The sequence below is a fragment of the Kutzneria sp. 744 genome (assembly GCF_000568255.1).
Taxonomy (GTDB): domain Bacteria; phylum Actinomycetota; class Actinomycetes; order Mycobacteriales; family Pseudonocardiaceae; genus Kutzneria.
The window spans coordinates 10,578,272-10,631,695 of record NZ_KK037166.1 but is presented as its reverse complement, the minus strand read 5'-3'; the positions used below and the strand labels follow the sequence as shown (position 1 = coordinate 10,631,695).

46 protein-coding genes and 5 pseudogenes are annotated in these 53,424 nt (G+C 68.9%); 17 read left to right on the top strand and 34 right to left on the bottom strand.

Annotated elements, in window-relative coordinates; translation table 11 throughout:
- Window positions 1-409 (bottom strand): FAD-dependent oxidoreductase (locus KUTG_RS60000; protein WP_043726675.1); only part of this gene is annotated, 409 nt, incomplete at its 3' end.
- 98 nt (window positions 410-507) lie between these two features.
- Here KUTG_RS60000 and KUTG_RS48220 point away from each other — a divergent pair.
- From KUTG_RS48220 to KUTG_RS48210, 3 genes are all read left to right on the top strand, one after another.
- Window positions 508-1,353, top strand: coding sequence for a helix-turn-helix domain-containing GNAT family N-acetyltransferase (locus KUTG_RS48220; RefSeq protein ID WP_043726674.1), 846 nt, complete (start codon window positions 508-510; stop codon window positions 1,351-1,353).
- An 87-nt stretch (window positions 1,354-1,440) separates the two neighbouring features.
- Complete coding sequence (locus KUTG_RS48215) at window positions 1,441-1,746, top strand: ArsR/SmtB family transcription factor (protein ID WP_043726672.1); 306 nt, start codon at window positions 1,441-1,443, stop codon at window positions 1,744-1,746.
- Complete coding sequence (locus KUTG_RS48210; protein ID WP_043726671.1) at window positions 1,743-2,807, top strand: ArsO family NAD(P)H-dependent flavin-containing monooxygenase; 1,065 nt, start codon at window positions 1,743-1,745, stop codon at window positions 2,805-2,807. The genes KUTG_RS48215 and KUTG_RS48210 overlap by 4 nt, the downstream gene beginning before the upstream one ends.
- 19 nt (window positions 2,808-2,826) lie before the next feature.
- Here the strand turns inward: KUTG_RS48210 and KUTG_RS48205 are convergent, their stop codons facing one another.
- From KUTG_RS48205 to aroA, 23 genes are all read right to left on the bottom strand, one after another.
- Window positions 2,827-3,156, bottom strand: a complete 330-nt coding sequence (locus tag KUTG_RS48205; RefSeq protein ID WP_232241341.1) for an ArsR/SmtB family transcription factor — start codon at window positions 3,154-3,156, stop codon at window positions 2,827-2,829.
- A gap of 110 nt (window positions 3,157-3,266) precedes the next feature.
- Window positions 3,267-4,301 (bottom strand): copper resistance D family protein, encoded by a 1,035-nt coding sequence (locus tag KUTG_RS48200; protein ID WP_043726669.1) that lies wholly within the window; start codon window positions 4,299-4,301, stop codon window positions 3,267-3,269.
- Window positions 4,298-5,038, bottom strand: coding sequence for a YcnI family copper-binding membrane protein (locus tag KUTG_RS48195; protein ID WP_052396319.1), 741 nt, complete (start codon window positions 5,036-5,038; stop codon window positions 4,298-4,300). Before KUTG_RS48195 ends, KUTG_RS48200 begins: the two co-directional genes overlap by 4 nt.
- A complete protein-coding gene (locus tag KUTG_RS48190; protein ID WP_043726668.1) occupies window positions 5,035-5,961 on the bottom strand; it encodes a GNAT family N-acetyltransferase in 927 nt (308 codons plus the stop codon). The genes KUTG_RS48195 and KUTG_RS48190 overlap by 4 nt, the downstream gene beginning before the upstream one ends.
- A complete protein-coding gene (locus KUTG_RS48185) occupies window positions 5,958-8,267 on the bottom strand; it encodes a heavy metal translocating P-type ATPase (RefSeq protein WP_043726667.1) in 2,310 nt (769 codons plus the stop codon). Before KUTG_RS48185 ends, KUTG_RS48190 begins: the two co-directional genes overlap by 4 nt.
- A 119-nt stretch (window positions 8,268-8,386) precedes the next feature.
- Window positions 8,387-8,605 (bottom strand): heavy-metal-associated domain-containing protein, encoded by a 219-nt coding sequence (locus KUTG_RS48180; protein WP_043726666.1) that lies wholly within the window; start codon window positions 8,603-8,605, stop codon window positions 8,387-8,389.
- A gap of 15 nt (window positions 8,606-8,620) precedes the next feature.
- Complete coding sequence (locus KUTG_RS48175; protein ID WP_043726664.1) at window positions 8,621-9,811, bottom strand: pyridoxal phosphate-dependent aminotransferase; 1,191 nt, start codon at window positions 9,809-9,811, stop codon at window positions 8,621-8,623.
- Window positions 9,812-9,820: 9 nt separating this feature from the next.
- Window positions 9,821-10,243 (bottom strand): FixH family protein, encoded by a 423-nt coding sequence (locus KUTG_RS48170; protein ID WP_052396318.1) that lies wholly within the window; start codon window positions 10,241-10,243, stop codon window positions 9,821-9,823.
- A gap of 34 nt (window positions 10,244-10,277) precedes the next feature.
- Window positions 10,278-10,505, bottom strand: a complete 228-nt coding sequence (locus KUTG_RS48165; protein ID WP_043726663.1) for a hypothetical protein — start codon at window positions 10,503-10,505, stop codon at window positions 10,278-10,280.
- Window positions 10,498-12,420: an ABC transporter ATP-binding protein gene (locus KUTG_RS48160; RefSeq protein ID WP_043726661.1), complete on the bottom strand. Its 1,923-nt coding sequence runs from the start codon at window positions 12,418-12,420 to the stop codon at window positions 10,498-10,500. The genes KUTG_RS48165 and KUTG_RS48160 overlap by 8 nt, the downstream gene beginning before the upstream one ends.
- The gene (locus KUTG_RS48155; protein WP_043726659.1) at window positions 12,413-14,104 is read right to left on the bottom strand and encodes an ABC transporter ATP-binding protein; all 1,692 of its coding nucleotides are present in this window, start codon (window positions 14,102-14,104) and stop codon (window positions 12,413-12,415) included. Before KUTG_RS48155 ends, KUTG_RS48160 begins: the two co-directional genes overlap by 8 nt.
- Before the next feature lie 340 nt (window positions 14,105-14,444).
- Window positions 14,445-15,692 carry an ATP-grasp domain-containing protein gene (locus KUTG_RS48150; RefSeq protein ID WP_043726658.1) on the bottom strand — a complete coding sequence of 416 codons (1,248 nt, stop codon included), beginning with the start codon at window positions 15,690-15,692 and terminating at the stop codon, window positions 14,445-14,447.
- Between the two features lie 32 nt (window positions 15,693-15,724).
- The gene (locus tag KUTG_RS48145) at window positions 15,725-16,912 is read right to left on the bottom strand and encodes an ATP-grasp domain-containing protein (RefSeq protein ID WP_043733380.1); all 1,188 of its coding nucleotides are present in this window, start codon (window positions 16,910-16,912) and stop codon (window positions 15,725-15,727) included.
- Window positions 16,912-18,039, bottom strand: a complete 1,128-nt coding sequence (locus tag KUTG_RS48140; RefSeq protein WP_052396850.1) for a GNAT family N-acetyltransferase — start codon at window positions 18,037-18,039, stop codon at window positions 16,912-16,914. The genes KUTG_RS48145 and KUTG_RS48140 overlap by 1 nt, the downstream gene beginning before the upstream one ends.
- 10 nt (window positions 18,040-18,049) lie before the next feature.
- The gene (locus KUTG_RS48135; RefSeq protein ID WP_043726656.1) at window positions 18,050-19,318 is read right to left on the bottom strand and encodes an ATP-grasp domain-containing protein; all 1,269 of its coding nucleotides are present in this window, start codon (window positions 19,316-19,318) and stop codon (window positions 18,050-18,052) included.
- Window positions 19,319-19,346: 28 nt separating this feature from the next.
- Entirely contained in the window at window positions 19,347-19,700 is a 354-nt protein-coding gene (locus tag KUTG_RS48130; protein ID WP_043726654.1) for a carboxymuconolactone decarboxylase family protein, read from the bottom strand.
- 2 nt (window positions 19,701-19,702) lie between these two features.
- A complete protein-coding gene (locus KUTG_RS48125) occupies window positions 19,703-20,254 on the bottom strand; it encodes a M28 family metallopeptidase (protein ID WP_084581667.1) in 552 nt (183 codons plus the stop codon).
- A gap of 113 nt (window positions 20,255-20,367) precedes the next feature.
- A complete protein-coding gene (locus tag KUTG_RS48120; protein WP_052396315.1) occupies window positions 20,368-21,015 on the bottom strand; it encodes a zinc-binding metallopeptidase family protein in 648 nt (215 codons plus the stop codon).
- 27 nt (window positions 21,016-21,042) lie between these two features.
- The gene (locus KUTG_RS59995) at window positions 21,043-21,210 is read right to left on the bottom strand and encodes a hypothetical protein (protein ID WP_157495326.1); all 168 of its coding nucleotides are present in this window, start codon (window positions 21,208-21,210) and stop codon (window positions 21,043-21,045) included.
- 77 nt (window positions 21,211-21,287) lie between these two features.
- Complete coding sequence (locus tag KUTG_RS48115; protein ID WP_043726653.1) at window positions 21,288-22,343, bottom strand: inorganic phosphate transporter; 1,056 nt, start codon at window positions 22,341-22,343, stop codon at window positions 21,288-21,290.
- A gap of 26 nt (window positions 22,344-22,369) precedes the next feature.
- A complete protein-coding gene (locus tag KUTG_RS48110) occupies window positions 22,370-23,062 on the bottom strand; it encodes a glutamine amidotransferase-related protein (protein WP_043726651.1) in 693 nt (230 codons plus the stop codon).
- Window positions 23,063-23,075: 13 nt separating this feature from the next.
- Entirely contained in the window at window positions 23,076-24,905 is a 1,830-nt protein-coding gene (gene gpmI, locus KUTG_RS48105) for a 2,3-bisphosphoglycerate-independent phosphoglycerate mutase (RefSeq protein ID WP_063753658.1), read from the bottom strand.
- A complete protein-coding gene (aroA, locus tag KUTG_RS48100) occupies window positions 24,902-26,227 on the bottom strand; it encodes a 3-phosphoshikimate 1-carboxyvinyltransferase (RefSeq protein ID WP_043726649.1) in 1,326 nt (441 codons plus the stop codon). The genes gpmI and aroA overlap by 4 nt, the downstream gene beginning before the upstream one ends.
- A gap of 269 nt (window positions 26,228-26,496) precedes the next feature.
- Between aroA and KUTG_RS48095 the strand changes: the two genes are divergently transcribed.
- From KUTG_RS48095 to KUTG_RS48085, 3 genes are all read left to right on the top strand, one after another.
- Entirely contained in the window at window positions 26,497-27,636 is a 1,140-nt protein-coding gene (locus KUTG_RS48095) for a helix-turn-helix transcriptional regulator (protein ID WP_052396314.1), read from the top strand.
- An 84-nt stretch (window positions 27,637-27,720) separates the two neighbouring features.
- Window positions 27,721-30,222 carry a molybdopterin-containing oxidoreductase family protein gene (locus tag KUTG_RS48090; RefSeq protein WP_043726648.1) on the top strand — a complete coding sequence of 834 codons (2,502 nt, stop codon included), beginning with the start codon at window positions 27,721-27,723 and terminating at the stop codon, window positions 30,220-30,222.
- A gap of 38 nt (window positions 30,223-30,260) precedes the next feature.
- Window positions 30,261-30,599, top strand: coding sequence for an ArsR/SmtB family transcription factor (locus tag KUTG_RS48085; protein ID WP_043726646.1), 339 nt, complete (start codon window positions 30,261-30,263; stop codon window positions 30,597-30,599).
- Window positions 30,600-30,646: 47 nt separating this feature from the next.
- Here KUTG_RS48085 and KUTG_RS48080 read toward each other — a convergent pair whose 3' ends face one another.
- Window positions 30,647-31,981: an FAD-dependent oxidoreductase gene (locus KUTG_RS48080; RefSeq protein ID WP_043726644.1), complete on the bottom strand. Its 1,335-nt coding sequence runs from the start codon at window positions 31,979-31,981 to the stop codon at window positions 30,647-30,649.
- A gap of 153 nt (window positions 31,982-32,134) precedes the next feature.
- On the opposite strand from KUTG_RS48080, the gene KUTG_RS48075 reads away from it, so the two are divergent.
- From KUTG_RS48075 to KUTG_RS48060, 4 genes and pseudogenes are all read left to right on the top strand, one after another.
- Window positions 32,135-32,509: an ArsR/SmtB family transcription factor gene (locus KUTG_RS48075; protein ID WP_043726643.1), complete on the top strand. Its 375-nt coding sequence runs from the start codon at window positions 32,135-32,137 to the stop codon at window positions 32,507-32,509.
- A gap of 244 nt (window positions 32,510-32,753) precedes the next feature.
- The gene (locus KUTG_RS48070; RefSeq protein ID WP_043726641.1) at window positions 32,754-33,200 is read left to right on the top strand and encodes an SHOCT domain-containing protein; all 447 of its coding nucleotides are present in this window, start codon (window positions 32,754-32,756) and stop codon (window positions 33,198-33,200) included.
- Window positions 33,201-33,464: 264 nt separating this feature from the next.
- A pseudogene (locus tag KUTG_RS57535) lies at window positions 33,465-34,384 on the top strand (OB-fold nucleic acid binding domain-containing protein); the annotation flags it as partial.
- Between the two features lie 430 nt (window positions 34,385-34,814).
- A pseudogene (locus KUTG_RS48060) lies at window positions 34,815-35,006 on the top strand (protein phosphatase); the annotation flags it as partial.
- 446 nt (window positions 35,007-35,452) lie between these two features.
- Here KUTG_RS48060 and KUTG_RS65785 read toward each other — a convergent pair.
- The 4 genes and pseudogenes from KUTG_RS65785 to KUTG_RS48045 form a co-directional block, all read right to left on the bottom strand.
- Window positions 35,453-35,830, bottom strand: coding sequence for a cold-shock protein (locus KUTG_RS65785; protein WP_304413690.1), 378 nt, complete (start codon window positions 35,828-35,830; stop codon window positions 35,453-35,455).
- Window positions 35,831-35,860: 30 nt separating this feature from the next.
- Window positions 35,861-36,064 (bottom strand): annotated as a pseudogene (locus tag KUTG_RS64825) (cold-shock protein); the annotation flags it as partial.
- A gap of 1,005 nt (window positions 36,065-37,069) precedes the next feature.
- Window positions 37,070-37,822: a class I SAM-dependent methyltransferase gene (locus KUTG_RS48050; RefSeq protein ID WP_043726637.1), complete on the bottom strand. Its 753-nt coding sequence runs from the start codon at window positions 37,820-37,822 to the stop codon at window positions 37,070-37,072.
- 20 nt (window positions 37,823-37,842) lie between these two features.
- Window positions 37,843-38,673: a transposase family protein gene (locus KUTG_RS48045; protein ID WP_052396312.1), complete on the bottom strand. Its 831-nt coding sequence runs from the start codon at window positions 38,671-38,673 to the stop codon at window positions 37,843-37,845.
- Window positions 38,674-39,157: 484 nt separating this feature from the next.
- Between KUTG_RS48045 and KUTG_RS48040 the strand changes: the two genes are divergently transcribed.
- The 4 genes from KUTG_RS48040 to KUTG_RS48025 all read left to right on the top strand — a co-directional run bounded on the left by KUTG_RS48040 (window position 39,158) and on the right by KUTG_RS48025 (window position 41,333).
- Window positions 39,158-39,316 carry a hypothetical protein gene (locus KUTG_RS48040; RefSeq protein ID WP_157495325.1) on the top strand — a complete coding sequence of 53 codons (159 nt, stop codon included), beginning with the start codon at window positions 39,158-39,160 and terminating at the stop codon, window positions 39,314-39,316.
- A gap of 22 nt (window positions 39,317-39,338) precedes the next feature.
- Window positions 39,339-39,662, top strand: a complete 324-nt coding sequence (locus KUTG_RS48035; protein WP_157495324.1) for a hypothetical protein — start codon at window positions 39,339-39,341, stop codon at window positions 39,660-39,662.
- A 735-nt stretch (window positions 39,663-40,397) separates the two neighbouring features.
- Window positions 40,398-40,838 carry a hypothetical protein gene (locus KUTG_RS48030; protein ID WP_043726633.1) on the top strand — a complete coding sequence of 147 codons (441 nt, stop codon included), beginning with the start codon at window positions 40,398-40,400 and terminating at the stop codon, window positions 40,836-40,838.
- A gap of 69 nt (window positions 40,839-40,907) precedes the next feature.
- Window positions 40,908-41,333 (top strand): hypothetical protein, encoded by a 426-nt coding sequence (locus KUTG_RS48025; protein ID WP_043724751.1) that lies wholly within the window; start codon window positions 40,908-40,910, stop codon window positions 41,331-41,333.
- A 196-nt stretch (window positions 41,334-41,529) separates the two neighbouring features.
- Here the strand turns inward: KUTG_RS48025 and KUTG_RS48020 are convergent, their stop codons facing one another.
- The 4 genes from KUTG_RS48020 to KUTG_RS48005 all read right to left on the bottom strand — a co-directional run bounded on the left by KUTG_RS48020 (window position 41,530) and on the right by KUTG_RS48005 (window position 49,663).
- On the bottom strand, window positions 41,530-44,649 hold the full coding sequence (locus KUTG_RS48020) for a TIM-barrel domain-containing protein (RefSeq protein ID WP_043726631.1): 3,120 nt from the start codon (window positions 44,647-44,649) through the stop codon (window positions 41,530-41,532).
- Window positions 44,650-44,778: 129 nt separating this feature from the next.
- Window positions 44,779-46,092 carry a glycoside hydrolase 5 family protein gene (locus KUTG_RS48015; RefSeq protein WP_043726629.1) on the bottom strand — a complete coding sequence of 438 codons (1,314 nt, stop codon included), beginning with the start codon at window positions 46,090-46,092 and terminating at the stop codon, window positions 44,779-44,781.
- A 15-nt stretch (window positions 46,093-46,107) separates the two neighbouring features.
- Window positions 46,108-46,962 (bottom strand): beta-propeller fold lactonase family protein, encoded by an 855-nt coding sequence (locus KUTG_RS59985; protein WP_157495323.1) that lies wholly within the window; start codon window positions 46,960-46,962, stop codon window positions 46,108-46,110.
- Window positions 46,874-49,663: a GH92 family glycosyl hydrolase gene (locus tag KUTG_RS48005; protein ID WP_084580713.1), complete on the bottom strand. Its 2,790-nt coding sequence runs from the start codon at window positions 49,661-49,663 to the stop codon at window positions 46,874-46,876. Before KUTG_RS48005 ends, KUTG_RS59985 begins: the two co-directional genes overlap by 89 nt.
- A 212-nt stretch (window positions 49,664-49,875) precedes the next feature.
- Between KUTG_RS48005 and KUTG_RS48000 the strand changes: the two genes are divergently transcribed.
- The 3 genes and pseudogenes from KUTG_RS48000 to KUTG_RS64820 all read left to right on the top strand — a co-directional run bounded on the left by KUTG_RS48000 (window position 49,876) and on the right by KUTG_RS64820 (window position 52,623).
- A complete protein-coding gene (locus KUTG_RS48000; RefSeq protein ID WP_043726627.1) occupies window positions 49,876-51,816 on the top strand; it encodes an ABC transporter ATP-binding protein in 1,941 nt (646 codons plus the stop codon).
- A gap of 155 nt (window positions 51,817-51,971) precedes the next feature.
- Window positions 51,972-52,226, top strand: a pseudogene (locus tag KUTG_RS66850) (transposase); the annotation flags it as partial.
- 73 nt (window positions 52,227-52,299) lie between these two features.
- Window positions 52,300-52,623 (top strand): transposase, encoded by a 324-nt coding sequence (locus KUTG_RS64820; RefSeq protein WP_232241340.1) that lies wholly within the window; start codon window positions 52,300-52,302, stop codon window positions 52,621-52,623.
- A 61-nt stretch (window positions 52,624-52,684) separates the two neighbouring features.
- Here the strand turns inward: KUTG_RS64820 and KUTG_RS47985 are convergent.
- Window positions 52,685-53,424, bottom strand: a pseudogene (locus KUTG_RS47985) (AMP-binding protein); the annotation flags it as partial.

Genomic DNA, 53,424 nt, shown 5'->3' with positions numbered 1-53,424 from the left:
CCTTCTCCGTCTCGACGTGCACGGTCAGCGGCTCGGCGTCCCGACCGGCGTCGACGACGCGGTCACGGCCCCGTCGCGCCACGCCGACCACCCGAGCGCCGAGCCGCACCCGGTCGCCGAGCGCGTCGGCCAGGGGGCGCAGGTACTGGTTCGCCCACTCCGCGCCGGTTGGGTACTCCTTGTCGGCTGGTCGCTGCCAGCCCGTCGGCTCCAGCAGCCGCCCGGCCGCCGGGTCGACCAGCTCCGACCACGACGAGAACAGGCGCACGTGGTTCCACTGCGCCACCGCGTGTCCGGCGCTCGGGCCAGCCTCCAGCACCAGCGGCGTGAGACCTCGTTCGGTCAGGTGCGCCGCCGCGGCCAGGCCCACCGGGCCGGCGCCGACCACAACAACGGGCAACTCGCTCATCCCGAACTCCTTGTATCGATGCTCGTCGATCCAACGGTCTTCAATCTATCCGGATAGATAGATGGACGCAACCATCGATCTGGATAGATACTGGACGGGTGACGACAACGCACGAGGAGCAGCGCCGCCTGCTCGACCCCGGCGAGGCTGAGACCTACGCACACTGGTTCGGCTGCCTGGCCGAGCCCACGCGGGTCCGCCTGCTGCACGCGGTGGCGACGTCACCGGACGGCCTGACCGTCGGCGAGCTGACCTCACTGCTCGGCATCGGCCAGTCGACGTGCTCCCACCACGTGCAGTGGCTGACGAAGGTGGGCTTCGTCCTGGTGCAGAAGCGCGGCACCGCGACGGTGGTCACCGTGAACGAGGCGTGCTGCACCGGCCTGCCGCAGGCGGCCGACGCGGTGATGGGCATGCTGTCGGCGCAGCCGTGCTGCCCGGAAGCCCCGGCGGACGTCGTGGTTCGCGCGCTGCGCAAGGAGGACTGGCCGACGGTGCTGCGCATCTACGGCGAGGGCATCGCCACCGGCAACGCCACGTTCGAGACCGAAGTCCCCGCTCAGGACTACCTGGAGCAGCACTGGCTGCGCGACCACCGCTGGGTGGCCGAGGTCGACGGCCAGGTCGCGGGCTGGGCCGCGGCCACAGCGGTCTCGACACGCGACTGCTACGCCGGCGTCGCCGAGACTTCCGTGTACGTGGGCGACGGATTTCGCGGCCGCGGCGTCGGAAAAGCGTTGCTGCGCCAGCAGGTCTGCGCCGCCGACGACACCGGGCTGTGGACGTTGCAGACCTCGATCTTCCCCGAGAACAAGGCCAGCCTCGCCCTGCACCGCCAATCCGGATTCCGCACGATCGGCGTGCGGGAACGCATCGCCCAGCACCACGGCCGCTGGCGCGACACGGTCTTCCTGGAACGCCGCACGGCAACGCCGGCGGAGTAGCGGACGACACCCGTTCACACCCTGGCCGCCTGGATCGAAGAATGTCAATATGTGCGCATGCCAGCGGAGCCAGCGTCCCTCGCCTCGGTGACTGAGACCGCCTTGTCCACGGCGGAGGCCGAAGAGCTGGCGCACGTGCTGCGCGCGATCGCCGATCCGGTGCGACTGCGGTTGTTGAGCCTGATCGCGACGCACCCGGGCGGCCAGGCCTGTGTTTACGACCTGAGCTCGGAGTTCGACCTGACCGGGCCGACGATCTCTCACCATCTCAAGGTGCTGCGCGCGGCCGGCCTCGTCGGCACTACGCGCGACGGCAATCGAATTCACCACTGGGTGGTGCCGGCGTCGCTCGCCCGGCTGTCGATCGCCCTTGCGCCAAAGGAGTCTGTGTGACGGACCGGGTCGACGTCCTCGTCATCGGTGGCGGGCAGGCAGGTCTGGCGGCGGGCTTCTACCTGCGGCGGGCGGGCGTCGATTTCGCCATTGTGGACGATCAGCCGGACGGTGGCGGGGCCTGGCAGCATGGCTGGCCTTCGCTGCGCCTGTTCTCCCCCGCCAAGTACAGCTCCCTGCCGGGCTGGCCGATGCCGCCGCAGCCGGGAGAACCCTTTCCCACCGCGGACCACGTGGTGGGCTACCTGCGGGAGTACGAGCGGCGTTACCAGCTGCCAGTGCATCGCGGTGTGCGTGCTGTCGGCGTTCGCGCTGTGGACAAGGAGATTCTCGTCGAGACGGATCGCGGGGACTGGTCCGCGCGGACGGTGATCAGCGCGACCGGCACCTGGTCCCGGCCGTACGTGCCGCACTACCCCGGACAGCAGGTCTTCGCCGGCCGACAGCTCCACACCGTCTCCTATCGCGGGCCGGAAGAGTTCGCCGGGCAGCGCGTTGTCGTTGTGGGCGGCGGAAACTCCGCCGCACAGATCCTGGCCGAGGTCTCGACGGTCGCGGACACCATCTGGGTAACGCAGTACCCGCCACGGTTTCTGCCCGACGATGTCGACGGCCGAGTCCTGTTCGACGTGGCGACGCAACAACTTCTCGCCCGCCGCAACGGCGTGCCGGCCGCCGGCGTGGCCGGACTGGGCGACATCGTGGTCGTGCCACCGGTCCGAGCCGCCCGGGACCGAGGTTCGTTGGTGGCACAGCGGATGTTCAGCCGGCTGACGACGTCCGGCATCGCCTGGCCGGACGGCCGCACGGAGCCCGCTGACACGGTCATCTGGTGCACCGGTTTCCGCCCGTCGTTGTCCCACCTCGCCCCGCTGGGATTGGGCCGGGTCGACGGACACATCGCCACCCGGGAGACCGAGGCCGTCGACGACGGTCGCATTCGGCTGCTCGGCTACGGCAACTGGACCGGCACCGCCTCAGCCACCTTGGTCGGGGCCGGTCGCACCGCGAAACAGCTGGTGACCGAGTTGCGGGCGGTGGCCGGCACACGCCGAGGATGAACTCGTTGCAACAAAAGGGTCACCGGCAGCTGTCGGGTTCGGTGGCCGGCCGGCGGACGAGCAGGCCACCGGGTTCGAGGATCGCGCTCAATGCCTGCCAGGCCTCCGGGCACACCCGATACCAGCTCCACGTGCCGCGCCGCTCCCGGGACAGAACCCCGGCCTTCACCAGGACGCTCAGGTGGTGGCTCAGGCTCGGCTGCGGCATGTCGAACTCGGTGGACAGGCCGCAGAAGCACTCCTCGCCGTTCGCGGCGGTGCGGACCAGCCGGACCAGGCGGATGCGGACCGGGTCCGCCAGCGCCTTGAACAGCTGCGCGGCGTGCTCGTCCGACTCGAGCGTTCGCACTGCCCGAACCGGCGCGACGTCGGTTCGCCCACTGGTGGCCATCGGACCATCACCCCTCAGACGTGAGCCGATTCGCCAGTCTACCCGTTGAATCGACAAACATCGATGGACTAGGCGACCGGGCTCCCGACCAGCACAGCGGCCAGACCGAAGGCCGCGCCCATCACCATCAACTCCCAGACCACCCAGCGCAGCACCAGAGGCCGGCTGACCGACGAGATCCGCGGCAGCAGCCGGAACCGGATGTGGGCCCCGAGCAGACCGACCACCAGCACGCAGATGCCCTTGCCGATCAGCAGGTGGCCGTAGTCCGTGGTGAACAGCGCCGAATACCACTGCAAGCCGGGTGTCAGCGCCAACCGCGTCAGCCCGGACAGCAATCCCGTGGCAGCGGTAGTGAACACACACACCGTTGCCAACTGCGAGAACCGGGGCAACGCCTGGGCGAGCAACGCCCGCCGCATCCCCAACAACGCGATCACGGCCAGCAGGCCACCGGTCCACGCCATCGCCGCGAGCACATGCAGCTCGATCGTCACGGTCCCGAGCACGCGGGGCGCTCCGGTCTCGTCGCTGGTATGGCCGCTGGGCGGCAGCGGCAGCATCGTGGCGACCACGACCGCGACGGCCCACCCACGCCGCACCGCCAACGGATCCCGCAGCGCAGCGGCATTGACCACCAGACCGACCAAGGCCCCGACGAACACCACGACCAAGGCCATCGCCGAAGGAACCGCCGCCGCGTAACCGATCACCGCCCCGAGGCCGGCCCCTGGATCCGCATTTGCCGCTTGCAGGACCAGCGTGGCGACAGCGGCCAGCGCCCACGCCAAGGACCCCAGCACCGCAACGCGTCTGGCCAACGCCAGCTCAGCCAGCGCGTCGGAATGACGGCATCCCAACAACACCGGTGCGAGCGAGGCCCCGGCGGTGACCAGGGCGGCGATGTCGAGCGCCAGCCTCGCCAGCGGCAGCGCGATGGCAACCACCGCCGACGGCTGGACGAGCCCGGGAACCGCGACCGCCGCGGTCGCGGACAGGGCCAGACCTGCCGTTACACCAACGATCCCGCCCACGGCGACCACCGCGACGAGCCCGGTGGCCGACCGGGTTGTCGCGGCGCGGGTCGCGTGGGCGGTCGTCACGACTTCACGGCTTCGACCGGCTCTTCGTCGTCGACGAAGCCGGCGGCCGGTTTGGGCCGGCGGCGCAGCAACGCTCCGATGCCGACCCCGAGCGCGAGGGCGGCCAGGAGCAAGGCCCCGCCGCCCAGCCAGCGTGCGCCGTCGTCCTGGCTGGTCATGACCATGGGCGTCGTCACCGCCGCAGCCGGCGCCGCATCGGCGGCCAGCGTCAGATGCGGTGCCGGGTGCTCGGGCTCCTGCGCACCGGGTGCCGGCGGCTGGTCGCCCCAGTTGACGACCTTGCCGCTGTCGTAGGTCTGCGTGGCCGGCATGACGAGTTGGTCGACGTTGCTCGGCAACCCCTCGACCGCGATGCTGAACTGCTGGAATTGGCCCGGCGCGATGCCGGTCCCGTCCTGCGCGGTCCAGGTGACCGAGCTGACGACCTCCTTGACCGTGAGGTCGCCCACCTGCAGTGGCTTGTCCAACTCCTTGGTGGCGACCTCGGCCGTCCAGCCCGGCACCGGGGTGGTGTCGGCGTCGAGCACCGGCGCCGAGGCGGGGAAGGTGACGGTGAACTTCGTCGTCCTGGCCGCGTCGTCCTCGTCCGGCACCCGGAAGGTGATCACGGCGTCGCCACCCTTGACCGTCTTGTCCGGGCTGACCGCCGTCACGTGCGCGGACGCGACGCCGGCCGCCGACAACGCCAGCACGAGGATGCCGGTGGCCACGCCGCCGATCCTGCCCGCGAGCCTCATGGCCGGTCTCCTTCCAGCTGGTGCACACGGACGTCGGCGAGATGGTCCACTGTGTACGGACGCAGATCGATGCCGGGCTTGGTGGTGTACAGGTCCAGGGCAAGACTTGGCCCGCGAACGCCCTGCGCGTACGAGAGCACGAAGGACGGATCGGTGATCGCGTCGAACCCGACGACTCGGTCGGCCTGGTCCGATCCGGAGTCGGGATCCACCAGGTGCGACGGGACCGGCACGAACCCGAGCCGGCTCTTGAAGCTGAACAGCCCCGGCTTGACCAGGTGCCCGTAGAGGTTGGGATCGCTGCCCAGGCTCACCATGGCAAAGCCGCGTTCCCGGGCCTCCCGCACGACCTCCAGGTAGAGCACGCGGGTCAGGCTGGCCTGGCGCTGGTCGGCTACGACGGCGGAGAACCGCGCCCTGACCTCGTCCCGTTCTCGCGACTGCTGGTTGATGCTCGCTCCAACCAGGATGTCGCCGTCCCAGGCGCACACGGCGAAGTAGTCATCGGCCTCGGCCAGCACCCGGTCGCGGTGCTCGGTGGCGACCGACCAGCCGTGCACCATGCGGGCTACCTGCGCCTCGTACAGCGGCAGGAAGGCGTCCATCAACCCGGCGTCGACCGGGCGGACCGTGATGGTCAGGCCGTCGGCCCGCGCCCGCCGTCGGGCGATGCGGATGTTCTGCTTGTCCTTACGAGCCAGGCCGGACAGGAACTGCTCCTCGTCCGAAGCCGTTGCGGCACGCCAGGTCACGACCTGAGGCTTGGGCCGGAAGCCGGCGGCCGCAAGGGAATCCCACAGCAGCGGCGGCGGGTCCTGCACGCGGACTACGTCGACGGAGTGCCGGTGGGCCCGCCAGTCGCCGTTGAGCGCCTCAGCGACGTCGACAACGGCGACCGGCAGTCCCAATGCCACGGTTCTCATACCGGAGACATCTCGCGCGCGCCGACCTCCGCGTTCACCGGATCGCCGGAGAACGTGCTCTGGCTGGCCCGGAATCCGCGTAGGCGCAGGCTGTTGGACAGCACGAACAGACTGGACAGCGCCATGGCCGCGCCGGCGATCATCGGGTTGAGCACACCGGCGGCGGCGAGCGGAATGCCGGCGACGTTGTAGGCGAAGGCCCAGAACAGGTTGCCGCGAATCGTGCCGAGAGTCCGCCGTGATAGGCGGACGGCGTCGGCGGCGTCGCGCAGATCGCCGCGCACGAGCGTGATGTCGCTGGCCTCGATCGCGGCGTCGGTGCCGGTACCCATCGCGATGCCCAGATCGGCCTGCGCGAGCGCGGCCGCGTCGTTGACGCCGTCGCCGACCATGGCGACCGAACGGCCTTCCTGCTGGAGCCTCCGGATCACCGCCACCTTGTCGGCCGGCAGCACCTCGGCCTCCACGTCCTCTATGCCGACCTGCGCCGCGATCGTCCGAGCGGCACGGGCATTGTCCCCGGTCAGCAGAACTGGGCGCAGCCCAAGCCGCCGGAGGTGCGCGACCGCCTCGGCGCTGGTGGGCTTGGTCGTGTCGGCGACAGTGAGGATTCCTCGGATCCGACCGTCCCATCCGATCGACACCGGGGTCTGGCCGCGACGCTCGGCGTCCGTCAGCGGCTGAGCCAGTTCCTCGGGCACGGACAGCCGCTCGGCCAGCCAGCTGGACCGGCCGATGAGCACCGCCTTGCCGTCCACCTCGCCCGTGACGCCGAGCCCGGCCGTGCCCTCGAAGGCCGTGACGGTCTCCAGCGTGCCGAACTTCTCGCGCGCAGCACTCGCGATCGCGGCCGCGATCGGATGCTCGGACGCGTTCTCCAGGGCGCCGGCCAGCCGCAGCACGTCCTCGGTCTCGACGCCGTTCGCGGGCACCACCTCGACCAGGGTCATCTTGCCGGTGGTGACTGTGCCGGTCTTGTCCAACACGACGGTGTCGATCTTCTTGGTCGACTCCAGGATCTCCGGGCCCCGGATCAGGATGCCCAGCTGCGCGCCGCGACCGGTGCCGACCAGGAGCGCAGTCGGTGTGGCCAGTCCGAGGGAGCACGGACAGGCGACGACCAGGACCGCGACACCGGCGGTGAGGGAGGCGGCGATGTCGGCGCCGTTGCCCAGCCAGAAGCCGAATGCCGCCACCGCGAGGGCGATCACGACCGGGACGAAGACGGCGGCGACCCGGTCGGCCAGCCGCTGCACCGGCGCCTTGCCGGTCTGCGCCTCGGTCACCAGCCGGGTGATGTGGGCGAGCTGGGTGTCGGCCCCGACCCGCAGGGCGCGCACGACGAGGCGCCTGTTGGCGTTCACGGTCGCGCCGGTGACCGGATCGCCCGCGGTCACCTCCACGGGGACGCTTTCGCCGGTGAGCATCGACGCGTCGACGGCGGAGCTCCCGTCCACGACAACGCCGTCGGTGGCGATCTTCTCGCCGGGCCGGACGACGAACTGGTCACCGACGCGGAGCTGACCGATCGGCACAGTCGCCTCGGCCCCGCCGCGCAGCACCGTCACGTCCTTCGCACCGAGTTCGAGCAGGGCCCGCAACGCGGTGCCGGCGCGGCGCTTGGCCCGGTGCTCGGCGTAGCGGCCGGCAAGGATGAACACGGTCAGGCTGGTGGCCACTTCCAAGTAGATATGGTGCAGACCCTGGCCGCTCGTCGGCACCATCAGGAACGGCATGCGCATACCGGGCAGGCCGGCGAAGCCGAAGAACAGGGTGTAGAGCGACCAGCCGAAGGCGGCGATCACTCCGAGGGAGATGAGCGTGTCCATGGTGCCGGTGGCGTGCTTGAGGTTCTTCCAGGCCGCGACGTGGAACGGCCACGCTCCCCAGGTCGCGACCGGCGCCGCCAGGGTCAGCGAGAGCCACTGCCAGTTGGTGAACTGCAAGGGGGTGATCATCGCCATCGCGACTACGGGGATCGCCAGTGCGGTGCACGCCAGGATCCGGCGGCGCATGGCGCTCAGCTCGTCCTCGGCCGCATCGCGCTTCGGCTCGTCCGTCCCGGACGGCTCGGGCACCGGCAAGGCCGCCGTATATCCGGCGGCTTCGACGGTGGCGATCAGGTCGTCGACCGTCACGCCGACGTCGAAGGAGACGCGGGCCTGCTCCGTGGCGAAGTTGACCTCGGCCTCGACGCCGTCCATGCGGTTGAGCTTGCGTTCGATGCGAGCCGAGCACGACCCGCAGGTCATGCCGCCGATGTCAAGGGTGACCACCGCCTTCGGCATCGCCGTCGGTACCGACATTTCCCCTCACTCCCTATGGACGGTTCACCACTGCGGGGCGATGTGCGTGCCCACGACGTACGCGATCGTGAAGATGACGACCAGCAGGACCGCGAAGGCCCCCAGCCGCAGTCCGGCCGTCACGCCACCGCTCCGGCGAACTCATAACCGGTCTTCTCCACGGCCGCCTTGAGGGCGTCCTCGGAAACCGGGGCATCCGCGGTGATCCGGACCTCGTTGGCCTTCGGGTCGACGAGGATCTCGGACAGGCCCGGCAGGTCCGTCTCGATCGCCGTGCGCACGCGCTTGGCGCAGCCGCCGCAGGTCATGCCCAGGACGGAGTAGGTCGTCGTGCTCATCGGGTCCTCTTTCAGCTACGTGGTCAGGAAGGCTCGGATCCTGCGGAATGCCTCGGTGATCTCCGCCGCGCCGACCGCGTAGGAGATCCGGATGTGGTCGGGAACGCCGAAGTCGGCGCCGGGCATGACGGCGACCTGGACCTCGTGCAGCAGGCGTTCGGCGAACGTCGCCGCGTCCTTGATCTCCACGCCGTCGTGTTGGCGGCCATAGGTTCCGCTGACGTCGACCAAGGCGAAGAACGCGCCCTCCGGCTCGACCGCCAGCCGGAGTCCTGGGAGATCGGCCAGTCCGTCACAGGTGAGCCGCCGGCGCCGCTCCAGCTCGGCTTTGCGGTCCGCCAACTCCTGGATCGGCTCGTCCACCAGCGCGGCGAGCGCGGCGCGCTGGGAGATCGACGACGGGGCCGAGGTCGTGTGCCCCTGCAACGCCGACATCGCGGCGATGACAGGGCGCGGTCCGGCGGCGAAGCCGACCCGCCAGCCGGTCATGGCGAAGGTCTTGGAGAAGCCGCCGACCGTGATGGTCCGGGATCGCGTGTCCGCGCCGAGCGAGGCCACGCTGGTGAACTCCACCCCGCCGTACACGAGGTCGCTGTAGATCTCGTCGCTGACGATGGCCAGGTTGTACTCGGCGGCCAACTCGGCCAGCGCCGTCAGCTCGGCCCGGCTATAGACGACACCGGTCGGATTGGACGGACTGTTGATCAGCAATGCCTTGGTGCGCACCGTGATCCGGTCCACTATCGCGTCACGGTCGAACTTGAACCCCGTCCCGGCGTCGGTCTCCACGACGATCGGAACACCGCCGGCGAGGGAGATCATGTGCGGGAAGCTGACCCAGTGCGGCGCCTGCAGGATCACCTCGTCACCGGGATCGAGCAGCACGGCGAAGGCATTGGCCAGGGCCTGTTTCGCCCCGTTGGTCACGACCACGTCGTCGCCCTCGTAAGGACACCGCCATTTCTCGGTCAGGCGCTCGGCGATGGCCTGTCGCAGCGGAGCGATCCCGGACACCGCCGTGTAGCGGGTGAATCCGCTCGTGATGGCGTCAATGCCGCCCCGGCAGGCGACATCGGGCGTCGGGAAGTCCAGCTCACCGCCGGTGAGGTTGATGACGTCGACGCCCTCCGCGGCCAGCTTCTTGACGTGCGCGTCCAGAGTCGCGGTGCTCGACAGCGGAAGGCCCGCCGCCCGCCGGCTGATCATGACACCCCCTCACTTCGCCGAGAGCGTGAACTGCGCGCTGGCCGACGAGGTCGATCCACCGCTGACCTGGACCGTGACGTTCCAGTCGCCGCCCATGCCCAGCACGATCTTCGAGTCGTAACCGTCGCCGCTGGCCGTGGCGGTCTGGTCGCCACCGTGCATGTTCATCGCCGGCATGTCGGTGGTCAGCTTGACCGTCGCGTTCTTGACCGCGGTGCCGCTGGAGTCCTTGACCGTGATGTGCGCGGTCGCGGACTCACCACCTCTGATCGGGCAGGGCGCCGCCAACGTGATCGTCAACCCACTGCTGGCCTTGCTGTCCGTGCACGTCTTCGTGGGCTCCTGGCTGGCCGCACCCTGCCCGCAGCCGGCCAGGACGGCGACGAGGAGCGCGGCCGCCGGTACGAGTGCGGCCGTTCGCGCCCTGGTCATCGGTTCACCTTCGTTCGTGGTCGGCGGTGTCGGGTCAGCCGCAGCAGGAGCTCTTCTTGGCCGTCGCCTCGACGGGCTCCTCGGTGGTCGCCGCGGGCTTCGGCCCGCAGCAGGACGACGCGGCCGGGGCGGCCGCCTTCTCCGTGCTGGCGGCCGGCTTGGGGCCGCAGCAGGAGCTCTTGGCCTCCTGCTGGACGACGGGCAGCTGCTGGGCGTTGGACGCGGCCCAGAACAGGTCGCCCACCTGCGTCTCGCTAGACATTGATGTTGTCCCTTCCGGTGTTGTCGCCAGTCGCCTGGCCTTCCTGCACCTGGCACAGCTCGGCGAGCCTGCCGCCGGCCGTGAGCAGCTCCACGGGAGCGCCGGACTCCACGATCCGGCCGTCCTCGATGACGAAGACCTGGTCCAGGTCCTCCACCAGCGCCAGCCAGTGCGCCACCACGACGGCGGTGCGGCCGGCCAGCAGGCGGCGGATCGCGGCCAGCACGATGCGTTGGCGCGCCGGGTCGACGCTGGAGACCGCTTCGTCGAGGATGATCACGCGGGGGTCCGCGAGCATGCCGCGGGCGAGTGCGATGAGTTGGCGCTCCCCCACCGACAGCCGGGCACCGCGTTCGCCGACGCGGGTCTGGTATCCGTCACGCAGTCCGGCGATGACCTCGTCGGCGCCGATGGCCTTGGTCGCTTCGACGACTTCCTCGTCGGTGGCGTCGGGCCGGCCGAAGCGGATGTTCTCCGCGACCGTGCCGTCGAACAGCTGCGCCTCCTGCGTCACGAGCAGGACCTGGGTACGCACCGATGAGCGGCTCAGCCCTGCGAGGTCATGGCCGTCGATGCTGATCGTGCCCGAGGAGGGTGTGTAGAGCCGGACCAGCAGCTGCATCAACGTGCTCTTGCCGGCGCCGCTCGTGCCGACGATGCCGATGTGGGCTCCGGGGCTGGCGTGCAGGGACACGTCGTGCAGCACTTCCTCGCCGCCGGGGTAGGCGAAGCTGACGTGCTCCACGGCGAGATCGCCCTGAACCTCGGGCAGCGTCTCACCGCCGTCGGCTTCCTCGGGCAGGTCGAGCACCTCAAGGATCCGCTTCGCCGACACCGCCACGTCGGAGGTCTCACCCAGCTGGTGCGCGAGGTCCCGGACCGGGTTCAGCATGCGCTTGACGAACAGCGCGAACGCGGCGAGCGTGCCGGCGGCCAGCGCGGCGCCCTGAGCCATGCCCATCGACGCCATCATCGTGTTGGTGCCCAACAACATCCAGGTCATCGGCATCATGCCGGAGGCCAGCTGGAAGAAGAACCCGGACCCGAGCTGGTTGCCGGCGATGATCTGCAGGCCGCCGAAGAAGATCAGCAGGGCCAGTGCGATGTGGACGCTGACGCCCAGGTGCGAGGACAACCACAACCTCTTGCGGGACAACCGGTTGTGCACGACGCTGTACTGCTCGGACTTCTCGTCCAGGTCGGCCAGGACCGCCTTCTCCTGGCCGAAGGCCCTGATGTCGGCCAGGCCGTCGATGCGCTGGTTGAGGTAGCCGACCATCTGGTCCCACTCGGCGCGCTGCTGGCGGGTGTCGGGCCGCAGCCGGCGCGTCCACCAGATGGCCACGTACACCATGAGCGGGATCGCGATCAGCGTCGGCAGGGCGACCGCCGGGCTCAGCGCCAGCAGGAAGACGGCGAAGGCGATGAACCAGGCGACGCTGTTGACGATCTCCATGACGGACTTGCTCAGGAACCGTCGGAACCGGTCGGCCTCGAACAGGACCTTGGTGACCCACTCGCCGCTGGCCTGTGCCACATGGCCGGACAGCTGCACGTTGTGCAGGCGCACCACCAGGGCGTTGCGGATCGTGACGGTGAGGCGCTCGTTGACCTTGATGATCGCGGAGTTGTAGATGATCCGGATGACGTTCTCCAGAACGACCAGCGCGACCAGATTGACGGCGGTGCCGCTGATCGCGTCGAGGTCGCCGATGACGATGTGCCCGATGCCCGCCATGACGGTGTACATCACGGCGATGGTGGTGATGGAGTTGAGGATGGCCATCGTGGTGGCCAGCGTCATCAGGCCCGCGTGTGGCTTGAGGAAGGGCAGGCTGCGACGGACCGCGCGCCACAACGTCTTTCGCGCCGTCCGGTCGTCGAAGTCCTCGACGGCCTCGGTCGATTCACTCACCGGCCTGGCCTTTCTCGGTCGTGCCGGCGTGGGCCAGCGAGCGGTCGTCGGCGTCCGGGACGGCCCCGAGCGTGATCACGCGGTCGACGTGTCGGCCCACGGCCAACTGCTGGGTGGCGATCACCAGAGTCCGGCCGCGGCGCACGCGGACGATCGTGTCGAGCAGCGCCGCTTCGGTCTCCGCATCGAGGTTGGCCGTCGGATTGTCGAGCAGCAGGATGTCCGGATCGACGAGCAGGACTCGGGCCAGCCCGATGCGCTGGCGTTCGCCGGCGGACAGGTCCATCGTGCTCGCGCCGAACCGCCGCGTGAGCGGAATGTGGCTCAGGCCGGCGGCCTCGGCCGCGCGGGCGATGTCCGCGTCGGTGGCGGACGGCCGGGCGAACGCGATGTTCTCCGCCAGCGTCCCCTCGAAGATCCACTGCCGCTGGGGCAGGCACACCACGTGCTGGCGGATCTCCGCCGGGGCGAACTCGCGGACGTCGATCCCGTCGTAGGTGACAACGCCGCCGTCCGGGTCGCGAAGCCGCGCCAGCGCGTGCAGCAGTGTGGACTTCCCGCTTCCGGTAGGTCCGAAGACGGCGACGCTCTCGCCGGCCGCGACCTCGATGCCGACGCCGTCGAGCACCCGCTTGCTCCCGATGTCGACGATCAGGCCTTCGGCGCGGAGGGCGCCGGTGAGGGCCGGCATCGATCGGGTGTGTGCGGCCTCGGTCACGACGTCGGCGGTGTCGATGACGTTGAGCAGCCGCTGGGCGGTGACCTTGGAACGGAACGCGCCGTTGATGTGCATGGCCAGCATGTGCATGCTCATCTGGAACATCATGATCAGCGCGACGACGGCGACGAGGTCGCCGACGGTCAGCCTGCCGTTGACGACGGCGGTGCCGCCGATCCAGAGCGCGATGGGTGTCGGCAGGCCGCCGACGACGTTGAGGATCGCCTCCCAGCGGCTGTAGGTCCGCTTCATCTGGCCGTCGCGCGCCGAGTGCTCCTCATTGATCTTGTGCAGACGTCCGGAGGCGGCGTTCTCCCGGCCGAAGGACTTGACCACGTTGATGTTGGCCAGCGACTCGCCGACGCCGGCGAGCATCTTGGTGAACTGCCCCTTGAGTTCCACGAAGGACTTCTGCAGCTGCAGCTGGACCGTGAGGTTGACCGCGAGCACGGGAACCATCGGGATCACCGCGAACAGCGTGGTGCGCCAGTCGATGACGAGCGCGGCGACCAGCATCGTCAAGGTGACCAGGATCTGGATGAGCAGTTCCAGCAGACCGCCGTTGGTGAGGCCACGGACCGCGACGGCGTCGGAGACCAGGCGCGTCAGCGCACGACCGCCGGACGCCTCGGCCGTCTCGCCGGGGCCCAGGTGCGTGAGCTTGCCGAACAGGTCGTGCCGCAGGTCGTTGACCGCCTTGCTGGCGACCGTGAACCGGATGCGCTTTCCCAGGTGCAGCAAGGCGGTCGTGACCACGCCCGCGGCGAGCACGAGCACCGCGATGACGAGCAGGAGTTGGGGGTCCCCGCCGAGCACACCGACGTTGATCGCGACGCGCATCAGCAGCGGGATCGCGATGTTGCCGAGCAGGCCGAGGAACATGATGGTGGTGGCGATCGTCATGGCGCTGCGGTAGCGCAGCGGATAGCTGTAGATGAAACGCAGCGCGCGCAGCGACTCTTTCACGTCGAGCCCCCTTCTTCGTGTGCCGTGGTCCGCCGGACAAGTCACGGCCGCGCTCACCGCGAGCGCGGACCGCTTTGTGACTGGGTGCTAGTCGCAGCAGGCGCACGCGCACCCGCACTCGGTGCCGTCCTCCGCGACGTCCTCCTTGCCGCTGGTCTCGCAGCAACCGGAGCCGATCATGTCGTCAGCCATGTTCACCTCCTCCTTGATTCGATAACTTCAAAAGTATCGAAGCAGTTGTCGCGGTTGGTCGTCAACCCGAAGTCCCGAAAATCCTTGCCGGACAGGGAATACGCAGCTCAGCGCGACGATCCGCCGGTCGGCCCCTCGCCCGGACGGACTAGCAGCACGAGGTGTGCTTGCGCTCGACCGTCGCTTCGGGCTCGGCTTCCGACCGGACGGTCATGCCCAGCGCGGCGAGGATCCGCTCGTAGTCCCGTTCCAGCTGTTCGAGGTCGTCGCCGGCCAGCACGATCCGGCCGAACGCACCGCCGCGCGCATGGTTGATCGGCAGCACCGCTTCACCCGGCCGGACATCCAGCTCCACGAGGGGCGGATAGTGCGCTTCAAGACCATGGATCCCTTGCAGCGCCTCGGTTCGGTAGTCGAGCGATCCGCCCTCGTCGAAGACGATGCTCCGGTAGAGCCCCGTCGCCGCCTTGGGCGTGCTGCGTTCGGGTTGTCGGCCAAGGGCAGCGTCGACTGCGACGATGCTCGGCTCGTAGCCGGACACCGCGGCGATGAGCTCCACGCCCTGGCCGCCGGAGACGCGGGGGTTGATCTCACCCGCCCGGAAACCGTCCGCGGTGAGCATGAACTGTAACGAGGCGACCCAATTGTCCAGCCCCACCGCGGTCAAGGCCTTGTCGGACAACAGCTCGATCTCAGCGAGGCGGTCCGCCGGCAGCCGGGACGGGAAGACACCGCCGAGCTTGACGAACTTCGGCGGCGGCCCGACCTCGCCGTCGACGATGAACAGGACCGTCGTCCGGCCGTTCACCCGGCTGGCGAAGACGCCGAACTCCGGTCCGGTGAGGAATTCCTCGATCAGCGCGGAGTCCCAGCCGTCGGTCAGGATGTCGGTCACCGCGTCGGCCACCTCGGCGCCGGTCTCGCAGTACATCAGGCCGGCGGCGCTCGACGCGCTCCTCGGCTTGACCACGACCGGCAGCCCGATGTCCTCGGCAGCCGCGACGCCCAACGCTGGCGTGTCGACCACCCGATTGACGGCTACAGGCACTCCGGCCGCGGCCAGTAGCCGGTGCGTGGCGGCCTTGTCGTTGCAGTTGAGAGCCGCCTCCTCGGTGATACCCGTTGCCAGGCCCAACTTCGCCCGCAGCCGCCCGGCCAGCGGCACCAGCCGTTCGACGCCGGTCACCACCGCGTCGAAGGGCTGTGTCGCGTGCAGCTGCTCGACGTGGGCGACGACCGAGTCCCAGTCGTCCAGGTCCACATCGAGCGGGATGTCGGCCAGCATCAGCTGCTCGATGCTCATCCCCTCGTCGACGAAGCCTACCTCGTAATCGGTCTGTTCCTTGAGGATCCGCAGTGTTCGTTGCCCGCTCAGCACGAGCACCCTGGTTGGCACCAATGTCACCCACCATCTGGAAGTTGTCCGGGTCAGGAGTTGTCCGGGTGAACCCGGGGTCGGAGCGAGTCGAGGATGTCGAGGTAGTCCGCGCGCAGTCGGTCCGCGTCGTCGCCGTAGACGACGATGCGGCCGTAGCTGCCGCCCTGGGGGTCCGTCGCCGGCCGGACCCGGTCCCCCGGGTCGATGTCGAGCCAGACTCCGGGGGTTTCCAGGGCCGTACGGTCGTAGTCCACGATGCCGCCGTGGTCGAACGCGACGCACCGATAGAGCGCGCGTGACGCAGCGCCGGGTTTCCGCGTGACCACGCGCCCGAGGGCAACCTCTGCGGCCGCGCGAGTCATGTCGATGCCCGAAACCTGCTCGGTGAGCGCGCACAGCTGCCCACCGGGCGGCCGGGCCGCGACGTTGATCAGGACCGGGCCGAGCGGCCCGAGCCGCACCTGCAGGTGGGCGATGCCGTCGTCGAATCCCAGCGCCCGCAGGGCATCGGCGGCGAACGTCCCGAGCCGGCCGTCGCCGTCATCGCCGAGGCCGCTCGGGAAGTCGTAGCCGACCTCGGCCATTCTCGGTCCAGGCCCGACCTGTTGGGCGAGGACGTTGACGATCTCGGTGGCGCCGTCCGCCGTGATGGTCTGCACCGCGAACTCCGGTCCGTCGACGAACCGCTCCACCAACAACGGTCCCGGCCCGAGAACATGGGCCGCTTCCTCGGCTTCGCCCAGGCTCCGGCACAGCAGCGTGCCGCGTCCGCGCGCGTCGGTCGTCTTCTTCACCACTACCGGCAGGCCGAGCCGCCGTGCCGCGTACTCCACGTCGGCGGGCTCTGCCGCGGTGACGAAGTCGGGCACGGCGACGCCGGCGCCGGCCAGCGCCAGTCGCATGCGGGCCTTGTCGCTGCAGTTGATGGCTGCGCCGAGCGCGAGCCCTCGCACGCCGAGACGGGCGGCGAGGTAGCTCGCGACGGGCAGATAGGCGTCGTAGACGCTGAAAACGGCGTCAAGCGGGTGCACGCCGTGCAAGAGGCCCAGCGCCGACTCCGTGGCGTTCCAGTCGCCTAGGTCGATGTCGAGGGGCACGTCCGCGACGCACGCCAGATCCAGCGGCGTCGGGTCGCCCAGCAGCACGGTGCGCACGCCCATGTCGGCAAGCACGTCGACGACGCGGCGGCCCGAGATGCACGCCACGCTCTGCCGGAAGTCCGGGCTCAGTATGGACATCAGCAGCACCGCCGAACCACACCGACGACATCGTCGGTGCCACGGACGGCGTCCTCGATCCGCAGGCACGCGGCATGGAGGGTCGCCGCCTGCCGCGGGTCGGACGCCTGAAGTGTGAGGTACAGCGGAACGCCTTCGGCTCCATAACGCCGTTTCTGCATGGCGTTCGCACGACCGAGGTTCACCACGGTGGTGCCCGAGTCGATGGCCGACTCGACGATGTGGGCCAGCATCGGGTGGTAGGGCTCGAAGGAGCTGAGCACACCCGTGTCGAGGCCGGCGATCCAGGCCGACCACTCGCCGCCGAACTCCCAGCCGGCGAACACCGCGACGGTGGCGCCGTCGTGGTCCGTCGCGATCACACCACGCTCGAACGGCGCGAGATGCCGTCGTACCGACTCCAGGAACGAGCTCGGCAGCACGTCCACCGGGGTGCTGCGATCCGTGAGCAGCGTATGCACCAAGTGCACCAAGGTGTCCGTGTCCGGCATGCCGTCCGTGACAGTGACGTGCTCCAGCCGGACACGACGCTCGCGCAGCAGCTTGCGCCGCCGCTTGGCCGGGAGCGTCGCCCAGTAGTCCTGTGCGGACCGATAGCGAGTCTCCAAGCGGTGCGCGCTGGTCACCTGGGCGACCGCATGTCCGGCGCCGAGCAGTCGCCCGACCAGCGGTCCGCGCGGGAGGTTGGCGAATCCCCACGCCCAGGCGCCGAGTTGGTCGGCGGACAACTGCATCCGGTCGACGAGAAGCTCGATCACGTCACCGTGCTCGGCGAGGGCGAGCGGTCCGCCCGAGAAGGCCGCCAGGCTGTGTCCGAGCAGCACCGGGCCGCCCGGCGAGATCCCGCTCAACGACCAGAGGTAGTCCAGCCGCGGACAGCTGTGCACCAGGTACGCGGGGCAGATCCCCACCAGCCGGCTGCCCGAGTACGCGACCAGGTGCGCCGGCTCGAAGTCGCCCGGCGGCGCCTCCTCGAACGCCGCGAGCCATTCCCACGAGTGGAAGACACTGCCGCCGCCGCCGAGCACAACCGCGTTCCACGCCTCCCGGTCGATCTCGCCGACTCCCCGCGCGAGATCGACGCGGTATCCGTCCGCCGTGTCGGCGACGACACTCGCCATGGTCATCTCAGCCACCTCAGCAGCACGACTTGAACTCGCGACTGTCCGCCGTGCTCGGCGCGACGTCGTCCGACGCAATCACCTGCAACGCCAGGGCATCCCGGATCTGCCGTTCCGTCCGCCCCAGTTCCTCCGGGGACTCGCCGAACACGACGATCCGGCCGTAGACGCCGCCTTCGGGATGGTCGACGGCCTCCACCGCCTCGCCGGACGGGACCTCAAGCTCCACGATCGCGTCGAGGTCCGCGGTCGGCGTGTTGTACAGCAGCGTGCCGGCCTCCTCGAACACGATGCTGGAGTACCGCGCGTGGCTGGCCCGCACCTCGCCGACGGTCGGCGGGAGGCCGAGCGCCAGGCGGGACACCGCCTCTACCATGTCCACTCCGGACACTGCCGTGGTCATGTCCACCAACCGACCGCCAGGGCGGCGCGCGTTGACCTCGACCACGCTGAATCCGTTGCTGCCCAAGCGAACCTGGGTATGGCTCACCCAGTCGCGCAGGCCGAGCACGTCCAGCACCGACGACATCAGGGCCTTGAGCTCCGCGAGCCGAGCTTCGTCCAGGCCACAAGGATGTTCGTAGCTCAGTTCGACGAACACGGGCGGCTCGGTCATGTGCTGGCTGAACACGCTGAGGATCTCGGTGTCGCCGTCACGAGTCAGCGTCTGCACCGCGAACTCGGGCCCGTCGATGTACTCCTCCACCAGCACACCGGCGAGCGATCCCGGTCCGGGATCATCGAGCAGGCTCTGGACCGCGACGCGGACCTCGTCCCCGGAGGCACATCGCCTGACGCCGAATGCGCCGGCGCCGTCTCGCGGCTTGACCACGACCGGGAAACCGATCACCTCGGCTGCCCGCACCGCGCTGGCCACGTCCTCGACGAGTTCGAACCCGGGCACCGGCAATCCCGCTTCGGCGAGGCCGCTGCGGGTCCGCCACTTGTCGCGGCAGTTGAGCGCCGTGGCCACCGTCAGCCCGCGGTGCTCGGACAGCAACTGCTCGGACAGGTAGGCCATGAGCGGGATGCGCGGCTCGACGTGCGTCAGCACCGCAGCCGGCGGCTGGTCGTCGAGCTGCTCCCGGACGGCCTTGGCCACCTGCTCCCAGTCGTCCACGTCGGCGTCGAGCGGGACGTCGGACCACATCATGCAGTGCAGCGGGATCCGGCTGTCGACGTTGAGGATCTGATAACCGAGTTCGCGCAGCACATCGAATTCGCGTTGCGCCCGTCCACCGATGAGGACGACCGTCCTCGCCGGGGTGAGGCCGTTGTCAGCCACCGGCGTCCCTTTCTCGAAGGCGCGTTGGTCAGCAGCAGGCGTTGGCCTTCTTGGCCGCCGGGGCGGCGGCCGCGGTCGTGGCGGGGCGCTGCACGGCCTCCACCTTCAGGGCCTCGACGATGCCGGCGACCTGGGCGATCTCCTCGTTCTTCAGCCCGAGCTGCTTGGCCGCGGCCAGGAACGAGCGCACCGTCTCCTCACGCCCCTGCACCAGGGCGGCTCCGAGCGCGACCGCCGCGCGGGTCTTCGGGTCCAGGGCCGAGGCGTTGAAGACCGCGTTGAAGAAGTCCTGGTAGCCGGCGGTGAACGTGCTGTGGCTGTCACGGATGTCCGGGGACAGCTGGATGAGCTGGGCGGACACGGACGGCGCTGCGGTGGCCATGCTTACTCCTTGCCGATGTTCTCGTTGTCATTCCCGGCTCTGCTCGTCCGCGCGGCCAGGTGGGCGATGGTGACCAGCAACAGCCGGCCGGCCTTGCGGACCGCCTCCGGGTCAATCCGGTCCAGCGAATCCAGGGGTGAGTGGTAGTGCGCGGCCCCGAGCCCGATGCCGGCGGCAGGCATGCCAACGCCGGCGTACTGCCGGTTGTCGGAGGCCACCTGACCGGCCGCGAGCGGGATCCGGAGCAGCCGGCCCGCGCGGTCGAGCGCGTCGATGATCGGTCGCGTGTCGGGGCCGAGTTCGACGGCGACGGTCCCGTTGAACTTTCCGGCCATGTCCACGTTGAGCACCTCGGGCCGCCAGCCTTCGCCGGCCAGTTGCCGGGCATGGTGCCGGGAGCCGAGCGCACCGTGCTCCTCCGCGTCCAGCACGGCGAACAACACCGGTCGAGCCAACGTCTTTCCCGTTTCGACCAGCACACGGGCGACCTCGCACAGCACGGCGACCCCGCTCGCGTTGTCGCCGGCGCAGTCGAAGTGAGGTCCTGTGTGCATCGACACTATCACTGAGGTACACCGCTCTAGGCAGTAAGCTTCATACCGACAAGCTTAATCGCGGACTAAATTCTGCATAAAACTCAGCACGTTCCTGATGAGGGCATGATGATTTATGGATATGCACCGGTCGCCGCAGCCCGGACGAGCGGCACGTATGCCGTGACGGTGGATCCGGCCAGCTGCTTGAGCAGGTCGCTGCGCACGGCGACGACCGGCAGCTGGACCACGCCCGCGCCGACGGTCCGCTTGGTCAGGAATCCGGAGCCGTCCGGATCCTGGGGCGTGAGCAGGCCGACGCCGCCGGCGGCACGGACCTGGTCGACGAGTTCGACGAACGCCGTGCCCTGCGGAACACGCTCCAGGACGGCCCACGCCCCCGCCACCGGAGTGCCGTCCCAGCGGACCGCGGTCCCGGCGGCCGGTGCGTCCATCCGGGCCGAGCGGGGGTGTTCCGCGTAGTCGCGGCGGTGTTCGAGCTCCCCGGCGAGCGGGCCGCCATCGACCGTCACCGACGGCGCCTCCGCCAGCCGGAACACCTCGGGAACCTCGAAGGTGTCCGATCGCGGATCGAGCCCGATCGAGGTCAGGTGAGCGACCAGCCAGCGGCTCGCCAGGTCGTGGCCTGGCGAGCCGAGTCCACGACCGGCCAGGTCCTCGGCGCACAGCGCCGTGAGGGTGGCCATGGCGCGGTCCTGGTCGAACCGGTCGGCCAGGTCGGCGAGGCCGCCGTCGGTGGCGGTCTCGGCTGTCTCCGTCATGTCACCCCCCTGTAATGGTGTCCGGCATCAGCTGGCGGACGGCTCGCCGCAGCAACCGCCGCCCTGTCCGCCGGGAACCGATCCGGTGGCGTCTGCCGGCTCGCCGCAGCAACCGCCGGTCGTGCTGGCGCTCGCCTCGGTCGGGTCCGTGACGAAACCGCCGGTCGGCTGCTCGGTGTTCTCCTGAGTGTTCATGGTGGTCAGCGCTCCCTGCTTGATTCGAAAAATCCTTGTTTAAAGGACTATCGAATCAAGCAGGGACTGTCAACAGCTCAGCGCACCAGCAGGTACGCCCCCGCGGCCACCACTGCGGCAAAAGGCGGAGTCACCAGCCAGGCGATCACGAAGTCCCGGATCGTCTTGCGCTGGATGAGGTGCAGGTCCCGGCCGACGGTGCCGGCGATGGCGCCGACCGACACGTGGGTGGTCGACATCGGCAGCCCCTGGAACGCGCCGAGCCCGACCAGCGCCGCGGTGGTGAGGTTCGCGGCGAACCCGTTCACGTGCGACATCTTCGTGACGCAGCAGCACATGCAGCTGGCGACACGGGCGCCGCCAAGCAGGCCGCCGATCGCCATGACCGCGGTCACCGCGAACAGCAGGGTCGTCGGCGTCATGCCGCCGACCAGGGCGAACGACCCGACGGCCACGATCTTCGGCGCGTCGTTCATGCCCCGCGCGAAACTGGTGAATCCGCTGGTCATCCAGTGCACGCCGGTGATCGCCGTCAGGCTTCGCGGCCTGCGCGCCACGACACCGCTCGGCGCGGACACCTTGGTGTCGCTGCCGCTCATCTGCTCGGTGGTCGACTCGCCGTGCAGTGCCACCTGGGCGACTTCCTTGGCCAGGGTCCGCCCCGCGAGGACCCGGCTGCCGTAGGACACGATCGCCGAGATGACATAGGCGGCCAGCACGCTCAGCAGCAGCGGGCCGACGACCTTGTTCAGCAGCACGTCCCAGTGCAGCGAGCTGCTCGCGAACACCAGCCCCGCGCCGAGCAGCGAGCCGACCAGCGCGTGCGTGGTCGACACGGGCAGCTTGCGCCACGTCGCCAACGCCACCCACGCCGCCGTTCCGATCAGCACCGCCACCGCGAAGCCGGCGGTCGGCTTCGCGGAGACGATGCCGTTCGAGAACAGTGCGGTGAGCTTCGCAGCGAACGTCAGCGAGACCAGGCACCCGAGCGCCGTGGTGACCGTGCCCCAGATGATCGCGGTGCGCAGCTTCGTCACACCGGCCGCAGCCAGCGTGGCCACGCCCTTCGGAACGTCGTTCGCACCGTTGGCCGCAGCCAGTGCCAGCACGAGCACCAACACCAGTACTTCCATGTGGTTCTCCCAACGGATTCGCCTGATTAGCTGGTCTGTTCTGCTCTCTGGATCACGGCGCCGACGAACGCGTCGATCAGCGGGTGCACCGCCGACGGCGTGGACGACAACTCCGGCTGGAACAAGGTGCCGATGAAGAAGGGGTGGTCGGGCAGCTCGACTGCGCGCGGCGCCTTCTCCACGTCCCAGCCGGTGATCTGCATCGGGCTGTGCACGATGGCGTCGATGTACTCGGGGTTGAGCCCGTACTTGCAGTGATAGGTCTCGACCGTGCTCTCGCAGTCGCCGTACACCGACGCGAGGCGGCTGCCCGTGGTCAGGTGCAGCGGCGCGGTCTCGCCGACGAGCGAGCACGCCAGCGGGGTGATGAACGCCGTCGGCGCGTCGGCGTCGTACTGCACGTCGTCGGCGTCGGTGAAGCCGAGCTCGTGGCGGCCGTACTCGATCAGCGCGTGCTGGAAACCGCCGCAGGTGCCGAGGTAAGGGATTCCGCGCAGCCGCGCCGTCTGGATGGCGAACAGCACCGCTTCCTTGTCCGCGTACGGCGATCCCGGCACGACCCAAATTCCGTCGTAGTCGGCGATCGACTCGCAGACGGCGTCGCTCGCCACCCAGTCGACGTGCACACCCAGATGTGGAGCCAGGGCGTCGAGCCGTGCGTGCGCATGCACTGTGGAGCTGTGGTCACCCACGAGCGCCAGGCGGGGGCGCGTGGTCATGGCCTGTCCTCTCTCATTGTTTGCCGGCTCGGCCGAGCCACACGTGGCGGCCGGGTTCGAGCACGCACTCGATGTCTTCGCCGCGGGCTCGGGTGACGGTCTCGCCGTGTACGAATACGAGCTGGTCATTGGTGTCACCGGGCAGATGCTCACCGGGCACGAACACGGCCGGTTCCTGTTTGCCGTTGTGCACACACAGCACGTGACTGGCACCGTCTTCGCTGGTCCGCAGCACCGCGTGCAGACCGGCACCGACGTCCACCGGCCTGATGGTGGAACCTTCACCGAAAGCCGCGGTCAGGAGCACAGTGCCGGACGATCCACAGTGGACATGGGCGGCCGAGTCCCACAGGGGCCGGCCGGTCATCTCCTCCCCCACCGCCAAGCCGAGCAGGTTCAGCAGCGTGGGAGCGATGTCGGCGAGCGTGCCGGCCGTCTCCGCGGCCGTGACCTCCTGGCCGGACGCCGGCACGAGCACCGCCGGCACGGGGTTGGTGGTGTGGCCGCCATATGGCCGTTTGGCGACGTCCTTGGTGATCATCTGCTCGGCGTTGCCGTGGTCGCCGACGAGCACCACCCACCGCCCGGCTTCGGCGGCCGCCGTGCAGATCTGCTCGACCGCCCGGTCGGTGTGCTCGGTGGCCAGCACGGTCGCGTCGTAGTCGCCGGTGTGGCCGACCACGTCGATGTTGGCCAGGTTGGCCACTACCAGATCGACTTCGTCCCGGCGCGCGTGTTCGACGACCGCGGCGACCACAAGGTCCAGGTTCATCTCCGGCCGCTTGCGGTAGTCCGCAGGGCTTTCGGCGGTGATCCGGACGTGCTGCTCGACCGGCCTGGACGCCGAGTCCCGGCCGTTGACGTAGTAGGTGACGTGCTCGAACTTCTCGGTCTCCGCGATGCGGACCGAGCGCAGTCCGTGCCGTTCCAGCTCCTCGGCCAGGCCACCGCCGGTGCGGGCCCGTCCCACCAGTGGTGGAATCTCCGCCCTGGTGTCGTACTGGGCCAGGCTGCGCACCGTGACCTCGCGGTCGGCGAGATGCTCGACAAGGAAGTCGGCCAGCTGCTGGATCCGGTCGCTGCGGAAATTCGTGAACAGGATGCCGTCGCCTACGCCGATGGCCTGCTGGGCCTCGGCCACGACGCACGGCTCGACCCACTCGTCGCTCTTGCCCTGTCCCAGGGCGTCCTGGGCTCGCGGCACCGGCCGGCCGACGCCGTCGGCGATCACCAGTCCCGCTTCCTTCGTCAGGGCCAGATTGCCGGCCTTGTCGAGTGCGTAGCCACGGCCGACCACGCTGGCCAGCCGGCCGACACCGGCCTCGGCGGTGTACTTCTCGACCTGGTCGAGGTAGCCCGCGGCGCTGCCGTCGGCCACATCGCGGCCGTCGGTGATCGCGTGCAGCCACACCTTGGAGACGCCGTGCGCTGCCACCGCCAGCAGGATCTCCCGCAGGTGCTCGACATTGGCGTGGATCATCCCGTCCGAACACAGCCCGATCAGGTGCAGCGCCTTGTCCTGCTCGGCCAGCCGGGCGCACATGTCGGCGAGCAGACCGTTCGTGCGCAGGCCGCCGTTGTCGATCTGCTCCTGCACCAGCACGCTGTCGTACGGCACCGGCTTGCCGGCGCCGATGACCATGTGCCCGATCTCCGAGTTGCCGACGACTCCGGCCAACAGGCCCACCGCAGTGCCGGACGCCTCGACCAAGCGGGCCGGACACGTCTCGCGCAGTCGGTCCAGATACGGCGTCTTCGCCGCGGCGATCGCGTTGCCCTCGCCGGCCGGAGCCTCGCCCCAGCCGTCGAGGACCAGCAGGATTCCTCGTGCGGAGGCGCTCATCGGGTGCTCTTGCCGTCCGAGAAGAGAGTGTCCAGCGTCTGCCAGAACGTCGGGAAGGACTTGGCGACGCAGCCCGGGTCCTTGATCACGACGCCGTCGGTGCGCAGTCCGGCGATTGCGAAGCACATGGCGATCCGGTGGTCGTCGTAGGTGTCGATGACCGCGCCGTGCGGTGTGCCGCCGGTGATGGTCAGGGCGTCCGGGTGCTCCTCGACGGTGATGCCCATCTTCCGCAGCTCGGCCGTGACGGCCGCGATGCGGTCGCACTCCTTGATCCGCAGGCTGGCGATGTTGCTGATGTGGGTGGTGCCCTTGGCGAAGGCCGCGACCACGGCGAGCGTCGGCACGACGTCCGGCATGCTCTCCATGTCGATGTCGATGCCGTGCAGCTCGCCGCCGGTGATCGTGATCGAGTTCTCGGTGACGTCGGCGGTGCAGCCCATCTTGACCAGCGCGTCGACCAGTCCGACGTCGCCCTGGTGCGACCCGGAGCCGATGCCCGGAATGGTGACCTGCCCGCCGAGAACCGCCGCCACGGCGAGGAAGTAGGACATGCCGGAGGCGTCGGGCTCGACGGTGACCTGGCCGCCGCGGACCTTCTGACCGGCCGGGACGACGAAGCGGGTGAAGCCGTCGCGCTCGACACGCACACCCATCTCGGCGAGCGCCGCGATCGTCATGTTCACGTAGGGCTTGGAGATCAGGTCGTCGATGATGGTCACCTCGACGTCCTGCTGCGCGCGGATCGCGTTGATCAGCAGGCTGGAGGTGAACTGGCTGCTGACCGCGCCGCTGATACGCGTGGCCCCGCCCCGGAAGTCACCGCCCTTCACCTGAATCGGCGGGCAGCCATTGCCCCGAACGCTGACCGCGTCTACACCCAGCGCCGGAAGGGCGTCCAAAAGGGACCCCATCGGACGCTCCTGCATCCGCTTGGTTCCGGTTATCGTGCTGATCCCCTTGGCGTGGCCGGCCATCGAGATCAGGAACCGGATCGGAGTTCCCGCCGCGCCAACGTAGATCTCGTCCTCCGGGGCCCGCATCGGTTGCCCCGTCGGGATCACCTCGAAGCGCGCGTTCGGCGCATCGATCGTGACCCTTGCGTGGCCGAACTGCTCGATGGCCCGCGCCAGGTACACGGTGTCGTCGGAGACCAGGGCTCCGTCGATCGTCGTGGGCTCGCCGGACAGAGACGCGATTGCCAGGTAGCGGTTCGAGTAGCTCTTCGAGCCGAGCACCCGGACCACGCCCGAGAAGTCGGCGAGTGTGCGGATCGTGAGCTCGTCGGCTTCGAGACGCGCGTCCAGCAAAGCTGCGCTCATGGCAGTCCCTTCGAGGTTGTCGTGATCTCCGCCGGCGGCCTCCACAGCAGGAGTCACGGTCCGATGGACGGTTCAGCGGCCCACAGCGTGCTGCCGAGATGCATTGCGTGCCAAGGGATATGCGAGGCAGGAAGCTGCCGGGCAGCATGCTGCCCGGCAGAGTGCACGAACGGAACCTGTACGCCGGCGGCAACCGCGGCTATATTGACGACTCTCAATGTAGTGATGGGGACCTGTGGGGACGGGTAGCGGGGCAGGGTGGGGGACTGATGACTGAAGCCCTCGGGCTGGATGACGCCGCACACGCCGTCTACAAAACGGTGCTGGCCGGAGATGCCCACAACGCCACGGAAGTGGCCGAGCGGCTGGCGCTCCCGTGCGACGTCGTATGGGCGAGCGTCGAGCAACTGGTGAACTTGTGCTTGCTACGCTTGGAATCCGGCACGCTCGTGCCAGGGAGCTCGCCGACGGCGCTTCAGTCGCTGCTGCAACGACAGGGTGACGAACTCGCCCGAAAACAGCGGGAGTACGCCGAGACCCGGGCCGCCGTGAGCCGGCTGACGGCTGACTACGACCAACTCCGGGGCGCTCGACGGTGCAGTGAATGGGAGCGCCTGGACGGATTCGACTCGATACAGGGCCGCCAGGAGTTGCTTGCCCGTCAGTCCCGAATCGAGTGCCTGTCGCTGCTACCGACAGGTACTCCACAGCACCTCTCCGAGCGTGAGGTCCTGGACCAGGAGCTGCTGCACAACGGCGCGTCGGTCTGGACCGTCCTGCTCGACAGTGCCCGGAATGACCGGTGCGCCACGGGCTACGCCAAGCGCATCGGCGACCTGGGCGGGGAAGTCCGCACCGCGCCGACTCTTCCGACCTGGCTGGTCGTGTTCGACCGTCGAACGGCCTTGCTGCCGGCCGACTCCGATCCGGAACACGCCAGCGCCTTCGAGGTCACCGGCCCCGGCGTGGTCACCGCATTGGTGGCCTTGTTCGAGAAGATCTGGTCCTCGGCGGCGCCGCTCGGCGATGCCCGCGACGTGCACGACGACGGTCCGACCAACATGGAACGGGAGCTGCTGCGCCTATTGGGCCAAGGGTTGACGGACGAGGCCGTGTCCAAGAAGCTCGGCATCGGCCTGCGCACGACCCGGCGCATGGTCGCGGATCTCATGTGCCGGCTCGACGCCCGCAGTCGCTTCGAGGCCGGCGCGAATGCGGTCGATCGGGGCTGGCTCGACCCGTGCCAGTGCACATCGGAACGGCCGCCTCGGGCGGTCCGACATGAGAAGTGTTGCGCCGACAGGGTTTCCGGATCAAGCCACGAACACCAGTCGCACATCGGCACCGCGGTTCGGTCGAACACGGGTCAACGTCCGATCCGAACTTCAGTACACAGTGGACAGATCTAGCCCGTTCCGCCAGTAACGGACCGCCAGGCCGAGCCTCTCCGCCCTGCCGGATCCGGCTACCCTTTCCCATCCGGGAGATGATCCATGAGCGACGGCAAAAGCATGTCCAGACGAGGATTCGTCCAGGGCGCGGGACTGACCAGCGCGGCCATGCTCGTAGGCCAGCCGGGTGTCGCCCAGGCGGACTCTCTGCCAGCAGCGGATTCCGCGACCGCGCCGCCCGGTGGCGAGCTGAACTTCACCGCCGACTCGGCGGCGCTACAGCCGGACACCACGATCGCCACGGCGTGCCAGTTCTGCAACGCCAACTGCCGGCTGCATGTGGGCCTGCGGGCGGAACGGATCATCTCCGTCCAGGGCGAGCAACAGGACCCCGTGCAGCGCGGCAACATCTGCGTGAAGGCGCCGATGATGGCCGAGCTCGTCTACAACCCCTTACGGCTGCGAACTCCGCTGATCCGGACCGGCGGCGCCAAGGGCTCGACCGACTCGACCTTCGAGCCGGCGACCTGGGACCAGGCGCTCGATGTGATCGCCAAGCGAATGCTGCAACTCCGCGACGCCGGCAGGGTCGCGGCGATCGCGAACCGGACCACCGGCCGTCTCCCCCGCGGCGTCGGCTCGCTCGTCGCCCGTCTGTTCGCCCTTTTGGGCAGCCCCAACAACACCGACGTCGGACCGGTCTGCAACGACGCGGGGGCCAACGCGCTCAAGGCGACCTTCGGCATCGGGAACTTCACCAACGGCTACGGCACCGACGGCGCCACCGGCAAGGACGATCTCGGCTCCGCCAAGTACTTCCTGTTCCTCGGCACGAACCAGGCCGAGACGCATCCGGTCACCTTCGACTACCTGCTGCGGGGCCGGGAGCGCACCGGCGCGAGGCTCGTGGTCGTCGATCCCCGCAAGACACCGACCGGGGCGATGGCCGACGAGTGGGTCGACATCAAGCCGCACACCGACCTGGCGCTCGCACTCGGCATCCTGCACCACATCATCACCACCGGGCGCTACGACAAGGACTTCGTCCGCAGGTGGGTGCTCGGCTTCGACGAGCTCAAGGACCATCTCGTGCACGCCGGCTACACGGTGCAGTGGGCCGCCGGGGTCACTGGCGTGCCGGCCTCGACGATCCAACGGATCGCCGAGGACTACGCGGCCGCCAAGCCCGCGGCCATCTTCTGCAACGCCGGTGTCTCCCACCAGCTCGGCGCCTTCGACACGTACCGCGTCCTGGCCTTCATCGCCGCGGTGACGGGCAACATCGGCCGGCTCGGCGGCGGCTGCAACTTCATGCACAACACCTGGCCGGGCGACCTCCACCTGCCGCCGCTCACCGTCCCCACTCCCCCACTGTCGCAGGCGCTGCCCGTCGGCCCCGACTACTTCGCCGAATCCGTGCTCACCGGGCGGCCCTACAAGCTCGAAGCAGTCATCACCGAGGGCAATCCCCTGATCTCCTCCGCCAACACGAACAAGGTCCGGGCCGCGTTCCGTGAACTCGACTTCTACGTCTACACCGGACTGTTCATGGAGGAGGCCGCCTACTACGCCGACGTGATCCTCCCGGTGTGCAGTGGACTGGAGCTAGACGGCGTCTACATGCGACGCGACGACCGGGCGATCCGTTGGCAACAACAGGTCGTGCCGAGAGTCGGAGAATCCAGGCCTGACTGGGAGATCTGGATCGACCTGGCCGCCGCCCTGGCCCGTAACGACAAGCACAACCCGCCGTCCTACTGGACCGACGCCTTCCCGCAGTCCTGGAAGGACTACAGCAACCTGTGGGCGGAGTTCGTCGCCAACACCCCCGGCGTCGGCGGAATGACGAAGCAGCGCCTGGCTTCGCGGGTGGAGCCCTTGCGGTGGCCCTGTCCGACCGTCACCCATCCCGGCGTCAGCGCCCTCTACCAGGATCACCCGTCCTGGTACCAGGCGGCCGAGTCCCTCGGCGCCAAGGGCAAGCGGTTCCTGACGCCGAGCGGCAAGATCGAGATCTTCACCCAGGATCTGGACCGACAGCTGGCCACGGCCGGGCACCGGGCGCTGCCGATCTTCTACACCCACCCCGAGGTCACGGGCGCGAACCCGACGATCGCCTACGAGTCCGGTTTCGTGACCAACCCGATCAATCCTCAGGCCGCCACCCATCCGGTCCGCCTCGGCGTCGTCGGTGACGGCTCGGTGCACCACGACTTCCCGCTGATGGGGACGACCGGCCGGCCGAGCGTGGTGCACTTCGCGTCGGTCACGCACTGGACGCCGACCGGCGAGCAGCTCAACGGGATCCGCCTGGTGCAGATCCACCCCGACACGGCCAAGCGCTACGGCATCGCCGACCGCGACACGATCCTCGTGGAGAGCCCACGCGGCCAGGTCACCGGCACCGCGCTGTACTGGCCGGACATCCGCAAGGACACCATCTTCGTGCCCAACACGTTCGGCCCCGCGCAACAGGTCGGTGACCAGTTCGGGGATCCTCGCTACGAGGCGGCCAACACCCTTGTCGACGACGGGTTCTACGACAACCTGTCCGGCCAGCAGGCGTACAAGTGCTTCGCTTGCCGCGTCCGGAAGGCGCCGTGAAGATGGCCCCTGCGGTCGTGGTTGCGTACCGTGGGGGCATGAAGCGGACTCTGACGGTCACCACGGTCGCCGAGGACTGTGTGCGGCTGACCACGGAACCGTTGGACCGACCCGAGGCCGAGCGGCTGGCCAAGCTGCTCAAGGCCGTGGCCGACCCGGCCCGGCTCCAGCTCCTCAGCATCATCCACGCGGCGCCGGACGGCGAGGCGTGCGTCTGCGACCTCATCGATCCGCTGGGGTTGAGCCAGCCCACGGTCAGCCACCACCTCAAGATCCTGACCGATGCCGGTGTGCTGACGCGGGAGCGTCGCGGAAACTGGGCATACTTCCGGCTCGTCCCCGAACGCTGGCAGGCGCTGCGCGAACTGTTCACCTGACGTTCATGTGGTGACGCTCGGCTTCTTGAGCGTCACCACATGGCATGTCAACTGCGCTCAGGGAACCCGATCTGCACGAGTTGCGGCCCGGCGGGCGCGCAGCAACCACCGCCCGCCGACTCGGCGGGATCGTCGAAGACGCCGGCTCCGCCGCAGACTCCGGTTTCCGGCAACGTCAGTTCGACCCGTGCCGCTGCCTCGTGATCGCCGGCCAGCTCGGCGACGATGCTGCGCACCTGTTCGTAGCCCGTCATCGCAAGGAAGGTCGTCGCCCGGCCGTAGCTCTTCATCCCGACGACGTAGACGTTCGGCTCCGGTTGCGTGAGCTCGGCGACGCCATGCGGGTAGACGGTTCCGCAGGAATGCACGTTCGGGTCGATCAGCGGCGCCAGCCGGCGCGGCGCTTCCAGGACCGGATCGAGATCGAGGCGAACCTCGGACAGCGTCGACAGATCAGGCCGGAAGCCGGTGAGCACAACGATCTCGTCGACGGGCTCCAGCTGATGACCGTCGAAGGATTCGAGCACGAGTCGGCCGTCCGCCGTCGTAGTCACGTCCGAGGTCCGGAAGCCGGTGACAGTCCGCACATGTCCGGCCTCGGCTGCCGCCTTCGCCCGCTGGCCCAGCGCGCCACGGGCCGGAAGCTGGTCCGCGTCGCCGCCGCCGAACACCGCACCGACCGCACCACGGCGCAGCAGCCAGAGGATCTCCGTCCCTGGATGCTCCTTGGCCACATCGACCAGCGCGACAATCGCGGTCAGCGCCGAGTGCCCGCTGCCGGCGATCGCGATTCGTCGCCCCGCGTAGCGGGCACGGACCTCCGCGTCGGCGAGATTCGGGACCCGGTAGGCGATCCGGTCCGCGTGGGCCCGCTCCCCCATCGCGGGCAGGCCGTCACCGCCGAGCGGGTTCGGCGACATCCACGTGCCGGACGCGTCGATCACCGCCCGCGCCGAGAACCTCTCCTCGCCCGCCTGCGTGTCCGCATGCACGGTGATCGGCTCGGTCTCCCGGCCCGCGTCCACCACCCGGTCCCGGCCTCGCCGGGCGACACCGGTGACGCGTACCCCGTACCGGATCCGGTCCTTCAGCGCTGCCGCCAGCGGTGCGAGATAGTCGTCGACCCAGTCGGCACCCGACGGGTACGCCGTCGGTGCAGGCCGCTGCCAGCCCGCCGCGTCCAGCAGCTTCTCCGCCGCAGGATCGATCAGCTCGGACCAGGCCGAGAAGAGCCGCACATGGTTCCATTGGGCAACGGCCGTTCCAGCCCGGTCGCCAGCCTCGAGAACGACCACGGGGATCTCATGTTGTGTCAGGTGCGCGGCCGCCGCCAGGCCGACCGGGCCCGCGCCGATGACAACCACAGGCAGCTCGCCGGGCATGAGCCCTCCCATATCGATGGCGATCGATCCATTCACCGTATCGACTACCCTCGGCACTGTCGAGCCGCCACCGTGGACGTCCACGCGAGCCGGACACCACCCCCGGCCGGCACGTTGCTTGCAGGTGGATTCGATGGATGTAAAAATAGGGCCATGGCGAAGAGGACCACGGTCGAGGTGCACCAGGCCGAGCCGTGCTGCGCGCCGGTGATGACCGCGCCCCTGCAGCCCGAGCAGGCGGTCGACATGGCCAAGATGTTCAAGGCCCTCGGCGACCCGATCCGGCTCCGGATCCTCTCGCTGATCGCCTCGTCCCAGGACGAGTGCTGCGTGTGCGACCTGTCGAGCTCCTTCGACCTTTCCGCGCCCACGATCTCCTACCACCTCAAGGTGCTCCGTGAGGCCGACCTCGTCGACTCCGACCGCCGCGGCACCTGGGTCTACTACCGCCCCCGCACCGAGAACCTCGGCCGCCTGTCCGCGATCCTCGCGGTCCCCGGCGTCCCCGCCGTCGTCGGCTGCTCCTGAACGAAGGCTCGGCGTCCACACAGTCCCCCCGTCGGTGCTGTCGGCCAGTTCCTGCGGCGTCGTCGAAAGCTCGCCAGGCACGGTCGGAAGTCATCGTGGTGTTCGCCAATCTCGTCAAAGTCCGGCGCGACGGCACCCTGCCCCGGAAGGTCTACACACGGCTTGAGCCTGCCGAGTAACCGATGGGCCTGTCTCCGCGATGGTCAGCTATCGGAGCCAAGCTGATCGAGAACGGAGACCGTCAATGGCGGGAGGACAGAGTCACGGCCTGGGATTCGGCAGCGGGAGCATCATCGACTACGGCGACGGCATCATCGAATACCGACAGACCGGCAAGCTGCTGCCAGCCTTCAAGATCAACATCGCCGACGTGACCGGCTTCTCGGTCCGCAAGGCAACTCGGCAGGACAAGAAGAACGGCGCGAGTGCCTTCCAGCAGGTGTTGATCTTGCAAGGCGGCGGGACAGAGCTCGCCAGCTGCGCAATCAACCACGGGACCGCGGAGAAAATCGAGGCCTGGATTCGAGCGCATCCATCGTTCCGTGGCAACGTCCCTCAGCACGCGGGAGCACCGCGGGACACAGCGCCAACCACCCTCGCGGACGAACTCGTGAAGCTCGCGCAACTTCGCGACGCCGGCGCATTGTCACCTGACGAATTCGCCCAGGCGAAGGCGAAGTTACTGAACTAGTCAGGTTTCCCGACGCCACAGCTGACACGCCGGACCGTTCGAGGTCTCCGCCGTCACCACCATGGTCGCCGCCATGCCGAATCCTCCCCGGTCCCTGTGCCTGCCCTCATCCTCGCCGATCACGGCCGGTGGACGATGTCACGACGACGGGTGACCGCCCGATGGTGTCGAGTGGCGAGATCCCGCTGAGCAGCCACGATGGTCTCGTGGAGGTGGTCTGGGAAAGGTTCCTGGTCGGCGCGGACGTCGTCGTGCTGGTCGACGCTGTCATTCGCGGTGTTGGTCTACGCCTCGGCATGGGTCAAGCAGTACTACCCGGGCGCGTTCTGCGCGGCGCTGCTGCGAGCGCAGCCGATGGGCTTCTACTCCCCGCAGTCACTGGTCGCCGACGCCCGCCGGCACGGCGTCACCGTCCGCAGCGTCGACATCAACATGAGCCTGGCTCATGCCACCCTCGAACCAATTGACGCTGCCCGCGACGTGAGGGCGGTACGCCTGGGGATCGGCGCGATCCGCGCCATCGGCGCCGACCTCGCCGACCGCGTCGTCGCCGAACGCGACACGAACGGGCCGTACACGAGCATGGTCGATCTCGCCCGGCGCATGCGAATGACCACGCCCCAGCTGGAGGCGTTGGCCACCGCGGGGGCATTCGCCGGATTCGGCATGGACCGGCGGCAGGCGTTGTGGGCAGCGGGCGCCGCAGCCCGGGATCGGCCGGACCGGTTGCCAGGGACCACCATGGGCACGGACGCACCGACGCTGCCCGGCATGGACAAGATCGAAACCGCCGTCGCCGACGTGTGGGCGACCGGGATCTCTCCCGACAGCCACCGATCCAGTTCCTCCGGCCACGCCTGGACAAGCTCGGAGTCGTCCCGATCACACGCCTGTCCACACTGGAGCATGGAGAACGTGTGGTGGTGGGTGGCGCGGTCACCCACCGACAGAAGCCGGCGACGGCCGGCGGCATCACCTTCCTCAACCTTGAAGACGAGACCGGCATGCTCAACGTCGTGTGTACCCAAGGGGTGTGGCGGCGATATCGCCACATCGCCCACAGCAGCAACGCCATGCTCATCCGCGGCGTGCTGGAGAAGGTCGGCGAGGTCATCAGTCTGCGCGCGGACCAGTTGCGGCACTTGGACATGCGGGTTCCCGGGACCTCACGGGATTTCCGGTGAGGCCGGCATGGGCTCGGTGCCAGCGCCTCTTGTAGGGTCCCGATTTCGGCGGCCCTTTCTCAATGATCTTGGCACCTGGTTGGCCAGGGCCATTCGACTGGGATTGATCTTGTTTGCCGGCCGATGCACCCATCCCGCCCTGCATTCCCGCAGTTTAGCCCGCGCGGTCGCACACCCGTTCGACGCCGGCAACGAGGTGTCCAGCCGCCGGGAACCCTCAATTAGGGACTCGTAGCAGCCCCGTCACGCCTACCGCGTGAATCCCGTGGTCGTGGCGGCGGCGGATTCGGCCTTGGCGACACGTTCGCGGAGGGAACCGGCTTCCCGATTCTTCTTATGCAGCTGGGAAAGTAGCCTGTCCACCTCGGGGGGCGTGCTTCGAGGTGTCGTCGGTGCCCGGGCTGGACTTCCCGGTGTCGTCCCCGCGCTCGCGCGCGACGAGCAGGTGGAACTCGCCTGCGGCGGGGGTCGCGGTCGCACCGGCACCGCGCTGGCGTGCCTGGCCGTCCTGGACAGGGTGCCGGCCGCCGAGGCGGTCGCGTACGTGCGGGCGCGCTACGACCGCCGGGCGGTCGAGACGCCGTGGCAGCGCCGCTACGTCGCCCGCTTCGAGGCGTCGTAGGACCGTCCCGGACGGTCAGGCGTGCTCGACGGCGTCGGCCTGCGGGCCCCGGTCGCTCTGCCGGATGCGGAAGCGCACCCGCTCACCGGCCACCACAAGAGACCGGGAGCTGTTGCCCGGGCGTTTATTTACTCGGTAGGGCACATGGAAAGCTCAGGACCAGACAGCACTGGTTTGCCGCCATAGTGATTCTCCCCAGGCCATAAGTCTCTCGGCACAACTCACGCGGTATACTCCCAGCCCGTTTTCTTGTAGATAGCTTCAAACCCCTGGCAGAACCTCTGCGGAGCGCATCATGCATATGCTAGTCTTGTCACAATCGACCGCAAGCAGAGATGGTTCGGATGCTGAACCCGTGTTAATTACTTTCGTGACTATATCCAGGCCCAAAAAATACGTCTGAGGCCGACGCGGAATCCTCGACGTCTGAACGATCCATCGCTATTCTAGGCAGGGGTGATGCGTCTACGGTACATACGATCCATTGCGACGCGCAGGAAAGACGTCACCCGACCCGTCGTCGGCGGCCCACGAAGCCGAAACGACTTCTCCTCGTCGAACCACAGGACGGAGCCGTCGGCGCCGTCGCCGGGCGCGACCAGGGGGGCTCTGCGGACCCCGGCGTCGAAGCTCAGCGGCACTAGGTGCTGGGCCTGCGGCCCCTTCTCTCCGGCGGTGACGACGAAGGCCACCCGCTGCCCGGCCGCGAGGACGCCCCCGGTGACGATGGCGGAGGAGTGCACGAACACCTCCGCACCCCCGCCGTCCGGCGCGGCGAACCCGTAGCCCTTGGCCGGCTCGTACCAGGAGACGGTGGCGAGCACGCCCAGGGTCGCGTCGGGCGCGACGTCCCCGGTGACGGCGACGTGCAGCGCCTGCGGACCGCGGGGTCCCTCACCGGGCTCGAACTCCACCGTCTGGCCCTCGCGCAGCGCCCGGGCCGCGCCCTCGCCCTGCACCTGCGAGACGTGCACGAAGATGTCGGCGCTGCCGTCGTCGGGGGCGAGGAAGCCGAAGCCGCGCTCGAGGTCGTACCAGCGGACGGTTCCCTGCTGCACAGTGCACTCCTGGTCTCGCGGGTGGTCGGGGGTCCAGTGTCCCAGGCGCCGGATCCCCGCTGCGCTACCGTGTGCCGCTACCGTGACCGGCGTGCCGCCGCGTCCGCCGCCCGTGCGCGACGGGCTCAACCCCACGCGGCTGCGGCTGCGAATGGGCAGACGTTCGGGCAGCGCATGCGCACACTGCGCGATGCGCAGAACAAGTCCCTGGCGAAACTGTGCGAAGAGTCGAACCTGAGCCGGGGGTATCTCAGCAAATCTCGAACACGACCGCAGCGTGCCCAGCCCGGAGATCGCGGCAGCGATCGACAGGGCACTGGGCGCCAACGGCCAGCTGGCAAAACTGGCCTCGCCGGTCCCCGCGGCGCGACACACCAGCATCATCGCTCCAAGCTGCCCGCTTGTATCCATGAACGCGCCGCACGCTAGTGACCGAAAGAATTTTTACCTGAAGTGGCCAGCCCGCAACGCACTCTCATGCCGCGATGAGGACGATCGGGCAGGCGGCGGGACTGGCCGATGCTGCCAGCTCACCGCAGCTGTCGTGCTCACCAGCCGAGGAAATGTCAAGAGTTTGAGATTGATCATGATGATATCGCTGTGAGACAACGGAGAACGCCCAGGTCGCGCAAGATCGACATGTCCCGAGCGGAGAGACCCTACAGCGGCTTGTAGCGTCTCAAATTCGACGGCGGATTCTCACTCCAGATGGCGGATCAGTGGCGGATCCGCCATCTGGTTGAGACAAGCGAGCAGTTGGTACGCCTGCGATTGGGTTATCCGAGTGGTGTTTCCATCGCCTACTGCGTGGCACCATTGCAACTCAGCTTCCCGCTGCGACTCTGTTTGTCTGGCCAGCAACTACTCTCGACCGACGGAGGGACGGTCATGACGGATGCCAGCGTGGTCGACCTTGACGCCGTGACTGCGTCCTTCCGCAGTCCAGGCGAGGCCGCAGAGCATCCACCGCGCAGGCGCGCACTAACCTGAGGCAGCTCAGGTCAATCACGCGGACTCGCAGATACAGAGTTGAAGCGGCGTATCCCCGGCAAATGGCCGACCGGACCAGTCCCCGAAGCGCTCGACGAGCCGAAGGCCGCCGAGCGAGACGAGCAGCGGCAGTTCCTGCGGGAAGATGCTCCTGATCTCGAGCGGTGCGATGACGAAGTCGGGATCAGATTCAGCCGACAGGTGCCACGTCCCGCGTGTGACTTGCGCATGCGCATCGTAGATCTCAGCGACATCGACGCTGACGTTGCCACGGTCGGGATCCATGAACGCCAAGGACTCCCGGGTGCGCCGCACGCCATCGGCTTCGGCAAGCAGGCGCACGCTCGGGTTGAAGACATCGAAGACAAACCGAGCTCCGGGCGCCAGGTGTTGTCGAACCGACCGGAAGCAGCTCACCAGGTCCTCAGCCTCATGCAGATGCAGGAGAGAATTGGCTGCGATGAACACGAAGTCGAACGTGCGGCCCAGGTCGAAGGCCCGCATGTCGCCTTGCATCCACTCCACCGCCACACCGCGCTCGTTCGCCTTACGCTGAGCTTCAGCCAGCATGTCCGGCGAGAAATCCAGGCCGACGCACGGATGCCCGGCGGACGCGATGGGGATCAGCTTGTGTCCGGTGCCGCACCCGAGTTCCAGTACGCGCCCGCCCTGCCGATCGGCACTGGTCCTGTAGAAGTCGACTGCAGGCTCGCCGCCTGGGAACATCAGGTCGTACAGCCTCGCGTGCGAGTAGAACGCTTCACTCATTGAGTTGATCTCAACGGATGTCATGTGAGCCGGCCGTGTTCGAAATGGGTGAGCACGAGTGCGGCTTTGACGATGTCTCCGATCCGGCGAGGGCTGGCGGTGATGTGGCGCAACGATCGCCAGCGGCCGGTCAGCAGTGCGAACCCGCGCTCTCCCAGGCACCGCAGACCGCGGAGCAGCGCGTTGTAGGCACGCGTGTCCACGTCAAGGGCCCGTCCGTTGCCGGGTTGTTTGACCGGGGTGAGCACGCCGATCCCGGCGCCGTCGTAGCCGCTGTCGGCCAGCGTGGGCAGGTTGAGTTGGGATGCGGCCCAGTACAAGGCGCCGAGCACGTGGGCGCGGGCCGCGGTGATGTCGTGGGTGGAGCCTGGCTCGACCTCGCTGACCCACAGCGGGAAGCCGTCAGGTTCCATCAGGGCTTGGACGTTGCCGCCGGGTTCACGGTGCTTGCCGGAGTACCAGGCGTCGATCTGCTCGCCCTTGACGCTGGTGGTCTGCTCGCTCAGCCGGTCGGTGGCGAACAGCTTGCCGTCCAGGATCAGGTGCGTCACCCCGTCCTGTTGGGCCTTGCGGAGCACATCGTGCAGGTCCGGTGCCTGCGTGGCCAGCACGTCGATCGCCTCGGCCAGGTAGCGGTAGCCGGTGGCGCGGGAGATGCCGTGGTCGCGTGCGAGCGCGGGGACGTCGCGGCCCTCGCGGAACCAGCGCAGCGCGAACACCGCCTGTCCGAAGCAGGTCAGGGCTCTGCTGCGGCGCGGAGTGCCGCGTTCACGCCGCTGTGTGTACAGGAGTCGGCCGAGGTGCTGGGCGAGTGCACGGGGCACGTCGAGGATGGCACGATAGGCAATCACGTGGGGTCCTTGGTTGCGTGGAGCGTCTTTGGCGAGCGTTCTTCTACCAAGGACTCCACGCCCGTCTTCACGCAGGTCAGGCCCGTTCCGCATGCCCGTCAGCCTGATATCGGTGAGATCAGCTCATTAAGCGTCCTTTCCCCTCTTGTGGGCGTCCTGTTGTTGGTCAGGATCGCCGCCACCACTTGATCGCGTACTGGGCGGAGATCTGCGGATCCGAGCTCGGGGGTATGTGTCCTCGATGGTCCGAGCCGTGAGACTAGCTGGTGCAAGTAAGGATCAGCTACACGTTAACTCGCGCTCCGGCGTACAGGCCCACCGTAGTAACGCTCCGCCGGATCGCCGTGCGCACTAAAATGAACCATGCCGAGTCCGATGATGGCGTCGTCGAGGGGCGACTCATCGGGGCATCACCTGGACGGCCCCGCGCCACCACCGAGACGGGCGCTGCGACCATGGCATGCGCGCTGCCACCATCCACGCCATGGCCGACTTTGAACGCACCCCTGGCGTGCCCGGGATTCTCGGCGACTTGCTGTGGGTCAGTGCGTCGGAGTTTTCCGACGACGAAGGCGGCTACCGGCCCGTCGACCCGGCGCCGCTGGCGCGACTCCTGTACGCCGCAATCCGGCATCGAGGGTGATCTCCGTGCGCAGGGTCGGGTGTTGCTGGAGGACGACCGGGACGCGCCGATCCACATCGTCCACCTGCTCGCTGCGTGCGAAGCCGCTGCCGCGAAGCTGACCAGAAGCGTCGCGCGGTCGCAGGGGGCATCCCGCTTACGGCCCCTGCTGAACACCGACGTCGCCGCGCAGTTTCCGCAGCTGGCCGAAGCCTGGCAGGAGTGCGGGTTTCGCGGGGCGACGGCGGCTGTTCGCGGGATGACGCCGACTGAGCAGTGGGACCTGCTGGGCGTCCTGGTGGAGCGCTGGAGTGCGCCTACCGTGGCGCTCCGCGTGGATCTCACCGAATACGGCTTCGACGGCTAATTCCGAGCGCGCGTCCCCCACAAGGCAGCCGGTCTGCGGCTCGCCGGTCTGAACCTCAGCCCGGGTGAGCGTCGCTCGCGCTGGTCAAGGAGTCGCGCGGGTCCCGACCGGGGGCGACGGTGTTGGGCTGCCAGGAGCCGCGCACTGTGAATTTGTGGCTCCTGCAAAGAAGTCCTTGCTGTCGCGCTTGGTGCCTCCGCGGTAGATCTGGCCGGTGACCATCTGGTGTTCGGCGTCGATCTGTTCCGGCGTGGGGCGGCATTATTGCCCCACTCGGTGCGGGTGCCGTGTCGCGAGCCCGGTGCTGGTGGAGCTTTCCGCCACGAGACCGGATCCCGCGCGGATTGGTCGAGGGCGGTCGTGTCGAGTGCTGTCACAGTGACTGGGCCGCTGCGTCCCCGGTGTCGTGATCCGGTATGGGTACAAGCCAGCCCCACTACCCGCAATCCCACCCAGGAGGGCGGACCCCATCCAGCCGCTGCACTGTCCAGCCGGGAACCAGGTGGTGACGATCTGGTGGTGAACAGTGTTCACCACCCAAACAGCTCAATCCAACGACGCGGTCACATCGCCACCATCACGAAGACGAGCACTGCTCTGTTAGTCCGGCCCATGGCCCCTCGGACGTGTCGCGCGCCAACAGGTTGCTGGGATCAACCAGCGTGACCCTTCGGCAACTGTCTTGCCTTGTTGGTCGTCATGCCTGGTGATCGACAACCACGAGGAAGGACTCCCATGACGATCGTCCGGATCACCGCCGCCCTCGGCCTGGTGTTCGCGATGCTGCTGGGAGGGGTGGCCACCGCGACCGCGGCCACCCCGGCCGCCGCCGCGACCGCCCCGGCCAGAGCCGCGGCCGGCAAGGCAGCACCGCATGGCACCGTGGAATACACGAAGGTGCTGGCCTGGCACGACGACGAAGAACGCGAGAAGTGCCCGTCCACCGCCTGCCGGCTCGCCGGCGTGCTGAAGCCCGGCATTCTCGTCAACGGCTACTGCTGGACGGTCGGCGACAGCGTCACGGTGAACGGCGTCATCAATTACATCTCAAACAGCTCAATCCAACGACGCGGTCACATCGCCACCATCACGAAGACGAGCACTGCTCTGTTAGTCCGGCCCATGGCCCCTCGGACGTGTCGCGCGCCAACAGGTTGCTGGGATCAACCAGCGTGACCCTTCGGCAACTGTCTTGCCTTGTTGGTCGTCATGCCTGGTGATCGACAACCACGAGGAAGGACTCCCATGACGATCGTCCGGATCACCGCCGCCCTCGGCCTGGTGTTCGCGATGCTGCTGGGAGGGGTGGCCACCGCGACCGCGGCCACCCCGGCCGCCGCCGCGACCGCCCCGGCCAGAGCCGCGGCCGGCAAGGCAGCACCGCATGGCACCGTGGAATACACGAAGGTGCTGGCCTGGCACGACGACGAAGAACGCGAGAAGTGCCCGTCCACCGCCTGCCGGCTCGCCGGCGTGCTGAAGCCCGGCATTCTCGTCAACGGCTACTGCTGGACGGTCGGCGACAGCGTCACGGTGAACGGCGTCATCAATTACATCTGGGTGCGGATCAGCCCGGATGACAGCAAGCCCCTGTGGGTCAGCGCCGCGTACCTGGTCGGCGGCAAGTACGGCAACCTGCCGGCCGACGACGAGTGCCCGAACGTCAGCTGATCGGCTGAACGGCCGTTTCCCGCGCGGGGTGGGAAACGGCCACCTCCCGTCGTCCCGGCGATTGTCAGGGGCGGATGCTGCCCACCCAGCGTTCCGCGATCGCATTCGCGCGAGATGCCTGGACAGGGCTGCGCGGCATATCGACACCCGGGGGCGTAACGCGGTCGCCGTTTCGCCAGCCGCCGCGCTCGGCCCGTCAGGGCACGGTCCACCGCTGGACATTGGTCGCGTTGCAGTCGTAGATCTGTAGCTGTGTCCCATTGGTGGTGGCGGCATTGGGGTCGTCGAGGCACCGCCCGGACTCCGGGTTGACCAAGGAGGTGTTGGCCCCCTGCTGCCATTGCTGGGCCCCGGTTCCGTTGCAGTCCCACAACTGCACCGTGGTGCCGTTGGCGGTGCCGGCGTTGTTGACGTCCAAGCACTTGCCGAGCGCCTGAAGCGTGCCGTCGGTGCCGACGGTCCACTGCTGAGCGTTGGTGCCGTTGCAATCCCACAGCTGCACGGCGGTCCCGTTGGCGGTGCTGGCATTGTTGACGTCCACGCATTTGCCCGCCAGCGCGGAGGTGATGGGGCCGGTGGGTGCGGCAGGCGTGTAGGTGACGGTCACCGCCGACGACGTCGCCAGCGACCCGGTCTGTACGGTGGCGGTGCGGGTGCCGGCGTCGTAGCTCACGGACGCGGCAGTGCCGTTGACGGTGACCTTCGACGGGGCGGCGTACAGGTTGTGGATCTTGACGGTCCAGGTCCGGTTCGCCACCGCCCCCGGATACGTGCCCTGCCGCGCGCCGATGGTCACGGTGTGCGACGCTTCCGCGTAGCTGATCGCGGTCGTCGCCGACTGTCCGGACTGGTATCCGTTGCCCTGGCCGGCGTCCTCGTAGAGGGAGAACGACCCGTCGCCGCCGGCCGCGACGTCCACGCTGACCTGGGTCATCGGGCTCTGGTTGGCGGAGTCGACGTAGTCGGTGCGAGTGGTCATGATCCCGCCGGAGCGCAGGAACACCGGCATGGTGTCCAACGTGGTGGCGACCTGCGCGGTGCCCGGTCCCGTGTACGTGCGGCCGGTGAAGTAGTCGGTCCACGTGCCCGGCGGGAACCATACGGTGGAACTCACCGAGCCCGTGCCGGGGGTGGTGACCGGGGCGACCAGCACGTCGTCGCCGTAGGTGTACTCCCCCGCATAGCTGTACGCCTCGTTGTACTCGGGGTAGTTCAGGTACAGGCCGCGCACGATCGGTACACCGGTGTCGACGGCCTGCCGGGCCAGTGTGTACGTGTACGGCACCAGGGATTCCCGCAGCCGCAGGAACTTCTCGGTCGCGGCGGCCGTGCCAGCACTGTAGTTCCACGGCATCCGATCGCCGTGGTCGGAGTGCAGACGCAGGATCGGCTGGAACGTGGCCAGCTGCACCCAGCGGGCGTACAGGTCCTCGTCATCGTGCCCGTTGGAGGCGTTCGCGGAGTTCTGATAGAAGCCGCCGATGTCATGGGACACATAGGGTTCACCGATGCCGCTACCCTCGCGGGCGGTGAACTGCGACTCGAAGGCAAGCATCGCCCACGTCGGCGTGGTGTCGCCGGTGAAGTGCACGGCCGAGCGGTGTTCGGCCCACGCGCCGTAGGGCGACGGCGTGAACACCGAGTAGTCGTTGCCGTTGCCGCCGATCCGGCCCAGAACGTACCCGCGGCTGCCGATCACGTCCGCGTGCGCCTTGTACTGCGCGTTGATCCAGCTGTCGGGCGTCACCCCGGCGTTGGTGGGCGTGCCACCCTCTCCGTTGGACTGGTCCAACCACCACACCGGCTGCCCCTGCTGCTCCAACGTGCTGTGCAGATTGATGTACGCCTTGAGCTGCGCCGGATCCAGGAAGTTGAAGATCTTGCAGGCGCCGATGCTGTAGCAGCTGCTGTCGGCCAGCGTGCCGGCCGTCGCGAGCGTCGCCGCGTACTGGGGGTCGCTCGGCGCGATGCTCGGGTGGATGTTGAAGGACGTCACCAGGTCCTGCGACGTCGCCCAGCTGAAGAATCCCTTGGGATCGGGGAACAAACTCGGGTTGAACTCCCAGCCGTCCCAGGCGTTGGGCGACTTCCAGTCGGTGTCGGCGACCAGGCTGTCGATCGGCGTCCGGTTGGCCCGGAACGCCGGAATCAGCGTGTTCTCGTAGTCGGACGCGGTGTACGGGTAGTACCGGCTGTACCAGACGCCGAAGGCCTCGCGGGGCAGCAGCGGCGACGGGCCGGTCAGGTCGTGCAGATCCTTGAGGCCCTGCTTGTAGTTGTGGCCGTAGCCGAAGAAGTAGCCGTCCTGGTACGGCAGCACGCTGTGCGACGGCCGCGGCGTGAGCGTGCCGTCGGCGTTGAGGATCGAGGAACCCGTGTCGTCCAACAGATACCAGCCGTCGCGGGAGAGCAGGCCGTCGGCCATCGCCGCCGGGCCGCTCTGACCGTCCAGGCCACGCCGATAACCGCCGAGATTGTTGTCCGGAGTGGACACCGGCGTCGGATACGCGGCGCCGATCGGCGTCACCGCAACGGAATCGACGTTCACGTTGCAGGAATCGCCGCTGCCACAGGAGATCGACATCGGCGCACCGCCGGCGGGCAGGCTCACGGTGGCGGTCGCGACTGCCCACGTGTCCCAGTTGGCTGTGACGGGCAGGCTCACCTGCTGCGTGCCGCTGCCGGTGGTCAGACTGACGGTGCGGGTAACGCTCTTACCGTCGCCGCCGGTCGCGTTGGCGTAGCGGATCTGCACGGCGTACTGCCCGGCCGACGGCGGCGCGGACTCCTGCCAGCCGATCTTCGCGCCCGCCCCGGTGAAGCCGGCCACGAAGCCGCTGCCGGTGTATCCGCTGTGGTCGGTGGCAATGGCGGCGCTGCCGCCGAGTGTGAGCCCCTCAGCCTCGCAGCCCGAGCCGTACGAGCAGGTGCCCGGGAAGCTGGGATGCGCCGTGGCGGCCTGCGATCCGGCCGTCAGGTCGACGCTGAGGTTGGCCGGCGTGAACGGTCCCGAGTTCTCCCGGTACCGCAGCGTCACCGAGGCGGTCTGGATGATCCGATAGCCGCCCGACACCGACGTCGTGTACGCCGGCGTCGGCATCGAGCGGTTGACCGCGGTGAAGGTCGGACGGTCCTCGAAGCCACTGTCGCCGGCGTACTCGACCCGGATCAGGGTCGGCGACTCGACCGTGAACCGCGCGTTCCCGTCGGTCACGACGCTGGTCGCGGCGGCCGCCGTGGGCACGAGCGCGGGCGCGAAGACCGCGGCTGACGCCAAGGCGACGGGCATGACGGCCCACCGGAGTCGTCGGCTCATCGGACCGTCCAATCCTCGTTGACGGCCGCCCAGGCTACCGGCCGGTACGATTGACGCCAGCGGGTTCACACCACCGGCGCAGTGACAACTCCGGCGCGGCGCCGCCGTGTGCCCGGTTCGCCCGATCGATCACACCTCGTCGAGCTGGATCAGCTTGTCGATGCCCCGCGCCTCCAGATAGGCCTTGTCGGTGGCGCGGCTCGCCTTCACCACGGCGGGCCGCACACCCTTGTCGATCAGGCGCATGAAGGGCTCGAAGAACGGGATCGACGGCACCATGCCGTCCGGCAGCACCAGCGCCGCCGACCGGTGGATGGGCTTGGGCGGGTTGCGGTCGTACTCCCGGACCAGGTCGGCGATGGTCGCGCCGATCGGCTTGAGCCGGCGGTCGTTGGTGTAGACGCCGAGGTCGTACTCGAGCGGGTTGAAGCCGGTCAGCCCGCGGTTGACCTCGTGCGAGCACCACCAGGTCACGCCCCACAGGTCCTCGCAGCTGACCATGTTCCGGATCGACTGCTCCGTCCACCGCGGAATGAGCTCGGGGTCCATCCACACCGACGAGATGCCGGTCTCCTCGATCCACACCTGCCGGCGCGGATCGGTGTGGAACGCCTTGATCAGCTCGATGAAGTACTCCGAGTAGTGCAGCGACGGCGTGGACATCGGCCCGTAGGTGCTGAAGATGTCGACCCAGCCGGCCCAGGTGTGGTTGGCGCTGACCGAACCCGTGCTGCCGAGCGCGTCCCGGCTGAAGTAGTCGTCGTTGAGCCACGGGAAGTGGTCGATGCCGGCGACGTGCAGCCGGCCGGGGGCGGCCGCCTCGGCGTCCGCGAACATGGTGCGCAGCCAGCCGTCGCCGACGGCCGGCGCGACGTCGATGCCGAGCGGCTGCGCGAACCAGTAGATCTCGTTGGACAGGTCGAAGCCGAGGAACCGCGGGTGCCGGCCGATTCCCCTGCCCAGCGCGGCGAACAGCCGCTGGGTGGCGGCGAGCGTGTCCTGGTCGGTGAAGAAGTTCGCCACCTTGCCGGTGCCGTTGTTGATCATCCACGGCGGCACGAACAGGAATCCGCTGACCGCGCCGTTGAGCACCGTCACCTCGACGTCCAGGTGCCGCTCACCGGCCAGGTCGAGCAGCTCGCGCACCCGGTTCACCATCTCCGGGCGGACGAAGGTGGCGTTCGGCTGGAGTTCGGGCCACAGACCCATGATCCGGATGTGGTCCATGCCCAGCGCCCTGATGTCGGCCAGGTCGGCCCGGATCGACTGCGCGTCCCAGTCCGACCAGCAGTACCACCAGTTCTTACTGGGTGTGTAGTTCAGCCCGAACCGCACCCTCCGGGATCGGCTGTCCGGCGCGGCCTCGGCCACCGCGGGCACGGCGGCGCTGGCGCCCAACAGTGTTGCGGCGCCGAGGAACTGACGGCGGGCGAGCTCGGACATGCTGGCTGTCCCTTCTCACGGGGTGAGCGCGATACCGTCCGGCACGGTGCCGACCGTCACGGCGGGGCCGACGGCGCCGGTGGCGACGGTGATCGGCCGGACGTCGTTGGAACCCGAGTCGACGATCCACGCCGTCGCCCCGTCGGAGGTGAACGCCGCGGCATACGGCCCGGCGCCGGTGGCGATCAGCGGACCGACGGCGTTGGTGGCGGTGTTGACCGGCAGCACACCGCCGCTGGCCGCCGTCACGTAGAGCCGGCTGCCGTCCGGCGACAGCGAGATCCCGGCCGGCGAGCTGCCCAGCGCGATGGTGGCGGCGACGCCGGTCGCGTCGATGACCGACACCGAGTTGCCGCCGGCATTCCCGATGTACGCCGTGCCGTGGGCACCGACCGCGACACCGAACGGCTGCGCTCCGACGGCGACCTGGCGCACCACGGCGCGGCTGGCGGTGTCGATCTCGCTGGCGGTGCCTGAGCCCTGGTTGGCGACCCAGAGGTCCTTGCCGTCCGGGGACATCGCCAACCGTTCGGGGTTGGCGCCGACCTTGATCGGCGTGCCCGCGGTGTGCGTCGCAACGTCGATGGGCTGCACCGTGCCGTCGCCGAAGTTGCTGACCCACACGGTCGTGCCGTCCGGCGTCACCGCCGGGTCGGCGGCCACCGAGCCGACTGGGATCGTGGCGATCACCTTGTTGTCCGCGGTGGAGATCACCGACACGGTGTTGCTGTTGTTGTTGGCGACGTAGACCTCCGCGCCGTTCGGCGTGACCACGACGCCGTCAGGGCCGCTGCCGACCGGGATCACCGGGCCGGCGGTGCCGTTGGCGCGGTCCACCGGCGTGACGGTGTTGTCGGAGTAGTTCGACACGTAGGCGGTGGGGATGGTCTGGCCCGGGGCTGGCCAACGTGACCAGGATCTGGCTCTTGGCGATCACCGCGCCGTTGCTGGCCTTCGCCGCGATGGTGACGGCGTAGAAGCCGGCGGTGGCCTGCGGACTCGCGCTCACGGTCAGCGGCGTTGATGTGCTCGCCCCGGCCGCCACCGTCGCGGTGCCGGTCGGCGGCCCGAAGGTGATGCCGCTGTTCGGCGACGACGCCGTCCACGTCACGGTGGCCGGCTGGCTGCCGAGGGAGTTGTCCACGAGGACGTTCACCGTGGCGTTGGTGCCGGGCGCGAGACGGATCTGCGCCGGATCGGTGCGCACCTGCGCTCGGGTGGTCGGCGGGAAGGTGACGGGCCCGCTGCCGAACGACGGCGGCGCGTCGGTCGCGCCGGTTCCCCAGCCGCGGTTCGGTTGCGCGCCAACGGTGAAGTCGAGCCGGGTCGTGCCCGGGTGGTCGGCGAGCATCAGCCACGTGTGCGTGCTCGGACGGCCGTCGACCCGCAGGCTCCGCACGTACGGGTTGCCGTCGCCCGCCCCCGGCGCGGTGATCTCGATGCGACGCCCGTTGCCGGCCGTCACGGTGACGTGGTCGAACAGCGGCGTGCCCAGCACCAGCATCGGCACGCCCGGCGTCTGCGGGTAGATCCCCATCGCCGCCCACACGTACCAGGACGACAGCGCGCCGAGGTCGTCGTTGCCCGGCTCGCCGCCGGGCGTCGGCCCGTACAGCTGCGCCATGATCGCGCGCACGGTCGTCTGCGTCTGCCAGGGCGCACCCACGCTGTCATACACCCAGGGGGTATCCAGGTTGGGCTCGTTGCCGGCCCACTCGTTCGGTTGGTTCGGGCCGGCGTTGAGCTGCCCGAAGAACTGGTCCAGCCGCGCGCGGGCGGCATCCCGGCCACCCATGCCGGCGATCAGCGCGGCCAGGTTCTGCGGCACCATCCAGGTGTACTGAGCGGCGTTGCCCTCCTGGAACCCGGTCTGGCCGAACCCGCCGCCCATGGCCAGCGGATCGCCGGGCGGGAAGGCCCCGTCACCGTCGCGGGGCCGAATATAGCCGGTGGCGGCGTCGAACAGGTTGGCCCAGTTCTGCGAGCTCTTGGTGAACGCGCCGGCGATGTCGTCACGGCCGACGGCGCCCGCGAGCCGCGAGACGGCAAAGTCGCCGAGCGCGTACTCGAGCGTCTCCGACGCGCCGTTGGGCACCGGCGAGATCGAGTCCGCCTGCATGTTCGGCACGTAGCCCTTTGCCAGGTATCCCGCGTTGGACGGGCGTTCCATGTACCAACCCTGTCCGGGAGCGCCGCTGCCCTTGGCGCCGTGCACCATCTCGTCGACGGCGTGCCGCGCGTCGAAGCCGTGCGCGCCGAACGCCCACGCCCCGGCAAGGATCGCATCGGCCGGATCCCCGTTCATGACACCGGATTCCCCATTGGCGACCGGCCATTTCGGCAGCCAGCCCATCTGGTCGCCGGCGTTGAGCAGCGACGTCGCCATGTCGCTGGCCTGCATGGGATCCAGCAGCGCGATCAGCGGGATCTGCGAGCGGTAGACGTCCCAGCCGGAGAAGTCCGTGTACTGGGCATGGCCGCGTGGAACGGCGTGCAGCTTGCCGTCGAAGCCGGGGTACCTGCCGTCAGCATCGCTGAACAGGCTGGGGTGCAACAAGGAGTGGTAGAGCGCTGTGTAGAAGGTGCGCTGCTCGGCCGGCGTTCCGCCGCGCGCCTGGATCTTGCCGAGTTGGTCGTTCCACGCGCCGCGGGCGGCCTTCGCCGTGCGGTCGAAGGCGAATCCGGCATCCTCGGCCCTGAGGTTGGCCCGTGCACCGTCCTCGCTGACGTACGAGATCGCCACCTGCATGCCGATCACCGGGACGGCCGTGGTGTCGAAGGTGAGATAACCGCCGGCCACCACGCCGCTGCCCTGGGTGGTGTGCGACTGCTTGGGCACCGGCACCTGGCGGGCGTGCGCCGACACCGCGTCGGCCGTGCCACCGCCCCAGGTGCCCGACGACGTGAAGGCGCGGTCGAACTTGGCGGCGAAGTACACCGTGTACGAATTCGGCTGGCCGCAGAAGTGGCCGCTGCTGACCGAGCCGGCGATCTGGCGGTCGCCGATGGTGTGGAAGGTGGCGTTGGCCGAACCGTTCTGGCTGTTGGCCACCTTCACCAGCAGCTGGGCCTGCGCCGTCCGCGGGTAGGTGAGCCGCGCCAGCCCCGTGCGATCCGTCGCCGTCAGCTCCGTGCGGACCTGCCCCAGCGTCACGGCGTAGCTGCCGGGGCTCGCCTGCTCGGTGGCGTGGCTGAACGGCGCGCTGGCACCGTCCGGCGAGCTCGGTATTGCCCCCACCAGCGGTAGGAACGGGATATCGCCCGCCACAGCGCAGCCCGCGCCGGACAGATGGGTCAGGCTCAGCCCGGTGATCTGGTTGTCGGCCGACGAGTACCCGCCGCCCGCCGGCCGGCTCGTCGTGTCCGGGCTGAACTGCGTCATCCCGAACGGCGTCGAGGCGCCCGGGAAGGTGTCGACGTCACCCACCACCGCGCCGCCGCTGCCGGTCCCGACGAATGGATCCACCAACGCTGCGGGATCGGCCACCAGCGGCGCCGCCAGCGCCGGGGTCGCGGTGAGCAGCATGGCCAGCACCAGGCCGGCAGCAAGTCCCAGCCGACGTCTTGACATCGTTGTCGCTCCCGTCACAGGTGCAAGGCGTGCGGGATTCTGCCCGTACGCCGCGACAACGGGCAAGGTCCGATAGTCGGGTCTGCGGGCCCCTGATTTCCGGGACTCGGAGACGGAGGCGATGACCTATCCCGGTGACATCCCGGCGAACGCCTGTTCGATCCGCCCGCGGTTCGCTATGAAGGCTTCACCGGCGCACAAGGGGAGGGCATGTGGCGGGACGACGCGCGCGTAAGGGCGATCCTTTTGCCGGCACGGAGAACGAACTGGTCACTCCCCCGTGGCGATCGGCGGATTTCGAGGAGCAGGCCCGGAACACCTCGTTGTGGCGGATGGCATTGCGGCTGCCAGACACCGCCCGCTACCTCGTCGGCCTGGCATGGGCGCGGCGGCCGGCGCTGGTGGTGCTCGTCGTGACGACCACGGCCGCCGCGGGCGTGGCATCGGGATTCGGCCTGTATTCGACGGCGTCGGTACTGCGCCAGCTGGTGACCGAAGGACCCACGCCGCAACGGTTTCTCGCCGCGCTGCCGGCGATCCTCGTTGTGGTGGCGGCGCTCGCGGTGCAGCGGTCGGCCGATGCCATCAGCCAGTACGGCACCGAGGTGATCGGCGTGCTGATGCGCCGCACGTGCGAGGAAGAGGTGTTCCGCGTCTCGGTGACGGTGCCGCTGTCGGCGTACGACAACCCCGACTGGTACAACGCCCGCGAACTGGCCTCCCAGTCGACGAGCATGCACGTCGACGGCGCGTGGTCCCGGATGGTCACCGCCGTCGGCTCGCTGACCGGCCTGGCCGCCACCGCCGCGACCCTGGCGCTGCTCGACCCGCTGCTGCTGCCGCCGCTGATCATCTCGGTGATCCCCGATTCGTGGGCGGCGCTGACCAACTCCCGCGCCCTGTACGACATGATGCGCCGCCTGTCCCCCATCCGCCGCCGGCGCTGGCTGATCGAACGCCTCGCCGACAACGAGATCGCCGCGCCCGAGATCCGCGCCTACCAAGCGCAACCGGTGCTGCAGAAGGACATCTCCGCCTTCGGCGACATCCTCCAGGAGGAGGAGCTCGCGCTCGCCGGCCGCCAGGCGCGCAACCGGCTGGTCGGACGGGCCGCCGGCGGCACCGGGCTCGCGATCGCCTACGCGATGCTGGCGATGTTCGTCGTGACCGGCCGAGTGCCGCTGCCGGTGGCCGGCAGCGCCCTGATCGCGATCCAGACCGGTCGGGCCCGGCTGGCCGACGTCGTGCTCGCGGTGAACCGCCTGTATGAGGAATCCTTGTACGTCAACGCGTTCCGGGCGTTCCTGCGCGACTGCGCCGCGCGGGTCCGGCCGCCGCGTCCCGTGCTCGCCCCGAGTCGGCCGCACAGCTACGCCTTCCACCAGGTGAGCTTCACCTACCCCGGCTCGGCCGACCCCGTGCTGCACGAGGTCAGCTTCACCCTCCGGTGCGGCGAGAAGGTCGCCTTCGCCGGCCTCAACGGCTCCGGCAAGACCACCGCCGCCAAGCTGCTCGCCGGCCTCTACGAGCCCACCGGCGGCCGGGTCACCCGCGACGGCATGGACCTCGCCCAGGTCGACCCGGACTCGGTGCACACCGGCGTCGCGATCGTCATGCAGGACTCGATCCACTGGCCGGTCAGCCTGGCCGCCAACATCCGCCTCGGCCGCCCGGACCGTGAGGATCCCGGCGACGCGGCGCTGCTGGCGGCCGCTATCTCGGCCGGCGCCGACGACGTCGCCGCCGCGGTCCCCTACGGCTGGGAAACCATGCTGTCCAAGCAATTCGTCCGCGGCACCCGGCTGTCCGGCGGACAGCAGCAGCGGGTCGCCATCGCTCGCGCCCTCTACCGCAAGGCCGATCTACTCATCGCCGACGAGCCGACCGCGAGCCTGGACGCGATTGCCGAGGGCCGCATCTACCGCACGCTGGCCGAGTTGGACGAGCGAACCACCTGCGTGCTGATCACGCACCGGATGGCGTCGGTACGGATGTGCGACCGGATCTACGTCTTCGACGGCGGCCGGATCATCGCCCAGGGCACCCACGACGAGCTGATGGCCCTCGGCCCGGGCAGCCGCTACCACGACCTGTACCGGACGCAGGCGGCCGGCTACCAGGACACGGTCGACGGCCGCCACCTGAGCGCGTAATCCCACATGCGATCACCCGGAGACACCCGTCACCGGGTTACGAGACAGCTCTTAGAGGGCGGTTTGTGAGTTTCTTGTAGTTCGTCGTCACACGATGGCGTGGTGTTCGGGCTGGTGATGAGGCCGTCCGGTTCTCGGCCGCGTAGAGGCTGGCCATGGGCGAACGCAAGGCGTATCCCAGCGATCTCTCTGACCAGCAGTGGGCGTTGGTCGGCCCGTTCCTGGACGCGTGGAAGGTGCGGCATCCGTCGGTGTCGGGGCATCAGGGCCGCTACGAGCTGCGGGAGATCGTGAACGCGATCTTCTACCAGAACCGGACCGGGTGTCAGTGGGCGTATCTACCGCACGACCTGCCGCCGAAGTCGGCGACGTACTACTACTTCGCGTTATGGCGTGACGACGGCACCGACCAGGCCATCCACGATCTGCTGCGCTGTCAGGTCCGCGAGCAGGCCGGGCGGGGGCGAGGACCCGAGCCCGATCGTGCTGGACACCCAGTCGATCCGCGCCGCGAACCATGTCCCGGCCGCCACGACCGGCAAGGACGCCGGCAAGAAGACCCGGCCGTGGACGCGCTCGGGGGTGATCATCGCGGTGGTCGTGACCGCGGCGTCGGTCACCGACAACGTGATCGGCGTCCGGTTGCTGGACAAGGTCGTCGAGCACACCCCGACGGTGACCCGGGCGTGGGTGGATGCCGGGTTCACCCACGACCTGGCCATCCACGGCGCACTGCGGGGCATCGACATCGAAGTCGTCAAGCGCAACGAGATCGGCGCGCACCCGTGCCGAAGTCGATGTCCTTGAGCTGCCAGTGATTGCGCTCGTATTGCTTGAAACCTCAAAAGTATGCACAGTTCTCCCGGCGTCAGGTGAACGCGGTCCGCGACGCGATCCGCTGGAGTTTTCCGCTGCTGGTACGTGGAATGGCGTGCGGACCGACCAGCACAACCCGCAGCCGGTCGAGGCCGGTGACGGCCTTGACCCGCTCGCGCAGCCGGCCGGTCAGCTCGTCCCGCTCCACCCCGGAGTCCACTAGGGACTCCGCGACGAGCACAATGATCCCGTCACCATCGTCGTCGCTGACGAAGGCGACACAACGTCTGCGGTGCACGCCGGGATCGGTGCGCGCCGCAGCTTCGATGTCCTCGGGATAGAAGTTGCCGCCCCGGACGATCAGCATCTCCTTGCTGCGACCGGTCACGTACAGTTGCCCGCCGGCAAAGTAGCCCAGGTCCCCGGTGCGCAGCCAGCCGTCGGCGGAGAAGGGTTGCACGGTCGCGCCGAGATAGCCCGTGGTCACCGAGCGCCCACGCACCTGCACCTCGCCGAGGCTCCGCTCGCCGAGCGGTCGGCAGTCGTCCGGATCGGCGATGCGCACATCGAGTCCCTTCACCGGGCTGCCGAGCGCGACAACGCCGCGCGCGCCGGGGGCACCGGCGGCGACCGGCCTGGCACGCCGGTCGCCGGTGAGCGCCGCCCGATCAACCCAGTCGACGACTGGCCGCGTGCCCAACTCGGGGAACGTCACGGCCAGCGTCGCCTCAGCCAACCCGTACACCACGAGCATCGCCTCCGGCCGGAACCCGGCGGGCACGAAGTGCTCGG

Coding starts and splice junctions, on each gene's coding strand:
- KUTG_RS48040 (WP_157495325.1), top strand. CDS start 39,158: ATGGCCGACTTTGAACGCACCCCTGGCGTGCCCGGGATTCTCGGCGAC.
- KUTG_RS48085 (WP_043726646.1), top strand. CDS start 30,261: ATGAAGCGGACTCTGACGGTCACCACGGTCGCCGAGGACTGTGTGCGG.
- KUTG_RS48180 (WP_043726666.1), bottom strand. CDS start 8,605: ATGAGCACGACGACCTACTCCGTCCTGGGCATGACCTGCGGCGGCTGC.
- KUTG_RS48125 (WP_084581667.1), bottom strand. CDS start 20,254: ATGCACACAGGACCTCACTTCGACTGCGCCGGCGACAACGCGAGCGGG.
- KUTG_RS48140 (WP_052396850.1), bottom strand. CDS start 18,039: ATGACCATGGCGAGTGTCGTCGCCGACACGGCGGACGGATACCGCGTC.
- KUTG_RS48020 (WP_043726631.1), bottom strand. CDS start 44,649: ATGAGCCGACGACTCCGGTGGGCCGTCATGCCCGTCGCCTTGGCGTCA.
- KUTG_RS48190 (WP_043726668.1), bottom strand. CDS start 5,961: ATGAGAACCGTGGCATTGGGACTGCCGGTCGCCGTTGTCGACGTCGCT.
- KUTG_RS48075 (WP_043726643.1), top strand. CDS start 32,135: ATGGCGAAGAGGACCACGGTCGAGGTGCACCAGGCCGAGCCGTGCTGC.
- KUTG_RS48070 (WP_043726641.1), top strand. CDS start 32,754: ATGGCGGGAGGACAGAGTCACGGCCTGGGATTCGGCAGCGGGAGCATC.
- KUTG_RS48120 (WP_052396315.1), bottom strand. CDS start 21,015: ATGACGGAGACAGCCGAGACCGCCACCGACGGCGGCCTCGCCGACCTG.
- KUTG_RS48090 (WP_043726648.1), top strand. CDS start 27,721: ATGAGCGACGGCAAAAGCATGTCCAGACGAGGATTCGTCCAGGGCGCG.
- KUTG_RS48165 (WP_043726663.1), bottom strand. CDS start 10,505: ATGTCTAGCGAGACGCAGGTGGGCGACCTGTTCTGGGCCGCGTCCAAC.
- KUTG_RS48115 (WP_043726653.1), bottom strand. CDS start 22,343: ATGGAAGTACTGGTGTTGGTGCTCGTGCTGGCACTGGCTGCGGCCAAC.
- KUTG_RS48145 (WP_043733380.1), bottom strand. CDS start 16,912: ATGTCCATACTGAGCCCGGACTTCCGGCAGAGCGTGGCGTGCATCTCG.
- KUTG_RS48170 (WP_052396318.1), bottom strand. CDS start 10,243: ATGACCAGGGCGCGAACGGCCGCACTCGTACCGGCGGCCGCGCTCCTC.
- gpmI (WP_063753658.1), bottom strand. CDS start 24,905: ATGAGCGCCTCCGCACGAGGAATCCTGCTGGTCCTCGACGGCTGGGGC.
- KUTG_RS48030 (WP_043726633.1), top strand. CDS start 40,398: ATGACGATCGTCCGGATCACCGCCGCCCTCGGCCTGGTGTTCGCGATG.
- KUTG_RS48080 (WP_043726644.1), bottom strand. CDS start 31,981: ATGCCCGGCGAGCTGCCTGTGGTTGTCATCGGCGCGGGCCCGGTCGGC.
- KUTG_RS48110 (WP_043726651.1), bottom strand. CDS start 23,062: ATGACCACGCGCCCCCGCCTGGCGCTCGTGGGTGACCACAGCTCCACA.
- KUTG_RS48015 (WP_043726629.1), bottom strand. CDS start 46,092: ATGTCCGAGCTCGCCCGCCGTCAGTTCCTCGGCGCCGCAACACTGTTG.
- KUTG_RS48005 (WP_084580713.1), bottom strand. CDS start 49,663: ATGTCAAGACGTCGGCTGGGACTTGCTGCCGGCCTGGTGCTGGCCATG.
- KUTG_RS48095 (WP_052396314.1), top strand. CDS start 26,497: ATGACTGAAGCCCTCGGGCTGGATGACGCCGCACACGCCGTCTACAAA.
- KUTG_RS48175 (WP_043726664.1), bottom strand. CDS start 9,811: ATGATCAGCCGGCGGGCGGCGGGCCTTCCGCTGTCGAGCACCGCGACT.
- KUTG_RS48050 (WP_043726637.1), bottom strand. CDS start 37,822: ATGAGTGAAGCGTTCTACTCGCACGCGAGGCTGTACGACCTGATGTTC.
- KUTG_RS48130 (WP_043726654.1), bottom strand. CDS start 19,700: ATGGCCACCGCAGCGCCGTCCGTGTCCGCCCAGCTCATCCAGCTGTCC.
- KUTG_RS48195 (WP_052396319.1), bottom strand. CDS start 5,038: ATGAGGCTCGCGGGCAGGATCGGCGGCGTGGCCACCGGCATCCTCGTG.
- KUTG_RS59995 (WP_157495326.1), bottom strand. CDS start 21,210: ATGAACACTCAGGAGAACACCGAGCAGCCGACCGGCGGTTTCGTCACG.
- aroA (WP_043726649.1), bottom strand. CDS start 26,227: ATGAGCGCAGCTTTGCTGGACGCGCGTCTCGAAGCCGACGAGCTCACG.
- KUTG_RS48025 (WP_043724751.1), top strand. CDS start 40,908: ATGACGATCGTCCGGATCACCGCCGCCCTCGGCCTGGTGTTCGCGATG.
- KUTG_RS48185 (WP_043726667.1), bottom strand. CDS start 8,267: ATGTCGGTACCGACGGCGATGCCGAAGGCGGTGGTCACCCTTGACATC.